44 protein-coding genes, 1 tRNA gene and 2 riboswitches (1 of these 47 running past the window's edge) are annotated in these 57671 nt (G+C 53.0%); of the genes, 21 read left to right on the forward strand and 24 right to left on the reverse strand.

The window, feature by feature from the left end; all coding sequences use genetic code 11:
* Positions 1 to 11 precede the first annotated feature (11 nt).
* Positions 12 to 88 (forward strand) — tRNA-Met (locus GN208_RS03805).
* 153 nt (positions 89 to 241) lie between these two features.
* On the opposite strand, the gene amiC is transcribed toward GN208_RS03805, so the two are convergent.
* Complete coding sequence (gene amiC, locus GN208_RS03810) at positions 242 to 1492, reverse strand: N-acetylmuramoyl-L-alanine amidase AmiC (protein ID WP_004237199.1); 1251 nt, start codon at positions 1490 to 1492, stop codon at positions 242 to 244.
* A 278-nt stretch (positions 1493 to 1770) separates the two neighbouring features.
* Between amiC and argA the strand changes: the two genes are divergently transcribed.
* A complete protein-coding gene (argA, locus tag GN208_RS03815) occupies positions 1771 to 3099 on the forward strand; it encodes an amino-acid N-acetyltransferase (RefSeq protein ID WP_004237198.1) in 1329 nt (442 codons plus the stop codon).
* Positions 3100 to 3108: 9 nt separating this feature from the next.
* Here the strand turns inward: argA and recD are convergent, their stop codons facing one another.
* From recD to GN208_RS03855, 8 genes are read right to left on the reverse strand one after another with little or no spacing between them, the layout of a single operon-like run.
* Complete coding sequence (recD, locus tag GN208_RS03820) at positions 3109 to 4941, reverse strand: exodeoxyribonuclease V subunit alpha (protein WP_004237197.1); 1833 nt, start codon at positions 4939 to 4941, stop codon at positions 3109 to 3111.
* Positions 4941 to 8558 (reverse strand): exodeoxyribonuclease V subunit beta, encoded by a 3618-nt coding sequence (recB, locus tag GN208_RS03825; protein WP_004237196.1) that lies wholly within the window; start codon positions 8556 to 8558, stop codon positions 4941 to 4943. Before recB ends, recD begins: the two co-directional genes overlap by 1 nt.
* 4 nt (positions 8559 to 8562) lie before the next feature.
* Positions 8563 to 11445, reverse strand: a complete 2883-nt coding sequence (gene ptrA / locus GN208_RS03830) for a pitrilysin (protein ID WP_015422455.1) — start codon at positions 11443 to 11445, stop codon at positions 8563 to 8565.
* Positions 11438 to 14839 carry an exodeoxyribonuclease V subunit gamma gene (gene recC, locus GN208_RS03835; RefSeq protein ID WP_061057627.1) on the reverse strand — a complete coding sequence of 1134 codons (3402 nt, stop codon included), beginning with the start codon at positions 14837 to 14839 and terminating at the stop codon, positions 11438 to 11440. Before recC ends, ptrA begins: the two co-directional genes overlap by 8 nt.
* Before the next feature lie 10 nt (positions 14840 to 14849).
* Positions 14850 to 15182, reverse strand: a complete 333-nt coding sequence (locus GN208_RS03840) for a prepilin-type N-terminal cleavage/methylation domain-containing protein (protein WP_015422454.1) — start codon at positions 15180 to 15182, stop codon at positions 14850 to 14852.
* Positions 15175 to 15690, reverse strand: coding sequence for a YgdB family protein (locus GN208_RS03845; protein WP_015422453.1), 516 nt, complete (start codon positions 15688 to 15690; stop codon positions 15175 to 15177). Before GN208_RS03845 ends, GN208_RS03840 begins: the two co-directional genes overlap by 8 nt.
* On the reverse strand, positions 15665 to 16252 hold the full coding sequence (locus tag GN208_RS03850) for a prepilin peptidase-dependent protein (RefSeq protein ID WP_004237191.1): 588 nt from the start codon (positions 16250 to 16252) through the stop codon (positions 15665 to 15667). The genes GN208_RS03845 and GN208_RS03850 overlap by 26 nt, the downstream gene beginning before the upstream one ends.
* Positions 16246 to 16713 carry a hypothetical protein gene (locus tag GN208_RS03855; RefSeq protein ID WP_004237190.1) on the reverse strand — a complete coding sequence of 156 codons (468 nt, stop codon included), beginning with the start codon at positions 16711 to 16713 and terminating at the stop codon, positions 16246 to 16248. The genes GN208_RS03850 and GN208_RS03855 overlap by 7 nt, the downstream gene beginning before the upstream one ends.
* A gap of 481 nt (positions 16714 to 17194) precedes the next feature.
* Here GN208_RS03855 and thyA point away from each other — a divergent pair, with 481 nt between their 5' ends.
* Positions 17195 to 18130 carry a thymidylate synthase gene (thyA, locus tag GN208_RS03860; protein ID WP_004242187.1) on the forward strand — a complete coding sequence of 312 codons (936 nt, stop codon included), beginning with the start codon at positions 17195 to 17197 and terminating at the stop codon, positions 18128 to 18130.
* Between the two features lie 76 nt (positions 18131 to 18206).
* On the opposite strand, the gene lgt is transcribed toward thyA, so the two are convergent.
* The 3 genes from lgt to rppH all read right to left on the reverse strand — a co-directional run bounded on the left by lgt (position 18207) and on the right by rppH (position 22002).
* A complete protein-coding gene (gene lgt, locus GN208_RS03865; protein ID WP_004237185.1) occupies positions 18207 to 19103 on the reverse strand; it encodes a prolipoprotein diacylglyceryl transferase in 897 nt (298 codons plus the stop codon).
* A 109-nt stretch (positions 19104 to 19212) separates the two neighbouring features.
* On the reverse strand, positions 19213 to 21459 hold the full coding sequence (gene ptsP, locus GN208_RS03870) for a phosphoenolpyruvate--protein phosphotransferase (RefSeq protein ID WP_004237184.1): 2247 nt from the start codon (positions 21457 to 21459) through the stop codon (positions 19213 to 19215).
* Positions 21460 to 21468: 9 nt separating this feature from the next.
* Positions 21469 to 22002 (reverse strand): RNA pyrophosphohydrolase, encoded by a 534-nt coding sequence (gene rppH, locus GN208_RS03875; protein ID WP_015422452.1) that lies wholly within the window; start codon positions 22000 to 22002, stop codon positions 21469 to 21471.
* Between the two features lie 180 nt (positions 22003 to 22182).
* Positions 22183 to 22291, forward strand: a riboswitch (TPP riboswitch).
* Between the two features lie 93 nt (positions 22292 to 22384).
* Between rppH and thiB the strand changes: the two genes are divergently transcribed.
* The 6 genes from thiB to rluA all read left to right on the forward strand — a co-directional run bounded on the left by thiB (position 22385) and on the right by rluA (position 31925).
* The gene (thiB, locus tag GN208_RS03880; RefSeq protein ID WP_046024432.1) at positions 22385 to 23371 is read left to right on the forward strand and encodes a thiamine ABC transporter substrate binding subunit; all 987 of its coding nucleotides are present in this window, start codon (positions 22385 to 22387) and stop codon (positions 23369 to 23371) included.
* Positions 23347 to 24957: a thiamine/thiamine pyrophosphate ABC transporter permease ThiP gene (gene thiP / locus GN208_RS03885; protein ID WP_004237181.1), complete on the forward strand. Its 1611-nt coding sequence runs from the start codon at positions 23347 to 23349 to the stop codon at positions 24955 to 24957. The genes thiB and thiP overlap by 25 nt, the downstream gene beginning before the upstream one ends.
* Entirely contained in the window at positions 24954 to 25652 is a 699-nt protein-coding gene (gene thiQ, locus GN208_RS03890; protein ID WP_004237179.1) for a thiamine ABC transporter ATP-binding protein ThiQ, read from the forward strand. The genes thiP and thiQ overlap by 4 nt, the downstream gene beginning before the upstream one ends.
* 72 nt (positions 25653 to 25724) lie before the next feature.
* Positions 25725 to 28100, forward strand: a complete 2376-nt coding sequence (locus GN208_RS03895; protein WP_004237178.1) for a DNA polymerase II — start codon at positions 25725 to 25727, stop codon at positions 28098 to 28100.
* A gap of 212 nt (positions 28101 to 28312) precedes the next feature.
* Complete coding sequence (rapA, locus tag GN208_RS03900) at positions 28313 to 31219, forward strand: RNA polymerase-associated protein RapA (protein ID WP_015422450.1); 2907 nt, start codon at positions 28313 to 28315, stop codon at positions 31217 to 31219.
* 55 nt (positions 31220 to 31274) lie between these two features.
* Positions 31275 to 31925: a bifunctional tRNA pseudouridine(32) synthase/23S rRNA pseudouridine(746) synthase RluA gene (gene rluA, locus GN208_RS03905; protein WP_004237175.1), complete on the forward strand. Its 651-nt coding sequence runs from the start codon at positions 31275 to 31277 to the stop codon at positions 31923 to 31925.
* Positions 31926 to 32161: 236 nt separating this feature from the next.
* Here the strand turns inward: rluA and djlA are convergent, their stop codons facing one another.
* Complete coding sequence (djlA, locus tag GN208_RS03910; RefSeq protein ID WP_004242174.1) at positions 32162 to 32983, reverse strand: co-chaperone DjlA; 822 nt, start codon at positions 32981 to 32983, stop codon at positions 32162 to 32164.
* 179 nt (positions 32984 to 33162) lie between these two features.
* Between djlA and lptD the strand changes: the two genes are divergently transcribed.
* The 6 genes from lptD (at position 33163) to apaH (ending at position 39914) form a co-directional block, all read left to right on the forward strand.
* On the forward strand, positions 33163 to 35526 hold the full coding sequence (gene lptD / locus GN208_RS03915) for an LPS assembly protein LptD (RefSeq protein WP_004237173.1): 2364 nt from the start codon (positions 33163 to 33165) through the stop codon (positions 35524 to 35526).
* Between the two features lie 70 nt (positions 35527 to 35596).
* Complete coding sequence (gene surA / locus GN208_RS03920; RefSeq protein WP_004237172.1) at positions 35597 to 36895, forward strand: peptidylprolyl isomerase SurA; 1299 nt, start codon at positions 35597 to 35599, stop codon at positions 36893 to 36895.
* Complete coding sequence (pdxA, locus tag GN208_RS03925) at positions 36879 to 37877, forward strand: 4-hydroxythreonine-4-phosphate dehydrogenase PdxA (protein WP_004237171.1); 999 nt, start codon at positions 36879 to 36881, stop codon at positions 37875 to 37877. Before surA ends, pdxA begins: the two co-directional genes overlap by 17 nt.
* The gene (gene rsmA / locus GN208_RS03930) at positions 37874 to 38686 is read left to right on the forward strand and encodes a 16S rRNA (adenine(1518)-N(6)/adenine(1519)-N(6))-dimethyltransferase RsmA (RefSeq protein ID WP_004237170.1); all 813 of its coding nucleotides are present in this window, start codon (positions 37874 to 37876) and stop codon (positions 38684 to 38686) included. The genes pdxA and rsmA overlap by 4 nt, the downstream gene beginning before the upstream one ends.
* Positions 38687 to 38696: 10 nt before the next feature.
* The gene (gene apaG, locus GN208_RS03935; RefSeq protein ID WP_004237169.1) at positions 38697 to 39074 is read left to right on the forward strand and encodes a Co2+/Mg2+ efflux protein ApaG; all 378 of its coding nucleotides are present in this window, start codon (positions 38697 to 38699) and stop codon (positions 39072 to 39074) included.
* Between the two features lie 6 nt (positions 39075 to 39080).
* Positions 39081 to 39914, forward strand: coding sequence for a bis(5'-nucleosyl)-tetraphosphatase (symmetrical) ApaH (apaH, locus tag GN208_RS03940; protein WP_004237168.1), 834 nt, complete (start codon positions 39081 to 39083; stop codon positions 39912 to 39914).
* A gap of 96 nt (positions 39915 to 40010) precedes the next feature.
* On the opposite strand, the gene folA is transcribed toward apaH, so the two are convergent.
* Positions 40011 to 40505, reverse strand: coding sequence for a type 3 dihydrofolate reductase (gene folA / locus GN208_RS03945; protein WP_015422448.1), 495 nt, complete (start codon positions 40503 to 40505; stop codon positions 40011 to 40013).
* A 171-nt stretch (positions 40506 to 40676) separates the two neighbouring features.
* Between folA and GN208_RS03950 the strand changes: the two genes are divergently transcribed.
* Both GN208_RS03950 and GN208_RS03955 read left to right on the forward strand, forming a co-directional pair.
* The gene (locus tag GN208_RS03950) at positions 40677 to 41291 is read left to right on the forward strand and encodes a LysE family transporter (RefSeq protein WP_004237166.1); all 615 of its coding nucleotides are present in this window, start codon (positions 40677 to 40679) and stop codon (positions 41289 to 41291) included.
* 11 nt (positions 41292 to 41302) lie between these two features.
* On the forward strand, positions 41303 to 42055 hold the full coding sequence (locus GN208_RS03955) for a nucleotidyltransferase domain-containing protein (RefSeq protein WP_225310107.1): 753 nt from the start codon (positions 41303 to 41305) through the stop codon (positions 42053 to 42055).
* 51 nt (positions 42056 to 42106) lie between these two features.
* Here GN208_RS03955 and ftsP read toward each other — a convergent pair whose 3' ends face one another.
* The 7 genes from ftsP to nudF all read right to left on the reverse strand — a co-directional run bounded on the left by ftsP (position 42107) and on the right by nudF (position 51042).
* Positions 42107 to 43534, reverse strand: coding sequence for a cell division protein FtsP (gene ftsP, locus GN208_RS03960; RefSeq protein WP_004237164.1), 1428 nt, complete (start codon positions 43532 to 43534; stop codon positions 42107 to 42109).
* Between the two features lie 228 nt (positions 43535 to 43762).
* A complete protein-coding gene (locus GN208_RS03965; RefSeq protein WP_004237163.1) occupies positions 43763 to 44509 on the reverse strand; it encodes a 1-acylglycerol-3-phosphate O-acyltransferase in 747 nt (248 codons plus the stop codon).
* Between the two features lie 79 nt (positions 44510 to 44588).
* Entirely contained in the window at positions 44589 to 46850 is a 2262-nt protein-coding gene (gene parC, locus GN208_RS03970) for a DNA topoisomerase IV subunit A (protein WP_004237162.1), read from the reverse strand.
* Between the two features lie 42 nt (positions 46851 to 46892).
* Positions 46893 to 48788 (reverse strand): DNA topoisomerase IV subunit B, encoded by a 1896-nt coding sequence (gene parE, locus GN208_RS03975; protein ID WP_004237161.1) that lies wholly within the window; start codon positions 48786 to 48788, stop codon positions 46893 to 46895.
* A gap of 95 nt (positions 48789 to 48883) precedes the next feature.
* Positions 48884 to 49462 carry an esterase YqiA gene (gene yqiA, locus GN208_RS03980; protein ID WP_015422447.1) on the reverse strand — a complete coding sequence of 193 codons (579 nt, stop codon included), beginning with the start codon at positions 49460 to 49462 and terminating at the stop codon, positions 48884 to 48886.
* Positions 49462 to 50295, reverse strand: coding sequence for a 3',5'-cyclic-AMP phosphodiesterase (gene cpdA / locus GN208_RS03985; protein WP_004242163.1), 834 nt, complete (start codon positions 50293 to 50295; stop codon positions 49462 to 49464). Before cpdA ends, yqiA begins: the two co-directional genes overlap by 1 nt.
* A 108-nt stretch (positions 50296 to 50403) precedes the next feature.
* Positions 50404 to 51042 (reverse strand): ADP-ribose diphosphatase, encoded by a 639-nt coding sequence (gene nudF, locus GN208_RS03990; protein ID WP_004237158.1) that lies wholly within the window; start codon positions 51040 to 51042, stop codon positions 50404 to 50406.
* A gap of 219 nt (positions 51043 to 51261) precedes the next feature.
* On the opposite strand from nudF, the gene tolC reads away from it, so the two are divergent.
* The 3 genes from tolC to GN208_RS04005 all read left to right on the forward strand — a co-directional run bounded on the left by tolC (position 51262) and on the right by GN208_RS04005 (position 54775).
* The gene (gene tolC / locus GN208_RS03995) at positions 51262 to 52626 is read left to right on the forward strand and encodes an outer membrane channel protein TolC (RefSeq protein ID WP_004237157.1); all 1365 of its coding nucleotides are present in this window, start codon (positions 51262 to 51264) and stop codon (positions 52624 to 52626) included.
* A 305-nt stretch (positions 52627 to 52931) separates the two neighbouring features.
* Positions 52932 to 53609 (forward strand): DUF1190 family protein, encoded by a 678-nt coding sequence (locus GN208_RS04000; RefSeq protein WP_004242161.1) that lies wholly within the window; start codon positions 52932 to 52934, stop codon positions 53607 to 53609.
* A 5-nt stretch (positions 53610 to 53614) separates the two neighbouring features.
* Complete coding sequence (locus tag GN208_RS04005; RefSeq protein ID WP_004242160.1) at positions 53615 to 54775, forward strand: glutathionylspermidine synthase family protein; 1161 nt, start codon at positions 53615 to 53617, stop codon at positions 54773 to 54775.
* A gap of 75 nt (positions 54776 to 54850) precedes the next feature.
* On the opposite strand, the gene ygiD is transcribed toward GN208_RS04005, so the two are convergent.
* Entirely contained in the window at positions 54851 to 55630 is a 780-nt protein-coding gene (gene ygiD, locus GN208_RS04010) for a 4,5-DOPA dioxygenase extradiol (RefSeq protein WP_004237154.1), read from the reverse strand.
* Positions 55631 to 55816: 186 nt separating this feature from the next.
* Complete coding sequence (gene ribB / locus GN208_RS04015; protein WP_004237153.1) at positions 55817 to 56470, reverse strand: 3,4-dihydroxy-2-butanone-4-phosphate synthase; 654 nt, start codon at positions 56468 to 56470, stop codon at positions 55817 to 55819.
* A 167-nt stretch (positions 56471 to 56637) separates the two neighbouring features.
* Positions 56638 to 56783: riboswitch (FMN riboswitch) on the reverse strand.
* 141 nt (positions 56784 to 56924) lie between these two features.
* On the opposite strand from ribB, the gene GN208_RS04020 reads away from it, so the two are divergent.
* Positions 56925 to 57185, forward strand: coding sequence for an accessory factor UbiK family protein (locus GN208_RS04020; RefSeq protein WP_004242156.1), 261 nt, complete (start codon positions 56925 to 56927; stop codon positions 57183 to 57185).
* A gap of 46 nt (positions 57186 to 57231) precedes the next feature.
* Here GN208_RS04020 and hldE read toward each other — a convergent pair whose 3' ends face one another.
* On the reverse strand, positions 57232 to 57671 hold the 3' portion of the coding sequence (gene hldE / locus GN208_RS04025; RefSeq protein ID WP_004237151.1) for a bifunctional D-glycero-beta-D-manno-heptose-7-phosphate kinase/D-glycero-beta-D-manno-heptose 1-phosphate adenylyltransferase HldE. The gene runs 988 nt beyond the window's last position; only the last 440 of its 1428 coding nucleotides appear in the window; its start codon lies beyond the right edge, outside the window; the stop codon is at positions 57232 to 57234.

The raw sequence follows: 57671 nt of genomic DNA on the forward strand, positions 1-57671 counted from the left end.
CGCCTCACAGACGCGGGATGGAGCAGCCTGGTAGCTCGTCGGGCTCATAACCCGAAGGTCGTCGGTTCAAATCCGGCCCCCGCAACCACTCTTCTGACAAATTCTCTGTCAACTTTTCCTGAAAACACACAAAATTCATTCCTGAAAACGATTTTTTTCAGTGCATAACTATGTCTGTACTGTATCTGTCCGTTTCACACCACATCCTTGTGATGCACAATTTCTGTGATAAACCGTATTTTCAGTTGCGTCGTGCGACAGCCCCGCCGTTGGCAAAATACGCCTTAATCCCCAGGAAAATAGAATTTGCCATCTCCTGCTGGAATTTGGCCGTTTTCAGCAGACGCTCTTCCTCAAGGTTACTGATAAACGCCGTTTCCACCAGAATCGACGGAATATCCGGTGCTTTCAGCACCGCAAACCCTGCCTGATCAACCGTGCGCTTATGCAGTTTGTTGACATTTCCCATCCGTTTCAGCACTTCTGAACCGAATTTAAGGCTGTCTTTGATACTCGCACTCTGCACCATATCAAACATGGTCTGGTCGAGGTATTTGTCGCCGCTTTTGCTGACGCCCCCGATTTTATCCGCATCGTTCTGGGTCTGAGCCAGATATTTTGCGGTATTACTGGTTGCCCCGCGCGTCGAAAGCGCAAAGACCGACGAACCTCTGGCAGAGCGGTTGGTAAAGGCATCCGCATGGATTGAGACAAACAGATCCGCCCGCATTTTACGGGCTTTCGCCACGCGCACCGACAGCGGGATAAACACATCCTCGTTGCGCGTCATATAGGCACGCATACCCGGCTCGCGATCGATAAGCGACTTCAGGCGGCGGGCAATCTGCAGCACCACATCTTTTTCGCGGGTTTTGTATTTCCCGATAGCACCGGGGTCTTCCCCGCCGTGGCCCGGGTCAATCATAATAACAATCGGCCTGTCCTGACCGGCTTTACCCGGTTTCGGCGTTTCACGCGGCAGGCTTTCTTCGAGATCACCGCGGTTGTAATCTTCCAGCAGTGCCAGCAGAGGATCGTCTTCTGTCGCAGCACCATTTTTCGGATAAAAATCAAGCACCAGACGGTTTTTAAACTCAGCGACCGGGGTCAGTTCCAGCACCTGCGGGCTCATCGCCTGTTTCACTTCAAACACCAGGCGGACAGTCTGCGGATCATTCTGACCGACACGGATCAGCTTCAGATGCGGATCGCGATCCTGCACCTGCTTATCCATCCCTTTCAGCACACTGTTGAGGTGCACATTTTTCAGATCAACAACGATACGTTCCGGGTTCTGCAGTGAAAACTGCTTATATTTCAGCGGATGATCCGACTCAATAGTCACACGGGTATAACTGGATGCCGGCCAGATACGCACCGCCACAATCTGTGACGACGCCGCAAAGCCGAACGGGCTGATACTCAGCAGACAAAACGCCGCAGCTCCTTTCAGTAACAGACGGCGCGACGCATCATGTTCAGAATGACTCATGAAAAAATATCCATAGCGTAAATCAAATCAACAATAACCGGTGCGGGTTATGAAAACCGGAAAATAAAGAAGCAGAACAATTTATTCCGTAAATAATTTAAACGGCACTTTATCTAATCATTTGCGCCCTGTCATTATGCATTTTTGGCTTATATGGCGATAACGCGGCATAAAACCCGGTGAAATCTTAACCGGCGACCAAAATTTACGCTTGCTATTCCTTTGCAAAAGAATAAAAATACATAAATTACGAATAAAAATTCACTTACGAGGGTGTTATGAAAGAGCGCAGTATCGAACTGGTGGACGGATTCCGTCAGTCGGTTCCTTATATTAATGCTCACCATGGCAAAACATTTGTGGTGATGCTGGGCGGCGAAGCTATCGAGCATGAAAATTTTCCCGGTATTGTTAATGATATCGGCTTACTGCACAGCCTCGGCATCCGCTTGATTGTGGTGTACGGCGCCCGTCCGCAAATTGAAAAAAATCTGCTGGCCCATCAGTGCGAGCCGGTTTATCACAAAAATACCCGAGTGACAGATGCGCGGACTCTCGAGCTGGTCAAGCAGGCAGCCGGACAGTTACAGCTCGATATCACCGCCCGTCTGTCGATGTGTCTGAGCAACACACCGCTGCAGGGCGCGCATATCAATGTGGTGAGCGGAAACTTTGTGATAGCCCAGCCGCTGGGGGTGGATGACGGTATTGATTACTGCCACAGCGGGCGTATCCGCCGGATCGATGAAGATGCTATCAACCGTCAGCTCAATAACGGCGGTATCGTGCTGATTGGCCCGGTGGCGGTTTCTGTCACCGGTGAAAGCTTTAATCTGACCTCCGAAGAAATTGCCACGCAGATTGCCGTCAAACTGAAAGCAGAAAAGCTAATCGGTTTCTGCTCTGCGCAAGGTGTGGTGGCGGATGACGGCGGGATTATCTCCGAAATGCACCCGAATGATGCAGAGCACTATGTACAGGCGCTGGAAGGCGGCGGCGATTATTACTCCGGAACCGTCCGTTTCCTGCGCGGTGCGGTGAAAGCCTGCCGCCGGGGCGTGAAACGCAGCCATCTGCTCAGTTACCAGGAGGACGGCGCGCTTATCCAGGAACTCTTCTCCCGCGACGGTATCGGGACACAGATTGTGATGGAAAGCTCGGAACAGACACGCCGCGCCAATATCAATGATATCGGCGGGATCCTCGAGCTTATCCGCCCGCTGGAGCAGCAGGGTATTCTGGTACGCCGCTCCCGCGAACAGCTGGAAATGGAAATCGACAAATTCACCATTATTGAACGCGATAATACCACGATTGCCTGTGCCGCACTCTATCCGTATCCGGAAGAGAAAATCGGTGAAATGGCCTGCGTGGCGGTGCATCCCGATTACCGCAGCTCCGCACGCGGCGAGGAATTGCTGCACCGGGTCACACAGCAGGCAAAGCAGATCGGACTGGAAAAGCTGTTTGTGCTCACCACCCGCAGCATTCACTGGTTTCAGGAGCGCGGCTTTGTCCCGGCAGAAATTGAAAACCTGCCGGTCAAAAAACAGGCGCTGTATAACTATCAGCGGCGCTCAAAAATCCTGATCCTGGGCTTTCAGTAATCCGCCGGACTAACGCAAACGCCCGCTCAGTCCGCTGTACCGCTGAGTCGGCGTTTTCACCGCCCGCTTAACACACTCTTCCCGGCTGTATATGGTCAGAAACTGCTTCGCCCGCGTCAGTGCTGTATACAGCAATTCACGGCTGACCAGCGGCGAAGGCTGCACCGGCAGCACCAGCGCGGTATGAGCAAACTCAGAGCCCTGTGATTTATGCACCGTCATCACATATGCTGTTTCGTGTGCCGGAAGACGGCTCGGGCGGATACTCCTGATAGTGCCGTCCGGCAGCCGGAAATACACCCGCAGCTCATGGTTTTCATCCGTCAGCATAATCCCGATATCACCGTTAAACAGCCCCAGCGGGCTGTCATTGCGGCTTATCATCACCGGTTTACCGTGATAGGCACGGTGCCGGTGTATCAGCGGACGGCGGATATGCCCCTGCTGATGCAGCAGCCGTTCAATGCGCTCATTCAGCCCTTCCACACCGAACGGCCCTTCACGCAGCGCACAGAGCAGCCGGAACTGACTGAAGGCGTCAAGCACCGCTGCAGGATCGGCATGCTGTTTCACCAGTGATAAAAACGGCAGATAGGCTTTCATGGTGTCTGTCAGTACCTGAGCATAGCCTTCTTCATCCTCCAGCGGCACATAACGGACATCCGGCCGCTGCCCGCCGAGAACCGCCATGGTTTCCCGGATATCGCCGTTGTTAACTGCGGTGGCCAGTTGCCCGATGCCGGAACCGGCATCAAAACGGAAACTTTTACGCAGCAGGCAGAGGTGATCCTGCACATTGACCGGATGCGCCGGCGACTTATCCGGCAGCACACAGCCGGTCATAGCCTCCAGCGCCTGCCGCCGCTGTGGTGTGTAACCGGATTCAGCAAAACGGCAGATATCCCCCAGCACCGCCCCGGCTTCCACCGAAGCCAGCTGATCTTTATCCCCCAGCAGGATCAGAATAGCGTTCTCCGGCAGTGCATCAATCAGTGACGCCATCATCGGTAAATCAACCATGGATGCTTCATCCACAATCAGCACATCCGACATCAGCGGGTTTTTCTGATGATGGCGTAACCGGCGGCTGTCCGGCTGAGCGCCCAGCAGGCGGTGCAGGGTTTTGGCTTGCTCCGGCATCATGGCCCGCTGTGCATCCGTCAAATCAAGCTGCGCGATCGCCTCACCCAGTGATTCAGTCAGGCGGGCTGCCGCTTTGCCGGTCGGTGCTGCCAGTTCAATCAGCAGCGGCTCAGCGGCGGATTGCACCAGTGCCGCCAGAATACGGGCAACGGTTGTGGTTTTACCGGTACCGGGCCCGCCGGAAATAACGGAAGTCCGGCTGCTGACCGCTACCGCTGCGGCAATTTTCTGCCAGTCCTCCGGTTCTTCCGTACCGAACAATGCATCCAGAACCGGGCGCAGTTTCTCTGCATCAGCAGAAATCCGCTGAGGCCGGGAGAAAAATTCCGCCACCCGGCATTCATACTGCCACATCCGGTGCAGGTACAAATTCTCTTCTGACAGCACAACCGGTGCGGGAAGTGAGCCATCACTAACCGCATCAGAGGCAGACAGCGCCGCTTTTATCTCCGGCAGTCCCGGCTCATTCAGTGCCTCCCAGACAGACTGCATGATCTCCGCATGCCGTCCGCCCTGTTCCGCTGCGGGAATAATCCGCGACAGCGGCAGGCAGACGTGTCCGCCGCCGGTTTGTGCACTGAGCAGGGCAAAGACGAGTTGCAGCAGAGGATGACTGTCCGGTGCCAGCATGGCGGCGAACTGACAGTCCAGGGGACGCAGGATCTGCTCTGCACACAAGATTTGTAAGTGAGTATTCATTAACCTTCCTCCCCTTTAAACAGGGCATCCAGTTGTTCCGTGAATGCCTGCTCCGGGCGATAAAACCAGATCCCCCGGCCGGGATGGTCCGGTGTCATGCCGCGCAGAAAGAGGTAATACACACCGCCGAAATGCGTCTGATAGTCATAATCCGGCAACCGGTGGCGCAGATAGCGATGCAGCGCCAGCGTATACAGCTGATACTGCAAATCATAGCGGTGTTCCAGCATCGCCTGCGCCAGTGCGTCCGGCTGATAATCTGCGTGACTGTCACCCAGATAGTTTGATTTATAGTCCGCTATGTAATATTTACCGTCGTGATAAAACACAAGGTCAATAAAGCCTTTCAGCATACCGGTCACTGCCGCGAAATCCAGCGGTGGTGCCTGTGCTGACAGCGGATCATACTGCCGCGTCAGTGCATCCAGTTTTTGCGCGGTCAGGTCGCCGTCTATCGGTAGGAAAAACTGCATTTCATCCTGTTTATAACGTACCGGGATTGCACTGAGCACCGGCCCTTCCGCAGACAACGGTGTATTAACCAGATCCGTGAACCAGGTTTGCAGGAACGGTGCCCATTCAGCAGAGAATCCGTATGACAGCAGTTGCTCCCTCAGCCACTCAAGTGAGGGCTCACTATCAAATTCAAGCTCTTCAAACAGGCTGTGCAGGAATGTCCCCGCCATCGCACCGCGCGGGAAGGTACCGGCGGTTTGTGCCGTTCCGGTTTCGTCCTGCACTTCACCGAGCGTATCTGTATCCAGTGACGGGCTGAGAGAACGGATCATCGCCATCATCTCTTCCTGTCTGTCCTGTGTATACACAGTGCCGCCGGACGATGCACCGTAACTCAGGCCACTGTAACTGGTCACACGCCAGCGGCTGCTGACATTCCGGGTAAACGGCTTCACCGCCAGGGACGGCGGCTGTGACATACCGGGCTGCCACAGTTGCAGTTGTGGTTCTGTTATCCGGGTGACAGCAACCGGGCTGTCGCCCTGACAAAAAGCATCAAGCCGCTCCGCCAGGGTTTTGCTGTCACATGCCTGTCCGTTCTGAAGCAGATACCCCAGCCCGTTAAGATGCAGGTCGGTATTACCTGTTTTTTTGCGGTTCCCTCTGATAATCGGCGCAACACCCAGGCTGCAATGGTAAACCGCCCGCGTCACCGCCACATACAACAGACGTAAATCCTCTGCCAGACGTTCTTTATCCGCCAGGGCAAGCTGTGTTTCATCCGGTGACAGTGTCAGGCACGGCTCGAAGGTGGTTTCATCATGATAAAGCCGCTGACCACCCGCCTGAAAATTACAGATAAACGGCAGCCACACCAGCGGGTATTCCAGCCCTTTGGATTTATGGATAGTGCAAATCTGAACCAGATGCTGATCACTTTCCAGCCGCATCTGCTGACTTTCTGACTGCGCATCCGGGCGTAATACCTGTTGTGCCAGCCAGCGCACCAGGGCGTGTTCATTTTCCAGCGTCAGTGATGTTTCCTGAAGTAACTCACTGATATGCATGATATCGGTTAAGCGCCGTTCACCGTCCTGCCCCACCAGAAGATTTTCCGCAATCTTCCGCTGACTGAGCACCCGGCGCAGCATCGGCAGAACGCCCTGCTGCTGCCAGATCTGACCATAACCGGCGAACTCGTCCACCAGCCTGTCACGGGCAGCTTCATCCTGATTCAGTGCATCAATTTGCGCAGCATTCAGACCAAACAACCCGGATGCCAGCGCACTGCGCAACAACCGCTCCTTTTCCGGATTCAGCACCGCCTGGAGCAGCCACAGCAACTCGCGGGCTTCCGGTGTGTCAAACACGCTGTCGCGGTTTGAGAGAAAAACAGACGGGATCGCCCGCTGGTTAAGGACATCTTTTATCAGTTGTGCTTCCCGGCGGCTGCGTACCAGCACGGTAATATCTGCCGCACTGACCGGCCGTTGTTTCCCGGGCTTGCCAATCAGTGCCGTGCCGTTTTGTCCGGCATCCAGCCAGTCGCGGATCTGCCCGGCACACACTCCCGCCATTGTCCGCTCATAATCCCCGCTGCTGACCCCCTCTGCGGCCTGCCACCAGAACTGCACCGCCGGTTGTGTTTTTCCGCCGATAATAAAAGCGGCCTCATCATTATCCGGTGCGGAACTGACCGGCTGAAACGGGATCTGTTTAAAGCAGAAAGGCTCATCCGCCTGTAAAAACAGCTTGTTGACGCTGTCGACCATCGTCTTCGCGGAACGGAAGTTAGTCCCAAGAGTGTAATGCGCACTGACATCCTGCCGCGCTTTGATATAGGTGAAAATATCCGCGCCGCGGAAGGCGTAAATCGCCTGTTTCGGGTCACCGATAAACAGCAGCCCGTACGGATCTGCCGGTGTGCCGTTGTCACCGGTGTTTTCCTGGTAGATAGTGCGGAAGATCCGGTATTGCTGGGGATCGGTATCCTGGAATTCATCAATCATCGCCACCGGAAAACGTCTGCGCAGTGTCTGCGCCAGCAGAGCGCCGTTTTCCTGATGCAGCGCGTTATCCAGCCGGGTCAGCAAATCATCAAATCCCATTTCGCCCCGGTTCTGTTTTTCCTGCGTGATGGTCCGGCGGATCTCATACACCGCGCGGGTAAACAGGATATCCTCCAGCGTCAGTGCCTGTGCTGTCAGTTCCTCAATCGCAGAGAACACCGGATGTGACGGCGGCGTACCGCCTTTTTTGGTTTTTTCATCCAGCACTGCCTGACTGAAACGTTCTATATTTTTCGGCAGTGCGTAATGTGTGGTTTCGGTTTCCTTCGCCCAGTCATCAATGCCGGCAATCCATCCGGGCACCAGGTTGGCGCGGTAACTGCTTTTATTCAGATCAGAGTTCTGAATAAGACTGACAAAATCAGCATCACTTTCCCGCCAGCACTGTTTGACCTCATCAATCGCGGCGATAATTTTCTCATGGCGGGAAAGTAATGTTTCATCCGATTCCGGTGCATCGGTAATCCCTGGCAGTTCCCCCTGCAGCCAGGGGTAAATATCCCGCAGCAGCGCCTCAGGATCAGACCATAGCTGTGTAATGGCTCTGGCCAGTTCAACCGGCAGCGGGTAACAATGACGCCGCCAGAAGTCCTCGCAGGCCTGTTTACGGACAGGATGCTCATCCTGAATCAGCGTTTGTTCAAAGAGCACGCCGGATTCAAAGGCGTTGTGTGTCAGCATACGCTGACAAAAACCGTGGATGGTAAAAATGGCGGCTTCATCCATCTGCCGTTCAGCCAGCAGCAGGCGCTGAGCAGCACTTTGTTTATCCTCAATCAGCGCCAGAAGCGGACCGAATCCGTAATCCTCCCCCGGTTCCCCGCCTTCTTCATGACGCAGACAGGCGATCCGCAACTTATGGATGTTCTCACGGATACGCCCCCGCAGTTCATTGGTTGCCGCTTCGGTAAAGGTCACCACCAGGATCTCTTCCGCCGATAACGGCCGGACAAATGCCCCTTCACCAATACCCAGCAGCAGACGCAGATAGAGCCGGGCCAGGGTGTAAGTTTTCCCTGTACCGGCAGAGGCCTCAATTAACCGCTGCCCCTGCAGCGGTATTGTCATCGGATTTAAAGATTCAGCCGCCATCGTTTTACCGGATTTCTTCTTTAACAGGTAACAGCGCCTGGAAAGCCGTGACAGACGGATACGTCGTCCATCCGGCCGGTTTCGCGTAATCATCCGCTTTGCCGCCGGTACCGGTCACCTGAGAGTAAAGCGCCAGTCCTTTTTTCGACATCACCGCGTTCTCATAGAATGTCACCACATCCTGTTTGGTCATTTTTTTCACCGCCGCAATCGTCTGCTCGCGGGTGTTGAAATCAAAGTAATTATTTTTGAAATCAAATGAATAACGGGATGCTTCTTCCTCAAAGGTTTCCGGCGGTTGTGTCATTTCAGTCAGCAGTGCATTACGGTATTTATCAAACTCCGCATTATCCAGTGCTTTCAGGCGTTTTTCCGCATTGATATAAAAATCATCAAAGCGTTGTGACAGATAAGCCGGATTCTTTTCATTGCTTTGCAGCAGGAAACCGATCCCCCACTGGCGGCCGAAGTTCGGGTTAAATGCAAACAGGGCATACCCCAGCTGTTCCTGTGTCCGCAACTGATCATAGAACCACGGATGCAGAATTTTCGACAGCACAGACGAGAATGCAGCACCTTCCGTCCGTGAATAACCGTCCGGAATAAAGATATTGGCCAGCGCGTTATCTGTGCTGTTGGCTTTTTCGTCAAAGTTTGGTTTCAGGGCTTTATCAATCACATAGTAATCCCCGACCCACCATTCCGTACCCTGTGAACCGAGCTGTGCCTGAGCTTTCGATGCAATCTGCTTTGCCTGAGGTGCTGTCAGATTACCGAATACAAACATCTGGAGAGCACCTTCACGGATAAGACGGTCACGGTACTGCGTGATGTCACTTTCGGTAATGGTGTCCAGCGCTGCGAGGCGTTCTTTATCTTCAAAATAAGGCACTGATTTCAGACGGCTGAACGGACGCATTGCCATTTCATAGGCTTTGCCGTTATCCGATACCGCAACCTGCTCACGATACCAGGATTTCGCCTGTGCAAGCTCCGATGCTGACGGTGTAAAGGACTGGTATTCACTCACTGCGGTGGTCAGCAGTTCCGGCAGATGCTGGGAATAACCACTGACGCTGATATTCAGACCATCATCATCACTGATATTGATCCCCATTCCTGCCACGCTGGCCTGATAACTGAGCTGATTCAGCTTCAGTTCACTGACATAACTGAGCAACGCGCTGGTGACAACATCTTTGGCTGTTCTGCCGGCATTCCGGTTACGCAGTTCCAGCGCGATAATTGCCTTCGGCTCATCCGCAAAATAGCGGCTCGGCATATAGAACAGGCGCAGTTTTGCAGTGTCTGTCAGTTGTACCGGTTTTTGCTGTTCCTGCTGTTTGATCAGATCAAAATTATCCGGAATAAACGGGTTCAGTGCAGGCAGAGAGAAACGGAAATCACCTTCAGATTTACGCCATTTATCCAGCTGAGCTGCAGTCACTGCATCCACCTGATAAGGCGCATCAACGAAATAGGCTTTTTTATTGCTTGGTTCCTGCGGGCTGGTATACCAGATGCGGGCTTTTTCCGGTGTTAAATCCGCAAGGCGGGCTTTGATGGCGGCAGGATCCCAGTCATCAGCCAGATAGCCGACATTCAGAACATTTTTTACCGGATATTCCATCATCGTATTTGCCAGTGATTCAACATAGTTCATATCACGGACAACCGAGCTGTAGCGGAATGCCAGCATATTCACGCGGGCGATTTCATCGAAATAGTCTTTATTGATCCCTTTTTCTTTAATCAGATTCAGGTACGCAAAAACAGCGGCGGTAATTTCATCGCGCTTCGCCATGCCCTCATCAGTCAGTGAGACAGAGATAATAAACACGCCCTGGTTACGTGCCAGGGTTGAGGATGCCGATGCACTGACGCTCTCCGCCAACCCGTTGGATATCAGCCAGTTCGCCAGCGTACCTTCACTGCGGCTTCCCAGCAGATACGCAATATAGGTATCTGTCTGCTTGCGGAAATCTTTGCTGTTGTTGTCGATGACAAACTCAAAATCCAGCGATTTCTGCGGCTGCGCAGGAACATAGTGAATGATTTTCTGCTGCTCGGCTGCGGTGATCAGCGGAACGGTAATCTGCGGAACAGCTGCGTGGCGATCCGGAATCGTGCCGAACGTCTCATTGGCCAGTTTTGCCAGTTCTTCCGGGGACTCCGGTCCGTAGATAACAGCTTTCATCAGATTGGATGAATAATAGGTATTATAAAACTTCAGCAGCTCTTCATGCAGGATGCTGCCGGGCTTATCTCTAAGGGTTTCCAGGTTACCACCGGAAAAACGGGAAATCGGATGTGCCGGGTTCCAGGTTTCCGCCCGGACCTGATACATGCGGTGCCCGTCACGGGAACGCGCCATGGTCAGCTCAGCGTTAACCGCATTACGTTCTTTATCCGCATTCACCGGATCCAGCAGCGGTTCTGCCAGGGCATCAGCCAGCCGCTCCGTTGCCCCTTTCAGCGCATTATTTTCCACTTCAAAATAGAAGTCAGTGTAATTGGAGCCGGTACTGGCATTATGGCTGCCGCCGTGCTTCGCCAGATAATCACTGAAATTACCGGGTTCAGGGAAACGTTTTGAACCCATCAGCACCATATGTTCCAGATAGTGCGCAAGACCAGCCTGGCTCTGCGGCTCATCCATACTGCCGATGGCCAAACTGACTGCCGCCGCTGATTTGCGCGCGGTTTTATCGGAAATCAGCAGAACCGTCATATTATTTTTCAGGGTGATTGCCTGATACTGACGCGGATCGTTGGCGCTTTTCTCAATCTCTCCGGGCAGAACCTGCCAGTTATTCTGAGCAAGTGCATTGGCACCGGTAAAAAAGAAAAGCAGCGTAAAAATAAACTGCACTAGTTGTTTAGGCATCAGCCTCATTCTCCCTGTTCTTCTGATGTTGAAACATCGGCAAAAAGAGTTGTTGTGAAAATTGCTTTATTGCATCCATAAGTGCTTCATCAAAATGGCGGAATGCGCGGACGACATAATCGTCCTCCGCCTCACCGGTAAACTGATATCCCCCCTGCAGTGTCTGCAGAAGCAGTAAACCGGCTTTATGTTGGAGTGCATCATCATCAGAGAGTTCACCGGTGTTCTCATCCGCCAGTGTGGTCAGCCATGCCCAGCCGCTTTTGACAAAGACAGGCAGCGGCTCATTCAGACCACGGACAAACACATCCAGCAGCTGACGCAGATAGCCCTGCGCCTGCTCTGCCGTCAGCGGCTCAAAGATCCACACCGTATCACCGCGCCCGTACATCCGGCTGTACTGCTGCCGTCCGCTCAGGCTGTATGTCAGATGTTCAATCCACAAACGCAGCCCGTCAGCGGCGGTAAGTGCCGCCGGACGCCAGCGGAGCAGCCCGTTCTCCTGAACTCCGGTCAGTTGCCCGCTGTAAGTATACGGCCCGGTAACATAGTGAAACGACTCAATATCAGATTCTGTCCGTGCATTACGGATTTTCTCCGCCAGAACATCCATTTCCTGTAATTGTTCTTCCCAGTAAACCTGTGCAAACGCCCCGGCCGGCAGTTCCCCCGCCGCCTTCAGTATGCGGAAGACCCGCTCTTCCGGTTCGCCGTCCACCAGCGCATCAAGCAGCCGGGTGTTAAACCCGTAACGCTGTAAATTATCAACACTGAACGGTTCTTCTTCCGGCAGAGCCACATCCTCAATATCAAAATGGACATTCAGACGCTGCTGAAAAAATGCCCTGACCGGATGACGGTAAAACCTCAGCAGCTGATCAATGGTTATTTCTGTTATATCTTCTGACGGAACCGGGACATTAAACGGCCCCTGCGCTTCGCCCTGCCGTAATGCTGCCGGTAACCACTGCGGCGAAAAGCTCTGAAATTCCGCGCCCTCCCGGTAGTTATCCGCCGCAAACGGAACCCTGGTGTGCCGGACAATCAGATGATTTTCCAGCGCTTCCCGGCTGGTATCCAGGTCAGCAAACCGGTCTTTCTCCAGACAAAAACTGAGACCGGCATATTCCAGCAGTTCACTGACCAGCACTGACGGGTTACGCTCTTCATTATCGCGGATAGATCGGCCGATATAACTGATATATAAATATTCTTTTGCTGACCCCAGCGCCTCCAGGAAAAGATAGCGGTCATCATCCCGGCGTTTGCGGTCACCCCGGCGGCTTTTTTCCGCCATAAGATCAAACCCCAGCGGCGGGATTGTCCTCGGGTACACACCGTCATTCATACCCAGCAGGCAAATAACCTTAAACGGCACAGAACGCATCGGCATCAGCGTGCAAAAGTTTACCGCTCCCGATAAAAAGCGCTGGCTGATTTTCTCGTCATCCAGCCGCAGAGAGAGCTCATCCCGGATCAATGCAAGCGGAACATCGCCGTCATAACAGGCTTTAACCCCCTGATCCAGTACCTGCTGCCACTGCTGTAACACCATACTGAGCACCGGTTCGGTATCCGGTGTCGTCATGAAAAAGGCAGACAGAAGCTCAGAACCGGTTTCACGCCATTGTGCCGGTGTCCGCGGTTCACTCAGTATTTTCTGCCACTGCCGCAACGTATCAATAAAAGCAGCCAGTTGTCCGACCCGGTCCGCTGACATACCGGAAACCTCGTCATACGGCAGGATCCCGCGCCAGGTACCTTCCTCCTCTGCCATGGCATAGCCCAGCAGCATGCGTTCCAGCCCGAATTTCCAGGTGTTCTGGCCAAAAACCGGCAGTGAGAAAGATTCAATATTATGGTCATCCAGCCCCCAGCGGACACCGGATCCGCTGACCCAGCGGCGCAGAAGCGGTAAGTCGCTCTCATCCAGCCCGAACTGCTGCGCCACCGCCGGGACTTCCAGCAGGCTGAGTACATGCTCTGAGGTGAAACGGCTCTGCGGTAATTCCAGCAGTGTCAGTACTGCCTGTAATACCGGGTGAGCCTGGCGGGCTTTACGGTCTGAGATAGCAAACGGCAGATAGCGGTTTTCGTTTCCCTGGCCAAAAACCGCCTGAATATAAGGAGAATAACTGTCGATATCCGCCACCATCACAATAATGTCGCGGGGAGTCAGTGACGGATCATTCTCCAACAGGTTCAGTAAATAGTCCTGCAAAATCTCTGTTTCCCGCTGCGGACTGTGGCAGGAATGGAATGTCAGGGAGCGGTCATTATCCGCAATCACCCGCCGCCGCTCACTGGTGACAAACTCCTCTTTGTTTTTTCCCACCACACTGCCGTCTTCCAGATTAAGAATATCCTGCTGAACAGCAGACAGCAGTGTATCTGCCGGGCGGTCGACAAAAGCTTTAATAGCATGGATTTCTTCAATATCTTCCAGGAAAAACAGGTTATCCCGGCCGGGACGCCCCCATGATGCCAGCAGCGGGTTACCGGTATTCTGTTCCCCGTCAGCCTCAAAATCGAACAGTGAAGGTGCATCCTCATCCGATTTAAACCAGCTGACAGCTTTTTTATCCCAATAGCTTTGCGGCTTGCGCGCCAGCATACGCCGCAGTGCAGCCGGGCTCTGTAAATCGCCCCAGTAATACTGACAGGGATTGGTAAACATCAGATGGATATGGGTATGCTGCCCGAGCGCCCGCAGAGCCTGCAGATACACCGGCGGTAATGCGGAGATACCGCAGATGAAGAGGCGGGGCGGCAGATTGGCGACAATCTCCGGGTCACCTTCATTGAGCACATCAATAAAACGCTGATAAAGATTGGCACGGTGCCATTCCGGCTGCCCCAGGCTGCGGGTTAGTGTCTGCAAATCCTGCCACAGGCATTTCTGCCAGGACTGGTTCTGGCTCAGCCCGTCAATCAGTTCATTATTTTCCCACGCCGTCAGCCAGTCCGGCCGGTAGACAAGATACTGGTCAAATAAATCAGCAATACGTCCCGATAGCTGATGCAGTTTGCGTTTATCCCCGTCATCATCAAGATAATGGCGCAGCGGGGCAAAATCCGGATCATCAAGGCGCTGCGGCAGCAGTGACATCAGCTTCCAGGTCATTGCGCCCTTACTGAAGGCACTCTCCCTCGGAATGTCCGGCAGGACACGGGTAAACATATCCCAGATAAATGTGGCGGGCAGCGGAAATGTTATATTCGCGGCAATACCCAGTTTTTCTGCCAGGCTGATTTGCAGCCACTGAGACATCCCCGGGCTTTGCACCAGCACGGTTTCAGGACAAAAAGGATCATTAATTTTATCATTATCAATAATATGGCATATCAGATCTTTCAGCAGATCCAGATCATTGGAGTGATAAACTGTAAACATTGTCCTGTCCTTACATACATTGCCATCTGCCGGCGGTTAACCGGCGCTCTCCCAGAGAGACCAGCCCGATAGTAACGGAAATACAGCCCGGTGACACATTTTCCTGATAACTTTCCCATTTCTGCCGGGGGGATAAATGTGTCTGCATCATCTGCCGTAATATCCCGGGATCCGACGTAAAACGCATCATCTGATGCAGATGACGTACCGTGCTGACATCCGCATATTGCCGCTGTTTTCCGCTGTGCAGGAGCTGATAATAGCGTAATAATCCGGTAACCAGAATCGCAAAAATAAAGGCACAAATCATCACTTCCGGTAACGACATACCGCGCTCATTCATTGTTTTCTCCCGTTTCAGTATGCCGGTTGCAGCCGGGTTTTAAATCCGGCGGGCAAAAATCACTCCATCCCTGCGGCAGGGCTGTCAAAATCATGTTGTCTCCTTCTTCCCGGGCACTGACCAGCTGATAATGCGTGATATTTTGTTTAAACCTAGGAGAAAACATGCTGCCCTGTAATAACAGCTTGTTGGCTCTCAGCCGCCGCAAACAACTCTTCAGTTCCGGATCAGGTGCTGTCCGGCAGTAAAACGGTGTTTCATTCAGTGCTTTCCGGGACCACGCCAGTGTCAGTCCCCATTCCAGCGCAGAAGCCGATCCGGCATCCGCCCGGTAAAATGCCGTTTCGTCCTGACCGTTACGCCACTCCGTCTGATAAAAACGGTGTAAAACAGACAGCATCATCAATGAGATCCCCAGCAACAGCATAATCATCAGCAACAGGGCATTGCCTCCGGAGTGACCGGCTTTCTCCCCGCCGGATCTACAGGTGGTAATTAGGCATGACAATCAGGCTTTCTCCGGTTCGCTGTATTAAGGGCATGTCCCGTCCGGTGAGTGTCAGGGTCAGTTTCAGGCCATTTTTTCCGTACAGTTTTACCGGCGTGACCAGAAACCGGGAAACATTCACATAGCGGCTATCCGTGACCTTTTGCCAGCCGGTATCCCGGCAGCTGCGGGCGTCGCGCGTCCATTCCAGTGCCTGCTTATTCAGACGGTAGCCGAAATGCTCCCCGATTTTACGGACATTCCGCTCCCAGCGGCCATTGTGATTGAGGTCGTAAGCAACAATGATGCAACTGCCGTCTGTCTCGCCGCGCCGGGCGGCAATTTCCAGCGGTTTGCCCTGACAGTGTCCCCGGCAGAATGCCGTCCGCCGGAGATCTTTTTCCAGCCGCAAAAGGGTTTCCCGCATTATCGTATCCAGCTTGTATTGCCGGTATGTGTTCAGTACATCCTGCCCCAGCGCCGGAAAAAAGCGGGTGACCGTGACCAGAAGAATTGCACTGACAGCCATTCCCGCCAGCATTTCAAATAGCAGTGAACCCTTTTCCCGCCTTTTATTCAGCATGACGGTACTCCGGATATCGTGTCCGGCGTGCACAACCGTATACGGCCCGGGGCCGAGATAATCAGTTTTATCTGTCCCTGCGTATTTTCCAGTAAAAAACTAGCAGCAGAGGCGGTATGCCGGGTTCCCCAGAACAATACGGTACCGGTCGTGCCGGAAACAATCCGGACACCTTCCATCGGTGTGAATCCTTCCGGATCATCATCACACCGTGCTGCGGATACCTGATGACAGGCCCGGCTTTTCTCACCAAACGTAACCGCGATTTTCCGTGTTTCGTTCAGATAGGTTGCTTTCAGTTTATGGCTGCTGAGATATTGCTGAAACAACGCAGCCGTTTCTGTCAGATAACGCCGCTCTCTGTGGCTTTCCCATGAAATATTAATAAATGAAACAGGTAATGCCATAATAAATAAAACAATAATGACTTCCATCAGCGATATCCCCCGTTCTGTCAGCATGTATTCATCCGTTCGTTTTCTCTGCCGAAAAAATAACGGATTTACCACTCCCGGAAAGACAAAACCGAAAAAAATGCGATGCAACAGGAAAAAAATTCTGCGGAATACTGCAAATTCACATTCATTTTTCGTGTTGTACGGAAAAAAATTATCTGCCAGAGAAAAAAGTGTGGAGTGAACAAAATGAAGGCGCTAAAAAGTACAGACACCACCGCTCTTTAACAATACGGAAATTAACTGATATAAAAACCGGCCGCCGGTACTGTATTTGAATATCAGTACCGGTGAGCCGGAAATAATCAGATAAAGAATAAAAAAACCACTAATGATTTTTATAAATAACAAAAACATTAACTTAATTATTAATATGGTTAATAGATTTAATACTGATAAAAAATCAAAATAATATTATCTTGTATTAAAAAAATGAAAATAATGTTATAATATAAAAACCATATACTGCGTCAACAGGAAAACGAAAGTGGAACAATATTTAGACATTGCAAAGCGGATTCTGGAGGAAGGGAAATGGATTGAGAATAAACGGACAGGTAAAAGATGCCTGACAATTATTAATGCCGATTTCACTTACCACGTTGACAAAAATGAGTTCCCGCTGGTGACCACCCGCAAGGCATTCTGGAAAGCCGCAATTGCAGAGATGCTGGGTTACTTACGCGGATATGACAGCGCCGCTCAGTTCAGAGCCATCGGCTGTAATACCTGGAACGCTAACGCCAATGAAAATACCGACTGGCTGGCAAACCCGAACCGCAAAGGTGAGGATGATATGGGTCGCGTTTATGGTGTTCAGGGACGGCAGCTGAAAGTATCCCCGACAGAAGCACAGTATGATTTATTATTATCATTAAATGATTCCGGAGATAAAGAAGGTGTTAAAACACTGATTAATGAACTGCGAAAAAATACATTCGATCAACTCCGTAAAGTCTATGATAATTTAAAAAAAGGAATTGATGACCGCGGTGAAATTATTTCATTCTGGAATCCCGGTGAATTTAATCAGGGTTGCCTGAGACCCTGCATGTTTATGCATCATTTCTCCGTTCTTGATGGCACATTATATTTAAACAGTTATCAGCGCAGTTGTGATTATGCACTGGGTTATGTTTTCAATGCGCCGCAATGTTATTTCCTGCTGGCTATTATGGCTCAGATAACCGGCCTGAAATGCGGTAAGGTTTATCACAAAGTGGTTAACCTTCATTTATATGAAGATCAGCTGGAATTAATGCGTGATGTCCAGATTGCACGTAAGCCATTTGCATCACCGAAACTGCATATTAACCCTGACATTAAAACGCTGGATGATTTAATGACATGGGTAACCACCGATGACTTCACAGTGACAGATTATCAGCACCACGACCCGATTAAATATCCGTTCTCTGTCTGAGAAACCATTAAACAGCCGCGCATAAAAAAACTGCATCCGTTACGATGCAGTTTTTTATTACTCACTAAAGCCTGATCTATTCCGGTGCGTTCTGTTTTCCGGTATTACTCTGCTTTTTATTACCCGGGCATTTGTATGCCCATACCATCATCAGTACACCAATAATAATCATCGGCACAGACAAAATCTGCCCCATGCTGATCCCGCCGAATAAACCAAGCTGGGCATCCGGCTGGCGGAAAAATTCCACAATGATACGGAACAGCCCATAGCCGATCAGGAACAGACCTGACACACTGCCCATCGGGCGGGATTTACGGACAAACACATTCAGAATAATAAAGAGGACGATCCCTTCCAGCAGCATTTCATACAGTTGCGACGGGTGACGCGGCAGAACGCCGTATTGCTCAAGCACCGGCATCAGAGACGGATCAGCAGCAGCCAGTTTCACGTCTTCACTATAAGACGTCGGGAACAGAATGGCCCACGGTGTATCGAGTGTCACACGCCCCCACAGTTCGCCATTAATAAAGTTACCGATGCGCCCCATACCGAGACCAAACGGAATCAACGGTGCCACAAAGTCAGCAACCTGTAAAAAATGACGCTTCGTGCGGCGGGCAAACCACCACATAGCAATAATAACGCCCATCAGTCCGCCGTGGAATGACATACCGCCATCCCAGACTTTGAACAGATACAGCGGGTTTTCTGCAAACAGCGGGAAGTTATAAAACAGCACATAGCCGATACGGCCGCCCAGGAAAACCCCCACAAACCCGGCATATAACAGTGTTTCAACTTCACTGCGTTTCCAGCCGCTGCCCGGTTTGTCTGCACGCCGGTTGGCCAGCCACATGGCAAACACAAACCCGACAAGATACATCAGCCCGTACCAGCGTAACGCCACCGGCCCCACAGAAAAAATAACAGGATCAAAATCCGGAAATGCCAGATAAGTGTTACTCATCGTACCTCACACTGTGTGTTGTATCCGGCTGCGGTTACAGCTCTGCCTGCCGCAGACCGGGATATATGACTGTAAGGACGGAAACACCTTATGCCCCGGGATGTGCCGGTTAAGCACTACCCCGGATAAGCTGTCCCAGCCCCTTGTTCTCAATAAACAGCTCCGCTTTTTCACGGATCTCAGCCGCTGTCTGTGCATCCAGCAATGATGCCAGCAGCGGCTCCAGTACTCCGGCATCCAGATGCCGCAGCAGATACTTAATACGCGGGATACTCCGCCCGTTCATACTCAGCTGACGGTATCCTAAACCAATCAGTATCATTGCACCTAACGGATTTGCCGCCATTTCCCCGCAAACCGAGACCGGGATCCCCAGCCGGGTGGTTTCAGTCCGGACAAAATTCAGCATACGCAGGACCGCCGGATGGAGCGAGTCATATAATGGTGCAACATGTGTATTATTCCGGTCAACCGCCAGCAGATACTGGGTTAAATCATTCGTACCGACAGAAATAAAATCAATATATTGTTTCAGCTCCGGCAGCATAAACAACAATGACGGCACTTCCAGCATCACACCTACCGGCGGACGTTCCACCCGTTCCCCGGTCAGTACCGATACTTCCTCACAGGCACGATCAAGCAGGCGGATGGCCTCTTCAACCTCCGCAAGCCCGGAAATCATCGGGAATAATATCTTCAGATTATTCAGCCCGATATTGGCCCGCAGCATGGCCCGCAACTGGATAAGAAAAATCTCCGGCTGATCCAGCATCACACGGATACCGCGCCAGCCCAGACACGGGTTTTCCTCGCTGATAGGCATATACGGCAGCTGCTTATCAGCACCGATATCCAGTGTCCGCAATACTACCGGTTTCCCGGCAAAGAGTTGCAGCATATCCTGATAACGGACTTTCTGCTCTTCTTCTGACGGAAAACCATTATGCACAAGAAACGGTATTTCCGTACGGTACAGGCCAATCCCGTCAATACTTTTGACGATTTTTTGCTCATACTTCAGACTGAGCCCGGCATTCAGCTGAACGGAAACCCGTTCGCCGCTTTTCAGTGCAGCTGAGTGGCTGAGCTCATCCTCGGCCAGTTGGCTGATAGCCTGCTCCTGCTCAATAATCTGGCTGAATTCCTGTGCTATCAGCGGCTCCGGTTCGATATACACCACGCCCCGGTAGCCATCGAGGATAAGCAGACGGTTGTGTAACAGCTCCGGCTGAATATCCGCGCCCATGATAACCGGAATACCCATCGCCCTGACCAGAATGGCGGAATGGGAATGTGTTGCCCCGTCACGCACCACCACACCGGCAAGCTGTTCCTGCGGCAGCTCTGCCAGCAGGCTGGCACTCAGTTCATCAGCCACCAGCACAAAGCGTTCCGGCCACTGGTTGCTGCCGGTAAAATTATCATCAAGATGGAATAACAGCCGCTGCCCGAGTGCACGCAAATCCGTGGCCCGCTCCCGCATATAGCTGTCCTGAAGCCCGGCAAACCGGCCCGCAAATTGCTCAATGACCGTTTTGACTGCCCATTCGGCCACAAAACCCTGCTCCACAATGCTGTACAACTCCTTTTTCAGTTGCAGGTCGTTCAGCAGATGGGAGTAGAGATCGAAAATAGCGGCACTCTCTTTTTGTGAGGCGGCATTAAAACGCTTGCTGATACGGCGGCACTCTGCCGTGGCATCCTCCAGCGCTTTATTCAGGCGGGCACGCTCCTGCACGCGGTCCAGTGCCGAGGCTTCAGAAACATTCTCAAGCACCGGCTGTGAACGGTCTTCCCAGCCATAGGCCATCACAATCCCGGAAGAAACCGGAATAGCCTGGATCCGGGTCTGACGAAACTGCCCGAACAACCCTTTGGTTTGTGCCTGAGCCAGCAGTACGGCAAGCTGCATCGCCAGAGTGACAATAAAAGACTCTTCCGTTTCACTGAACAGGCGTTTTTCTTTCTGCTGAACCACCAGCACGCCCAGTAACTGGCGGCGGTAAACCACCGGCGCACCGAGAAATGCACGCAGGTTGTCTTCTTTAACCTGGGGGAGATATTTAAAACCGGGGTGTTCGCGGACATCCGCGATATTGATAAGCTCGGCGCGGCGGCCGACATGACCGACCACACCTTCGCCGAAAGCAAGGCTGACAGCACGGCCGCGGGGCTTTTTCAGCCCCTGCGTTGCCATCAGATAAAAACAGTGATGCTGATTATCTGCCAGGTAGATGGAACAGACATCCGTTCCCATCGCCTGACAGGTTTCTTTAACCAGAAGCTCCAGCGCTTCCGCGAGATCGGCGGCGGCAGCCACTTTTTCAATCACTTCACGTAAACGCGTCAGCATCCGTTCCCCCTAATTCTGGCGCCGGCGACGGTAGGGAAACGGTGCCCGCACAGCCGTCGCTTCGCTGTTGGCAGGCATCACAACGGAAGAAAACTCTTTCATTACGCGGCGGTATACATCACGTTTGAAAGAGACCACCTGACGAACAGGATACCAATAGGTGACCCAGCGCCAGCCGTCAAATTCCGGCGACTTGCTGCGGGTCACATTGACCTCTTTGTCCTCGCAGAGCAGCTGAAGTAAAAACCAGCGCTGCTTCTGACCGATACAAACCGGTTTGGTATCCCAACGCACCAAACGTTTGGGTAATTTGTAGCGCAGCCAGTTGCGGGTGACCGCCAGGATACGCACATCTTTACGCGTTAAACCAACTTCCTCATACAATTCACGGTACATGGCCTGTTCCGGTGATTCGCCGGGATTGATACCTCCCTGAGGAAACTGCCACGAGTGCTGTCCGTAGCGGCGGGCCCATAAAACCTGGCCTTCCTTATTACAAATTACAATCCCGACATTCGGGCGGTAGCCATCATCATCAATCACTCGACTACCTCAGAAAAAAACTGAAAGATAGCCAATTGTTTCACACTCCCATCATGGGGTAAACCTCTGCACTCAAAATCCTTCAGCCCGCCGCATTTCCGGCTCTGACAGAAGAAAAACAACACGCCACGTTAACGGTTCCGGACAGTGGCAAATTCCTGAGAAAAACACTACACTATTCCTCTCTCAACGGGGTGCAGCTCCGGCTTTCCGGCCGGTGTTGCTGAGATAACACCCGAGGAACCTGATCCGGTTAATACCGGCGTAGGGATTTGAGCCGCCACTGCTGACAGCACAGCCTGTCGCCATCATGCTGCACTCAGATCCTTTGCCAATCCTTCCCTTACAGGAGCGCAAAGTGTTACAGAAACTGACCAGAAATATCATCGCAGGCGGCCTTGCTGCTCTGTTCTCTTTCCAGGCGGCTGCGGATAACAGCAAGCCGGTTCTGACTGTCTATACCTATGACTCATTTGTTGCTGAGTGGGGACCGGGGCCGGAAATTAAGAAAAACTTTGAAGCGCAATGCAACTGCGAACTGAAACTCGTCGGTCTGAGTGACGGCGTGACGCTGCTGAACCGTCTGCGGATGGAAGGTAAAAAATCACAGGCCGATATCATCTTAGGTCTGGATAACAACCTGATGCAGGCGGCTCTGGATACCGGACTGTTTAAAGAAAGCAATGTTGATCAGTCAAAACTGGTGCTGCCGGTCAAATGGGAAAGCAAAACCTTTATTCCTTATGACTATGGCTGGTTTGCTTTTATCTACAACAAAGACACCCTGCCGAACCCGCCGAAAAGCATGAAAGAACTGCTTAACAGTGATCAGAAGCTGACCATTATTTATCAGGATCCGCGCACCAGCACACCGGGACTGGGATTACTGCTGTGGATGGAAAAACTCTACGGGGATGATGTGGCGGCACAGTGGGCCAAAATGGCGAACAAGACCCTGACGGTCACCAAAGGCTGGAGTGAATCTTACGGCCTGTTCCTGAAAGGTGAAGCTGACCTGGTACTGAGTTATACCTCTTCGCCTGGTTACCACATGCTGGCAGATAACAAAGATAACTATGCCGCAGCACTGTTTGAGGAAGGACATTATCTTCAGGTGGAAATGGCAGGTGTACTGGCCTCCTCAAAACACCCGGCACTGGCGGAACAGTTCATGCAGTTTATGCTGACACCGGATTTCCAGAAAACGCTGCCGACCACCAACTGGATGTATCCTGTGATTGATATGCCGCTGCCGCCGGTTTACGACAAAATGCCGAAACCGGCGAAAACGCTGGAATTTGATGCAAAAGAAGTGGCGAAAGAGCGCAATCAGTGGATACGGATATGGCAAAACGCAGTCAGCCGTTAATTGCCGCGTACCTGATACCGGGCGCACTCGCGTCCGGTCTTCTTCTGGTCGTTACTGTCAGTGCCTTCGGGGCGCTGTGGTTTAACACACCGGATACAGACTGGCAGCAGATATGGGATGACAGCTACCTGTGGCATGTCGTCCGCTTTACCTTCTGGCAGGCTTTCTTATCCGCACTCTTTTCCGTTATCCCGGCTGTTTTCCTGGCCCGGGCACTCTGGCGCCGCCGTTTCCCGGGACGGACGGTCTTTCTGCGGTTATGCGCGATGACGCTGGTACTGCCCGTGCTGGTAGCCGTATTCGGTATTCTGTCAGTTTACGGACGTAACGGCTGGCTGGCACATATTTCCGGTTTTCTGGATCTGGACTATACCTTCTCCCCGTACGGATTACAGGGCATTCTGCTGGCGCACATCTTCTTCAATATGCCGCTTGCCACCCGGATGCTGTATCAGCAGCTCGATAATATTGCCACGGAGCAGAGACAGCTCGCCGCTCAGCTTAATATGAATGAATGGCAGCATTTCCGGATTGTGGAGTGGCCTTATCTGCGCCGTCAGTTGCTGCCGACCGCCGCACTGATTTTTATGCTCTGCTTTGCCAGTTTTGCCACGGTGCTGGCACTCGGTGGCGGCCCGGCGGCAACTACCATTGAACTGGCGATTTATCAGGCACTGAATTATGACTTTGATATTGGCCGCGCTGCCCTGCTGGCGCTGATCCAGCTGGTGTGCTGCATCGGGCTGGTGCTCGTCAGCCAGCATTTGTCCGGTCATTTTTCTGTCGGCTTTACCCAGTCACTGCAATGGCGCAACCCGCAGGACACGCTGCCGCGCAGACTGGCTGACGGCCTGATCATCCTCTGTGCCCTGCTGTTTCTGCTGCCGCCGTTTTTTGCCATCATCGCGGACGGTCTGAATCCGGGATTACTGCCGGTCCTGCAGCAACCGGCACTGTGGCGGGCATTTTTCACCTCGCTCGGAATTGCGCTGGCTTCCGGTTTTATCTGTGTGCTGCTGACCATGATGCTGTTATGGAGCAGCCGTGAACTGCGGCTGCGGCAGGCGGTCAGAGCAGGACAGGCCATGGAGCTTTCCGGGCTGGTGATCCTCGCCATGCCGGGAATTGTACTGGCTACCGGGTTTTTCCTGCTGCTCAACAGCACGACCGGCACCACTGATTTGGGAGCAATTCCATACGGGCTGGTGATCCTGACCAACGCGCTGATGGCGATTCCGTATGCACTGAAAGTGCTGGATAACCCGATGCGTGACCTGGCTGAACGCTATAACCCGCTCTGTCTCTCGCTGAATATCAGCGGCTTCAACCGGCTGAAACTGATTGAACTGAAGGCTCTCCGTAACCCGCTGGCACAGGCAGTGGCATTTGCCAGTGTGCTGTCGGTCGGGGATTTTGGTGTGATAGCCCTTTTCGGCAATGAAGATTTCCGCACACTGCCGTTCTATCTTTATCAGCAGATCGGCGCTTACCGCAATGCGGATGCCGCGGTCACTGCGCTGCTCCTGTTTTTACTCTGTTTCGGGCTGTTTACCGTTCTGGAACGTCTGCCGGGGAAACGCCCATGATTAATTTTGATCATATTCTTTACCGCTATCAGCAACAGACCATGAATTTTCATTTTTCCGTTGCCGCAGGAGAAAAAATTGCCATTCTCGGCCCGAGCGGGGCGGGTAAAAGTACCCTGCTGTCACTGATTGCCGGGTTTCAGTTTGCCGAAAGCGGTACTATTTTGCTGAATAATGAAGATCACACCCGCACACCGCCCGCTTCACGCCCGGTATCCATGCTGTTTCAGGAAAATAACCTGTTTGCTCACCTGACGGCGGAACAGAATATCGCCCTCGGTTTTCATCCCGGTATGAAACTGAATGCGGCGCAAAAAGTGCAGCTGGAACAGATCGCTGAACAGGTTTCGCTGACACCACTGCTGAAACGGCTGCCATCACAGCTTTCCGGCGGTCAGCGCCAGCGGGTGGCACTGGCACGGTGCCTGGTGCGTTCCCAGCCGGTTTTGCTGCTGGATGAACCTTTCTCCGCACTGGATCCGGCACTGCGCAATGAAATGCTGGCACTGCTGGAAACCATCTGTGATTCACGGCAGCTGACACTGATGATGGTCTCCCACAATACAGATGACGCGGCCAGAATCGCGCCCCGCGCGATGGTGGTGGATAACGGTACCATTGCCTTTGACGGCAGTACCGCCGCCCTGGTCAGCGGTGAGGTTCCCCAGGCTCAGATCCTCGGTATCCGTCCGTAAACCGCACCTTAAATACTGTATATATCCACACCACTCTGCTATAGTTATTTTTTCATCAGCAGAACGGACAAAATGATGGCAGGGCACAACAGTTTTCCCTCCCGTCAGGTGGCAGCACCGGCGGAAGCCGGTTTTATTCTGACCCGTCACTGGTCTGATACCCCGCGCGGTATTGAGGTCCGTTACTGGCTGGCGACAGATAACGGGCCACGGCATGTTTCTGTTCCGCTGCAGCAGGCTGTCGGCTTTGTCCCGCACCGGGAGCTGGCGGAAAGCCGTCCCTTCATTAACAACATTCCCGGCGCCACACTGACAGCACCTCCGCTAAAGGATTTTCATCAGGATGATGTCAGTGCCGTTTACTGCCGCCAGTACCGCCAGTTACAGCAACTGGAAAAACAGCTCGGCGAACAGCATCTGCACCTTTATGAAGCGGATATCCGCCCCTGCGAGCGCTATCTGATGGAGCGTTTTATCACCGCCGCTGTCTGGGTGCAGCCACAGCCGGATGGTCATGTGCTGATGAAACCGCATCCGGATTACCGCCCGGCGCTGAAAATCGTTTCTCTGGATATCGAAACCACGGAGTTCGGTGATCTTTACTCCATCGGGCTCTCCGGTTGCGGTGCTGATACTGTTTTTATGCTCGGCCCGGAGAACGGCACACCGCTGACCAATCCTGATTTCACGCTGGAGTATGTCCCGCGCCGCCCGGATCTGCTTCACCGTCTGAACCAGTGGCTGGCGGAACATGATCCGGACATGATAATCGGCTGGAGCCTGATCCAGTTTGATCTGCGCATTCTGCAGCGCCATGCGGAAAAATATCAGATCCCGCTGATTTTCGGCCGTAATAATGCCCCGCTTTCCTGGCGGGAGCACGGCTTCAAACCCGGACAATTTTTTGCCGGTGCTCCGGGGCGGCTGATTATTGACGGTATCGATGCCCTGAAAGCCGCGACCTGGCAGTTCCCGTCTTTCAGTCTGGAGGCCGTGTCTCAGACACTGCTCGGCGAGGGCAAAGACAGCGATTCCCCGTATGACCGCATGGATGAAATCAACCGCCGTTTCCGTGAGGATAAACCGGCGCTGGCACGGTATAACCTTCAGGACTGCCGTCTGGTCACCCGGATTTTTGAGCACACCCATCTGACAGAATTTTTACTGGCGCGGGCTGCCGTAACCGGCCTGGCACCGGATCGCATGGGGGGTTCTGTCGCCGCCTTCACCCATCTTTATCTGCCGCCGATGCACCGTAAAGGCTATGTCGCACCCGACCCCGGCGAGAAACCCGGTGAGCCGATACCGGGCGGCTTTGTGATGGATTCTGCCCCGGGATTATATGACTCGGTGGTGGTGCTGGATTTTAAAAGCCTGTACCCCTCCATTATCCGCACTTTTCTCATCGATCCGATTGGCATGGTCGAAGGTCTTGCCGCACCGGAACAGGCGGTTCCCGGGTTTAAGGGCGCGTATTTTTCCAGGGAAACCAACTGCCTGCCGGATATCGTCAACCGAATCTGGCATGAGCGGGACATGGCAAAACTGGCAGGGGATAAGCCGCTGTCGCAGGCACTGAAAATTATTATGAATGCGTTTTGTGGTGTTCTGGGTGCCGCCGGATGCCGTTTTTATGATCCGCGCCTGACCTCCTCCGTCACCATGCGCGGACATGACATCATGCGCAAAACCCGCACTATTATTGAGTCTCTGGGTTATCAGGTCATTTACGGCGATACCGATTCCACCTTTGTCTGGCTGAAAAGTGCGCACAGTGAAGCGGATGCGGAACGTATCGGACACTGGCTGGTGGAAGAGATCAATCAATGGTGGCAGACACATTTAAAAGATGAATACGGGCTGACCTCCGCCCTGGAAATTGAGTATGAAACCCACTATCGCCGCTTTCTGATGCCGACGATCCGCGGAACAGACCTCGGCAGCAAGAAACGGTATGCGGGGCTTTCGGGGGATAAAATGGTCTTTCGCGGGCTGGAGACGGTCCGCAGTGACTGGACACCACTGGCACAGCATTTCCAGCAAACTCTGTACCGGCTGATTTTCGATAAAATGCCGTATCAGCAGTTTATCCGTGATTATGTCCGCGACACACTCGCAGGCCGCTACGATGACCGGCTGGTGTATCGCAAGCGCCTGCGCCGCCCGCTGGCGGATTATCAGCGTAATGTGCCGCCTCATGTCAAAGCGGCCAGAATGGCGGATGAGTATAATGTCCGCATGAATCGTCCGCCGCAGTACCAGCGCGGTGCGGGGATAAGCTATATCATTACCCGTTCCGGACCGCAGCCGCTGGAGATTCTGACGGCTCCGCCGGACTATGAGCATTACATTAATAAGCAACTGATGCCGATAGCCGACGCCATCCTGCCTTTCCTGGAGGATGACTTCACCACCTTGTTAACCGGGCAATTATTGATGCCATTTTAATTTTGCCATTTTACAGGTGACGATGCGGATCTAATGGATTAACATAGCGCCCCTTTACTGCTTTTAACGCCGGAGCAGAGTGATGCAGCTGACGCTGCTGTTCTGACTGCCGGTGTTTTTCCCGGTGAATACAATGCCGTTTTTGTATCACCGGTAATGATGTCCACAGCATTTTTCTAATTAGCCCTGAATAACAGAATCGAGCCAAAAATATGCCGTTTACTCTTGGTCAACGCTGGATAAGCGATACTGAAAGCGAGCTGGGATTAGGTACAGTTGTATCTGTCGACGCCCGGATGATCACCCTTCTTTTCCCTGCCACCGGTGAAAACCGTCTCTATGCCGCAGCCGATGCCCCTATCACCCGTGTGATGTTCAACGAAGGGGATACCGTTACCAGTCACGAAGGCTGGCAGCTCAGTGTGACCGCCGTTGAAGAGAGCGACGGATTATTAACCTATACCGGGCAGCGTACCGATACCGGTGAGGACAATGTCCGCCTGCGCGAAGTGTTTCTCGACAGTAAACTGACATTTAATAAACCTCAGGATCGCCTGTTTGCCGGTCAGATTGACCGTATGGATCGCTTTGCGCTGCGCTACCGTGCCCGCAAATTCCTGAGTGAAGAGTACCGCCGTGCCACCAGCGGCCTGCGCGGCATCCGCGCCAGTCTGATCCCGCATCAGTTGTTTATCGCCAATGAAGTCGGTAAACGCCACGCGCCGCGTGTTCTGCTGGCGGACGAAGTGGGCCTGGGTAAAACCATTGAAGCCGGGATGATTATCCACCAGCAGTTAATGGCCGGACGCGCCGAGCGTGTGCTGATTATCGTACCGGAAAGCCTTCAGTACCAATGGCTGGTGGAAATGCTGCGCCGTTTCAATCTGCGGTTTTCTCTGTTCGATGACAGCCGCTACACCGAAGCACAGCACGAGAGTGACAACCCGTTTGAGACCGAACAGCTGGTATTATGCTCGCTGGATTTTGTCCGCAAGAGCAAGCCGCGTTTTGAACACCTGGCTGAAGCCGGCTGGGATATGCTGGTGGTGGATGAAGCACACCATCTGGTCTGGAGCGAAGAAGCGCCAAGCCGTGAGTATCAGGTGATTGAAACCCTGGCAGAAAGCATTCCGTCTGTACTCCTGCTGACCGCCACTCCGGAACAGCTGGGCATGGAGAGCCACTTTGCGCGTCTGCGCCTGCTGGACCCGAACCGTTTCCATGATTTCGAAACCTTTGTTGCCGAACAGCAAAAATATCAGCCGGTTGCCGATGCGGTCACTCTGCTGCTCGACCGCGCACCGCTGACCAAAGATCAGCAAAATGCCATTCATGACCTGATCGCCGAACAGGATATTGAGCCGCTGCTGAAAGCCGCCAATACCGACAGTGAAGACGGCGAAAATGCCCGTCGCGAGCTTATCAGCATGCTGATGGACAGACACGGCACCAGCCGCCTGCTGTTCCGCAACACCCGCAACGGTGTGAAAGGCTTCCCGCGCCGCGAACTGAAAGCCATTAAAATGCCGCTGCCGGCACAGTATCAGACCGCGATTAAAGTCGCCGGGATCATGGGCAGCAAAAAAACCACTGAAATCAAAGCCCGTGAAATGCTCTATCCGGAGCAGATTTATCAGGAATTTGAAGGCGAAAACGCCACCTGGTGGAACTTCGACCCGCGTGTTGAATGGCTTCTCGGCTTCCTGCTGGCAAACCGCAACGAAAAAGTGCTGGTAATCTGCGCTCAGGCCGCAACTGCTCTGCAGCTGGAGCAGGTTCTGCGCGAGCGCGAAGGCATCCACGCTGCGGTTTTCCATGAAAATATGTCCCTGCTGGAACGCGACCGGGCGGCGGCCTACTTTGCCTCCGAAGAGGAAGGCGCACAGGTGCTGCTCTGCTCTGAAATCGGTTCTGAAGGGCGTAACTTCCAGTTTGCCAATCAGCTGGTGATGTTCGATCTGCCGTTTAACCCGGATCTGCTGGAGCAGCGTATCGGGCGCCTCGACCGTATCGGTCAGAAACGCGATATTCAGATCAGTATTCCGTATCTGGAAAATACCGCACAGGCCGTACTGCTGCGCTGGTTCCACGAAGGTCTGGAAGCCTTTGAATATACCTGTCCGACCGGCCGAACCATCTATGACCGCTATTACGACAGACTGATTAACCTGATGGCAAACCCGGCGGATCTCAGTGGTTTTGATGAATTTATCGCGGAATGCCGGAAGACCCATGATGTACTGAAACAACAGCTGGAACAGGGCCGTGACCGCCTTCTGGAGATGCATTCCAACGGCGGCGAAGCCGGTAATGAGCTGGCTGCTGAAATTGCGGATCAGGATGAAGATACCGAACTGGTCACCTTTGCCCTGAATCTGTTTGATATTGTCGGCATCAATCAGGATGACCGCAGCGATAACATGATAGCCCTGACTCCGTCTGACCACATGCTGGTGCCGGATTTTCCGGGTCTGCCGGAAGACGGCTGCACCATCACCTTTAAGCGTGAACAGGCATTGTCCCGCGAAGACACACAGTTTATCAGCTGGGAACACCCGATTATCCGCAACGGTCTGGACCTGGTCCTGTCCGGTGATACCGGCAGCTGTGCGGTCTCCGTGCTGAAAAACAAAGCCCTGCCGGTCGGCACACTGCTGACAGAGCTGATTTATGTGGTGGAAGCACAGGCTCCGAAGAATCTGCAGCTGACCCGCTTCCTGCCGCCGACACCGGTGCGTCTGCTGATGGATGTGAAAGGCAATAATCTGGCATCTCAGGTGGAGTTTGAAAGCTTTAACCGCCAGCTGAATGCCGTAAACCGCCATACCGGCAGTAAGTTTGTCAATGCGGTGCAAAATGAGGTGCATCAGGTGCTGCGTCTGTCTGAAGACGTTGTTGCCGGTCAGGCCCGTGAGCTGATTACCGCAGCGAAAGCAATGGCTGATCAGCACCTTACTCTGGAACACGACCGCCTGCTGGCACTGAAATCGGTTAACCCGAACATCCGTGATGACGAGCTTGATGCCATTGAAGAAGAACGTCAGCAAATCCTGTCACATCTGGATGATGCCAACTGGCGCCTGGATGCTATCCGGCTGATTGTCGTTTCGCATCAGTAACCTGTATCCCGGCAGAGAATGTCTGCCGGGTCTCTGATTTGGTGATCCCATGCTAATGGAACCCTATAACCCGCCTGCCGATCCCTGGCTGCACATCCTCTGGCAGGATGAAAGTATCATTGTGGTGAATAAACCAAGCGGACTGCTTTCCGTACCCGGCCGTGCGCCCGAACATAAAGACAGTGTGATGACACGCATTCAGCGTGATTATCCTGCCGCAGAATCTGTTCATCGTCTGGATATGGCAACCAGCGGTATTATTGTGGTTGCGCTGACCAAAGCCGCCGAGCGGGAGCTTAAACGGCAGTTCCGCGAACGGGAACCGAAAAAAACCTATGTTGCCCGTATCTGGGGACATCTGGAGCCGGAAACCGGCATGGTGGATTTACCGCTGATTTGTGACTGGCCGAACCGGCCGAAACAGAAAGTGTGTTTTGAAACCGGCAAACCGGCTCAGACAGGTTATGAAGTGCTGGAATATGAGGAAAATGCCACGCGGGTAAGACTGTTTCCGGTTACCGGGCGTTCGCATCAGTTGCGGGTGCATATGCTGGCACTGGGACACCCGATTCTGGGGGACCGTTTTTATGCACACGATGAAGCAAGAGCCGCAGCGCCCCGGCTGCAGCTTCATGCAGAGGCGCTGTCTGTCACACATCCGGCAAACGGCAAGCCGATGCATTTTACTTGTAAATCAGATTTTTAGTGGATTAACACGGTCACCGAATTCATTGAGGCAAGAATCAGGCAAAGTGCTAATCCCGCTACTCCGATAAGAACACGGGTATTGGCCATGGATCATATCCTTAACATATTTAATAAAATATTTACGTAATTTTTCAACTGCATTTATATTTTATAGCAATTATATGAAAAGAATATGATCCGCCCTGCACTTTCCCGGCAACATGTTTTACACCTTTAAAACGGTATTAAACGGGATTATTTAAAGCCTTTCTCTTTTTTAATGAGATCATATGCTGCCTGGATAGATTGCGCTTTCTCTTTCGCCAGCTCCATCATTTCCGGTGGTAATCCCTTCGCCACCAGTTTATCCGGGTGATGTTCACTCATCAGCTTGCGGTAGGCGCGTTTGATGACAGTACTGTCGTCGCTTTCTTTCACGCCCAGCACCCGGTAAGCGGCGGCAAGGTCTGCGGTCTGATCGCGGTAATAACCCTGCTGAGACTGCTGCTGCCAATTACCGCTCTGTGCCCCGCCGTGCATCTGCGCCTGCATCATTGCCAGTACATTTTCAAACTGATGACGCGGGATCCCCAGCTCTTCGGCGATCACCAGGAGTACCTGGCGTTCATTCGGATGCAGCTCCCCGTCACCAAACGCCGCCTGGATCTGGATTTCCAGAAACATGCGCAGTAAATCCGCCCGCCCGTAACAGGCGCGGCGTAACTGGCGCAGTGCATCGCGCAGCGGGAAACCGGCCGCTTTACCTTCACGGAAAGCATTCTGAGCCTGAGTCCGTGCACTGCCGTGCAACTGCATGCGATCCATCAGGGCGGTGGCCAGATAAATGTCTGACTCCGTTACCCGGCCTTTTGATTTGGTCAGATGCCCCAGAATCTGAAAGGTTGTACTGAAAAAGAGTGCCTGTCTGGACTGATTGTTGCTGAATGAGCCACCCAATTGCTGACTGCGGACTTTATCAATCGCATGACCAATAAGAAAGCCGAGAAAAATACCCCAAAAACCGGCCCCTGACGCCATGCCTAATAAAATTCCGATGATTTTTCCCAAATAGTGCATATACTCCTCAATTCAACAATGCCCTTGGCGCAATTTTGCATTATCATACTACCCATTCTGTACGATGCCTAACGCCATTTGGATACGTGAACCTGTTTCACGCGCGCTCTTTTTTCGTGTAAATTAGGCTTTTGGCGTTCGGGCAATGTGCTACCGAGGACGGAATTGCAGACATACTTATGAAGAAGAGTTATCCAACCCTGCTGGCCACCATTATCTGGGCAGCGTTATACAGTCAGGCTGCACAAGCCGCCACACTTGCCGAGCAATGTATGCTGGGTGTTCCGGTGTATGACGAACCGGTTGTTGACGGTAAACCCGGCGATTTTCCGGTCAATATCACTGCACAAGGTGTGTCAGGCGAATATCCGCACGCGGTAAAATATGATGGTGGCGTTGATATCCGCTCAGGTAACCAGAATCTGAAAGCGGATGAAGTCGAAGTTACCCAGAGCGGTGAAGAAACCAACCCTGTCCGTATTGCGACAGCGACTGGTGATGTCCGCTATTCTGATCCGCAAATCCGTCTGAAAGGGCCGAAAGCGTGGCTGAATCTCAATAACAATGATGCTGATGTTGAGAAAGGCGATTACCAGATGGTCGGCCGTCAGGGCCGCGGTGATGCCGACAAAATGAAGCTTCGCGGCGAAAACCGTTATACCATCCTCGAAAACGGGGTCTTTACCTCTTGCCTGCCGGGCAATGACAGCTGGAGCGTCAAAGGCTCTGAGGTCATTATTGACCAGGAAGAGCAGGTTGCGGAAATCTGGAACGCCCGTTTCCGTGTCGCCAATGTCCCGATCTTCTACAGCCCGTACCTCCAGTTACCGATCGGTGATAAACGCCGCTCCGGTTTTCTGATCCCGAACGGCAGCTATTCCAAATCATCCGGCCTGGAATTTACCCTGCCGTATTACTGGAATATCGCCCCGAATTACGATGCCACTATCACGCCGCACTATTTCAGTAAACGCGGCCTGAAAATGGATAATGAATTCCGTTACCTGACACAGTTCGGTACAGGCACACTGGCCTTTGATTTCCTGCTGGATGACTCGCAGTATAAGAAAGACAAAGAAGCTGCCGGTGATGCAGAGTGGGCGAAACGTGATTCCAATGACCGCTGGTTATTCTACTGGGGTCACAGCGGGTCATTTGCCCAGGACTGGTGGTTCTCCTCTGACTACACCAAAGTCAGTGACTCGCGCTATTTTACCGATTTCACTTCCGCTTACGGTAACTCCACTGACGGCTACGCCACACAAAAACTGGCTGTGGGTATCCGAAAATCGAACTGGAATGCCACCGTAACCGCCAAACAGTTCCAGATCCTGACCAACAATGATAATGCAACATCCTACCGTGCTGAGCCGCAGTTGGATCTCAATTATTATAAAAATGACCTCGGGGTATTTGATTTCCGGGCCTACGGTCAGGTCTCCCGCTTTACCAGCGTAGGTAAAAATAATCCGGATGCCGTCCGTATTCATGCGGAACCGACACTCAGCATGCCGCTGTCTAACGGCTGGGCCAGCTTCAATACTGAAGCGAAACTGATGGCAACCCATTATGATCAGGATATTCCTGAAGTACTGAAGAACTCCGAACTTGAAAAAAATGTTACCCGGGTGCTGCCGCAGTTTAAAGCTGATGCGAAGATGATCTTCGAGCGGCCGATGTTCTTTAATGACAGCTTCACCCAGACATTAGAGCCGCGCGCACAATACCTGTATGTCCCGTATAAAAACCAGGACAATATCAATAACTTTGACTCCACACTGATGCAGTCCAGCTACAGCGGTCTGTTCCGTGACCGCATGTACAGTGGTCTGGATCGCATTGCATCCGCCAACCAGGTCACCACCGGGGTAACCAGCCGGATTTATGATGATGAATTAGTTGAACGATTTAACGTTTCTGTGGGTCAAATCTACTACTTTGAACGTCCGCGTACCGGTAAAATTACCGTTGTGGATGAAAAAGATGAAACCGGCTCGATGGTCTGGGCGGGTGATTCCATGTGGCGTTATAACGACAACTGGGGCCTGAAAGGCGGTATTCAGTATGACCGCCGTCTGGGCAGCGTCTCCATGTCCAATGCCACGATGGAATACCGTCAGGATGCCGAACGTCTGATTCAGCTGAATTACCGCTATGTGGACCGGGACTATATCCAGGCCATGCGCCAAAATACACAGTATGGTCAAGACTATGTCACGCGCCCGAACCAGAAAGGCATCTCCCAGGTCGGTATCGTGGCCAGCTGGCCGGTTGCAGAGCAGTGGGCCTTTGTCGGTCAGTATTACTATGACACCAAAGAGAGCCAGCCGGCCAGCCAGTTAGTCGGTCTGCAATACAATACCTGCTGCTGGGCGGCAAACGTCGGTTACGAGCGTAAGATTATCGACTGGAAAAATGACGCCAGTGAGTACGACAATAAAATCACGTTTAATATCGAATTACGCGGTATGAGCAGCAATTACAGTCTGGGCAGCCAGAAAATGCTTGAGCGCGGTATTCTGCCGTATGTTCCGGCATTTTAACCGCCTGAGCTGACACAATTTTCACATGCCGTACCGGCGGTACGGCGATACGAAACATGATGGGATACTTATGAAAAACTGGAGAACACTCATTCTCGGCCTGATGTTCACGGCAAGCACAACCTCATTCGCAGCACCGCAGCAGCTTGATAAAGTTGCGGCAGTCGTGAATAACGGTGTGGTTCTGGAGAGTGATGTCAATAATATGCTTCAGACTGTCACCATGAATGCCCGCAATGCCGGTCAGCAGATTCCGGATCAGGCAACATTACGTCAGCAGATTCTTGAACGTCTTATCATGGACAATATCGTGATGCAGATGGCCGGACAGATGCAGATCTCTATCCCTGACCAGGCGGTTGACGGCGCTATCGAAGATATCGCCCGTCAGAACAACATGACCCTTGCCCAGATGAAAGATCGTCTGAAACGCGACGGCATGAGCTATGACAAATACCGCAGCGATATCCGCAAAGAAATGATGATGGCGGAAGTCCGTAACAACGAAGTCCGCCGCCGTGTGGTGATCCTGCCGCAGGAAGTTGATTCTCTGGCAAACCTTATCAGCACGCAAAACGCTGCGGATACTGAACTGAACATCAGCCACATCCTGATCCCGCTGCCGGAAAACCCGACAGAAGAGCAGATGAATGCAGCAAAAGAAAAAGTCACCACCATTATGAATGAACTTCAGCATGGTGCCGATTTCGGTAAACTGGCGATCACCTATTCTGCGGATCCGCAGGCGCTGAAAGGCGGTAATATGGGCTGGAGCCGTTTACAGGAGCTGCCGGGTCTGTTTGCCGAGCGCCTTCAGACAGCCAAAAGCGGTGAGATTGTCGGGCCGGTTCGCTCCGGTGTCGGCTTCCATATTCTGCGCGTGAATGAAGTCCGCGGAAACAGCCAGCCGATTTCTGTGACTGAAGTGAAAGCCCGTCACATTCTGATCAAACCGTCACCGGTGATGACCGATGACCAGGCCCGCAGCAAACTGCAGCAGATTGCCGCTGATGTGAAAAGCGGTAAAACCTCCTTTGATGCTGCGGCAAAACAATTCTCAGAAGATCCGGGCTCTGCCCTGCGTGGTGGTGAGTTAGGCTGGTCAATGCCTGATATCTACGACCCGGCTTTCCGCGACGCACTGATGAAACTGAAAAAAGGCGAACTGAGTCAGCCTGTCCGCTCCTCTTTCGGCTGGCACCTGATCCAGCTTGAAGATACCCGCAACGTGGATAAGACCGAAGCGGCTCAGAAAGATCGCGCTTACCGTATGCTGTTTAACCGTAAATTCAGCGAAGAATTACAGAGCTGGATGCAGGAACAGCGCGCCGGCGCTTACGTGGAAATTTTAGATGGCAGTAACAAATAAGCTGAAACCTGTCGTTATTACCCCCGGCGAACCTGCCGGGGTTGGTCCTGACCTGACAGTCGCGCTGGCACAGCGCGACTGGCCGGTAAAACTGGTGGTCTGTGCTGACCCGCAACTGATGCAGCAACGCGCACACGCCCTGTCACTGCCGCTCACCCTTGAACCTTATTCACCGGATACCGCCTGTCAGCCGCAGCGTGCCGGCACACTGACTATTCTGCCTGTTGAACTGAAAGCGCCGGCTGTCGCCGGTGAGCTCAACGTGGCAAATGCCGCTTATGTGACCGAAACACTGGCTCGTGCCTGTGACGGCTGTTTACAGGGTGAATTTGGTGCTTTGATTACAGGTCCGGTGCACAAAGGCATCATTAACGATGCCGGGATCCCGTTTATCGGCCACACAGAATTTTTTGCCGACCGCAGTCACTGCAAACGTGTGGTGATGATGCTGGCCACCGAAGAAATGCGGGTGGCGCTGGCGACCACGCATCTGCCGATTTTACAGGTGCCTGCAGCCGTTGACCGCACCTGCCTGCATGAAGTGATCACTATCCTCAATCATGACCTGCGCACCAAATTCGGTATCGCGCAGCCACATATCATCGTCTGCGGTCTGAACCCGCATGCGGGGGAAGGCGGCCATATGGGGCATGAAGAGATAGACACCATTATCCCGGCACTCGATGAGCTGCGGGCGCAGGGGATTTCCCTGGAAGGTCCGCTGCCGGCAGACACCCTGTTCCAGCCGAAATACCTGGAGCGTGCGGATGCCGTGCTCGCCATGTATCACGATCAGGGCCTGCCTGTGCTAAAATATCAGGGATTCGGCCGTGCCGTGAATATCACGCTGGGACTGCCGTTTATCCGGACCTCTGTCGACCACGGCACAGCCCTGGAACTGGCAGGTACCGGCAAAGCAGATGTGGGTAGCTTTATCACCGCATTAAATTTAGCGATTACAATGATTAAAAACAGTCAATGAATACACGAGTCCATCAGGGGCATTTTGCCCGTAAACGTTTCGGGCAGAACTTCTTAACCGATCAATTTATTATCGACAGCATTGTCGCGTCGATTAACCCGCAACCCGGCCAGGCGATTGTTGAAATCGGGCCGGGACTGGCTGCACTGACTGAGCCGGTCGCCGATCGCATGGACAAAATGACGGTCATTGAAATTGACCGTGATCTGGCCGCTCGTCTGGCCAGCCATCCGTTTTTACAAAGCAAACTGACCATTATTCAGCAGGATGCCATGACCGTGGATTTCACGGCACTGGCACAGGAACGCGGCCAGCCGCTGCGGGTGTTCGGTAACCTGCCGTACAATATCTCCACGCCGCTGATGTTCCATCTGTTCACGTTCACTAACGCAATCAGTGACATGAACTTTATGCTGCAAAAAGAAGTGGTTAACCGTCTGGTTGCCGGTCCGGGCAGCAAAACATACGGCCGTCTGAGTGTCATGGCACAGTATTACTGCCAGGTCGTTCCGGTTCTGGATGTGCCGCCGACGGCATTCCGCCCGGCACCAAAAGTGGATTCAGCGGTTGTCCGTCTGATCCCGCACCGCGAAAATCCGTATGTGCTGAAAGATGTCGCGCTGCTCAGCCGTGTGACCACGCAGGCCTTTAACCAGCGCCGCAAAACGATCCGCAACAGCTTAGGTGATCTGTTCAGTCCGGAAACCCTGACTGAGCTGGGTATTGATCCGGCCACCCGTGCAGAAAATATCAGTGTTGCGCAATACTGTCTGATGGCCAATTACCTGGCGGAACATCCCGCCTCATAGGGGATTCATCATGAATAACGACCCGAGAATTTGTATTCAGGTTCAGAGTGTTTATATCGAAAGTCAGTCTGAACCGGATGCGGAACGCTATGTTTTCGCGTATACCGTTTCTATCCGTAACCTGGGTCGTGATCCTGTGCAGCTTATCAGCCGCTACTGGCGCATCACCAACAGTGAAGGCCGCCAGACAGAAGTTCAGGGGGAAGGTGTCATCGGTGAACAGCCGGTGATCCGGCCCGGTGAAGAGTATCGTTATACCAGCGGCACAGTTCTGGAAACACCGCTGGGCACCATGGAAGGTTATTACACTATGGTGGATCACGAGGGTGCGGATTTCATCAGTGAGATCCCTGTTTTCCGGCTCGCAATACCAACCTTTATTCACTGATTTTCTATGGCAACCTATCTTATCGGCGATGTTCATGGCTGTTACCATGAACTTCGCGCATTACTGGCTCAGGCTGATTTTGATCCCCAGGCAGATACCCTGTGGCTGACCGGCGATCTGGTCGCCCGCGGCCCGGATTCACTGGATGTCCTCCGCTATGTCAAAAGCCTGGGTGACTGCGTCAGGTTGGTACTCGGCAATCATGATCTGCATCTGCTGGGGATCTACGCAGGGATCAGCCGTAACAAACCGCGCGATCATCTGAACAAACTGCTCAGCGCGCCGGATCTGGATGAGCTGATCAACTGGTTGCGCCGTCAGCCGATGTTGCAGGTTGATCATGAGAAAAAACTGGTCATGGCACACGCGGGGATCACCCCGCAGTGGGATCTGGATACCGCCATTCTGTGTGCCCGTGAAGTGGAAGCGGTTCTCAGCAGTGATACCTATCCGCTGTTCATTAATGCTATGTATGGTGACCTGCCGAATGACTGGTCACCTTCCCTCACCGGCCTGCCGCGTCTGCGTTTTTCCACCAATGCCCTGACCCGGATGCGTTACTGTTTCCCGGGCGGACAGCTGGATATGGTCTGCAAAGATAAACCTGATCAGGTTTCCGCGCCGCTGAAACCCTGGTTTGCCCTGCCGTCAAAACTGCCGGAAGGCTACAGTGTGGCCTTTGGTCACTGGGCGTCACTGGAAGGCAAAGGAGCACCACGCGGTATCTATGCACTGGATACCGGCTGCTGCTGGGGCGGACAACTCACCATGCTGCGCTGGGAAGATCGCTGCTATTTCTGGCAGGAGTCTTTTGCGGTGCGGGATGAGGATGATGACTGACCGGCCACCGGTAACAGACAAGAAAAAAGCAGAGCCGGTGGCTCTGCTTTTTTTATATCAGCATTATTTATGAAATAATACGAATCAACTGATTAATCAGCTCTTACGGCGCTCTAAGATTTCAAAGCAGAAACCGTGAGAGTTTGCTTCATCCGCGTCATGATATTCCATAAAAGTGGAGTCCCACTCATCCGGCTCATAGTCAGGGAAGTAAGTATCCCCGCTGACTTCCGCATCAACGTGTGTCAGATATAAACGATCCGCCAGCGGCAGGAATTGTCCGTAGACTTTACCGCCGCCCATCACCATGATCTCGCCGTCTGTTTCTTTCTGTGCAATCGCCAGTGCTTCTTCCACAGACTTCGCCCAGACCACGCGATCATCGTTGCCCGGCGTACGGCTGAGCACGATATTGAGGCGATCCGGCAGAGGGCGGCCGATAGATTCATAAGTCACACGACCCATGATCACCGGTTTATTCACCGTATTACGTTTAAACCATGCCAGGTCTTCCGGCAGTGTCCATGGCATCGCATTTTCCATGCCAATAACCCGATCCATAGCTAAAGCAGCGATCAAGCTAATGTTCATTCATTTCACCTTAGGGCTGAGAGAAATTTTGCCGTCACTATACGTAAACTACTCAATGCCGTCGACTGAATTCAGTGTTTCATCAATACAAATAATTTATTTGTCTTCACACTTGAAGGTGAGTCATACTTTTACTCTGCATTCAGGTCTTTTTCAGCAAGGATATACCACATGTATGACGCCACTCTGATGGTCACCACCATCGCTGCGCTCGGTATGATCTCCCCGGGCCCGGACTTCTTTCTGATTGTGAAAAACGCAGCCCGTTACCAGCGTGCCGCCGCCATGATGACCGCATTGGGCGTGCTGTCTGCGATCGCCATTCACATGACCTACTGCGTGGCCGGGCTTGCAGTGATCATCACCACCACACCGTGGCTGTTTATGATCCTCAAATATGCCGGGGCGGCTTACCTTATCTGGATAGGGATCAACAGCCTGCTGGCACGTGCCGGACATACCCTTGATACCGGGGACGGCTCACATCAGCGCATTTCTTATAAGAAAGCCTTTATGCAGGGATTCCTCTGCAACCTGCTGAACCCGAAAGCCACACTCTTTTTCCTTGCTATTTTTACCCAGGTACTGGATATCAATTCCGGATTTGGTGAAAAACTCTGGTATGCTGCTATTGTGATGGGACTGGCGGTGGTTTACTGGCCATCGCTGGTACTGCTGATTCAGAGTGCTCCGGTACGCCACGGATTGGCGAAAATTCAGAAATATATCGATAAGGTCCTTGGCGTCGTCCTGATTGGCTTTGGCGTCCGGGTCGCAATGAGCTGATGATTATGATAATGAAAACAGATAAATACACTTTTCAGCCGGAATTTCAGAATGTGATACAGGATGCAGTACAGTCCCTGTGTACTGCACTGCCGGGTATTCTGCACAGCATCTATGTTTACGGCAGTGTGGCTGAAGGCCGCGCTGTCCCGGGCCGCTCTGATCTGGATCTGACCCTGGTTTTGCACCGGCCGCTCAGTGCGGCGGAAAAAACCATTCTCCGTTGTCTGGACAAAGCACTGACCGCGCGTCACAGCAGTGTGTCAAAAATCGGGTTTGATACCGGCCTGCTGTCAGAAGTGACCTCTGCGGAAGAACAGCCGGTCTGGGCTTACTGGCTGGCACACTTTTGCCTGCCGGTCTGGGGTGATGACCTGACACTGAAACTGCCTGTCGTGACACTGAACCGTGAGATTATACACGGCATTAACGGTGATTTTCCGGTACTCGTCCGTACCAACCTGATGCAGTTACAGAAAAGCCCGCCGCTGACTGAGATCCGGCGGATAAAACGGGAAACTGCGCGGCGTCTGCTGCGTGCCACCGCCCTGGTGTGGAATGATTATGAAACCTGCACTTACCCGCTGCCGCTGCCGCAGATGGCCGGAAAAGCCATAGCACTGTATCCGGAAAAGCGCCACGCGATCACCTTCCTGCTGGGGCAGACCGAAGAACCGGATACCGGCATCATTCAGTTTATCGCGGTTGCCGGGACATTCTCCCGCTGGCTGCGGGATGAGGAAAAACGGCTGCTGAGCCGCTGAGAAACCATAAAAAACCGCTGATTATTCAGCGGTTTTTTTATATCCGGTATTTTAATACTGAGAAGACGGCTCGATTTCCAGCTGCCCGGTAACCCCTCTGTCCGCCTGCTCCAGGAACTGGCTGTAATAGAAGAACGGGAAGTGAGAATACGATGGCTGCATCATCTGCACCAGCAATTCACTGCGCCCGTCAATCCAGACAGTGTCTTTCCAGCCGTAATCCTGCGGCTGCGGTGACTGGCCGTTATGGTTGATCACCTTAAAGCGGACACCGCTGATATGGAACGGCTGCGGAGTATCGGTTGTGACAACCCAGCGCTCCCAGTTGCCCTGCTGTGTGCGGATATCGGTTCGGCTCATATCCCACATCGCGCCGTTAATCCCCGGCGGTGACAAACTGAGTGACACATCGCGGTTACGGACACCGGTCGTGATCTGTGTCGGATCCTGAATCAGGGTGGTTGGTAAATTATCCGTTACCAGCGAGATCAGGCCGGTTGCGCGGATAGTCAGCACATTGGTATTCACCAGTGTGTTTGATGTCTCAAACAGACTTTTAAAACGCTCTGTCAGAGTAGCAGATTCCCCGGCCGTGATAGTCAGTGTTTCTGTTTTTGACATATCGATCAGCACTTCACGCCGTTCACCCGGTGACAGGGACAGCACCTCAACCGCCACTGGTGACGGCAGCAGCCCCTGATCAGAGGCAATCATATAGAACGGACGGCCGTCACTGAGTTTCAGTTCAAAGCGGCGGGCGTTTGCGGCATTAACCATGCGCAGCCGGATCCAGCCTTTCGACACTTCCAGATACGGATCTTCCGCACCGTTGACGATCAGCCGGTCACCGATAAACATACCGTCACTTTCTGTGCGGTACTCCGGTGAACCGAAGGAATCCAGGCGTTTATCCTGAATGATCAGCGGGAAATCATTGACGCCGTACTCTTTCGGCAACGGCAGATTACGGCTTTCCTCATCATCCACAATCCACATACCGGCGAGCCCGTTATAAACGTGCGGTGCCATCCGGTTCGGAGTATTGGCGTGATACCAGCAGGTTGCAGCCGGCTGGCGCACCGGGATCACCGGCGACCAGTCTGTATTTGGTGAAATCAGACGCGCAGCACCACCGGCAACCGTTCCCGGCACCAGCAGCCCGCTGACATTGACCGCAACCGGCTCTGACAGGCGGTTGCTGTAAATCATTTTGATGTCATCGCCATTACGGACGCGGACAGTCGGCCCGAGATAACGGCCGTTAAAGCCCCAGACACTGGCCTGAGTTTTACCGTTAAATGACCAGTGTGTACGCTGCATCGTCAGAAATAACGGCTGTCCGTTGCGGCTTTCCAGCAATGGCGGAACAGGTAACGGCTGACTGCCGCCCTCATCTGCCGCGCGGACAGACAGAGGCAGTGAGCCTAAACACACAGCTAAGCCGGATGCTTGAATAAACCGGCGCCGACTCAGGGTCATAGCATCTCCGAAAAAAACGTTTCCATGATTTTTATGATTTGTGCCGAACACCCGTATGCCGGTGAGCAGACAGAGACATCCGTGTTATCGTTTCATGAAGGGCATACGCTTAACAACGGAGTGTTAAGCGTATGATATAGCGGATGAAGAGCAATTCCTAAACTTATCTATGATAAGTTGCAAAATAATAAGGCTGGTATTGTATAACCGACGTGACAGTCACGGAAATCAAGCGTCTTTACGGCCCTTTTGTTTTTCCATTTCAACCACTTCCTTATCCAGCTCCGCGATACGTTTGATCATCATCTGGCGGCAATCTTCAGCCAGTTCACGCACCTGTTCTCGGGTATATTTTGAGGTATCAACCGGCGGCAGCATTTCCACAATCACCACACCGTTATTCCAGCGGTTCAGTTTAATGCGCCCCTGAGTGGTGGACACACATACCGGCACCACCGGCACACCGGCGGCCATTGCCGCGTGGAAAGCACCGGTTTTAAACGGCAGCATACCGCGGCCCCGGCTGCGCGTGCCTTCCGGGAACATCCAGACAGAGATATTGCGTTTTTTGATCTGATCCGCCACCTGGGTAATGGTGTTATGGGCCTTGCTGCGGTTGCTCCGGTCAATCAGGATATTCCCCGAAATCCAGTACAGCTGCCCGAAAAACGGGATCCAAATCAGGCTGCGTTTACCGACAGTCACCGTGCGCGGCTGCACCGCATTCGACATGGTGATCATGTCATAGTTGTTCTGGTGGTTGCCCACATACACACAGGAACCGTAGTGTTTCGCTTCTTCCGGAATGCGGTACACCATTTTGATGCCGAAAACATGAGAAAGCTTGCCGTACATGCGGCCGAAAGTCATCACATGCTTCGGGTTACGCGGGCTGGTCAGGCAGATAAGAATGCCGGCCAGACTACCGAAAATACAATAAAAAATAACGATGATGATACGTAAAATGGCTAACATGCGTCCCCCGCAAAATGGCCTTTTAAGAAAAGCGGGGCAATCATTGCCCCGTGAATAGTATCGCTGTTAATACCGGATATTACGCCTTCGGCTCCGGTACAGAAATATCAATCCGTTCGATCTTTTTCTGCATGCCGCGCGGCAGTGCCGTACCACGGCGTCCGCGCTCAGCACGGAATTTCTGCAGATCTTCCGGACGCAGCATCAGTTTACGCTTACCGAAATGCAGTGTCACACTGGCATCCGGGCGGATCACAAACAGATGTGCCAGACCGTCCTCCCCGGCTACGGCCGCCGCAGAGGTAATGGAGATAATTTTGTTCCCCTTCCCTTTTGACAGCTGCGGCAGGTCACCGACAGGGAACAGCAGCATCCGCCCTTCCTGCGATACTGCCAGCAGAAGGTCGTTTTCCTCGTCATTCACCTCAATCGGCGTCATGACTTTCGCGTTATCCGGCAGCGTGATCAGTACTTTCCCGGCTTTGTTTTTCGCGACCAGGTCACTGAATGTACAGATAAAGCCGTAACCAGCATCCGAGGCCATCAGGTACTTCTGATTTTCATCGTTCATCAGTACCTGTTCAAACACGGCACCCGGCGGCGGTGTCAGTTTGCCGGTCAGCGGCTCGCCCTGACCACGGGCACCCGGCAGTTCCAGCGGATCGAGCGAATAACTGCGCCCGGTGGAATCAAGGAATACCACCGGCTGATTACTTTTGCCCCGTGCCGCGCCAAGGAAGGTATCACCCGCTTTGTAGTTCATGCCGGACGGGTCGATATCATGGCCTTTGGCGCTGCGCACCCAGCCCATCTGTGACAGCACAACCGTCACCGGTTCGGACGGCAGAATGTCATGCTCGCTCATGGCTTTCGCCTCTTCGCGCTCGTTGAGCGGGGAGCGGCGATCGTCACCGTACTGTTTAGCGTCTTCCTCAAGCTCTTTTTTCAGCAGCGTGTTCATACGCCGCTCAGAGCCGAGAATAGCCTGTAATTTATCACGCTCTTTGGCCAGCTCATCCTGCTCGCCACGGATTTTCATCTCTTCGAGTTTGGCTAAATGGCGTAATTTCAGTTCGAGGATGGCTTCCGCCTGAGTATCACTCAGCCCGAAACGATCCATCAGTACCGGTTTCGGCTCATCTTCCGAACGGATGATTTCAATCACTTCATCAATGTTGAGATACGCGAGCAGCAAACCGTCAAGAATATGCAGACGGCGCAGTACTTTTTCCAGCCGGTGATTCAGGCGGCGGCGCACCGTTTCGCGGCGGTAAACCAGCCACTCATTGAGGATCTCAACCAGCCCTTTAACCGCCGGACGTCCGTCCAGACCGATCATATTCAGGTTGATACGGTAGCTTCTTTCCAGATCCGTGGTCGCGAACAGGTGAGTCATCACCTGATCAAGATCGATCCGGTTACTGCGCGGCACAACCACCAGCCGGGTCGGGTTTTCATGATCCGACTCATCGCGCAGATCTTCCACCATCGGCAGTTTTTTCGCCCGCATCTGTGCAGCTATCTGCTCCAGCACTTTCGCGCCGGAAACCTGATGCGGCAGCGCGGTGATCACCGCATTACCGTCCTCAGTTGTCCACACCGCGCGCATACGCACAGAGCCACGGCCGGATTTATAGATTTTACGGATATCCTCCGGTCCGGTGATGATTTCCGCTTCTGTCGGATAATCAGGGCCGGGGATAAACGCCATCACCTCTTCGAGAGACAGAGACGGCTTGTCAATCAGCGCCAGCAGTGCACCGGTCACTTCACGGGCATTGTGCGGCGGAATATCCGTCGCCATACCGACCGCAATCCCGGTGGTGCCGTTGAGCAGAATGTTCGGCAGACGCGCCGGTAACATTTTCGGCTCCTGCATGGTGCCGTCAAAGTTCGGCACCCAGTCTGCGGTGCCGTGTCCCAGTTCACTGAGCAGCACTTCCGCATATTTTGACAGGCGCGATTCGGTATAACGCATGGCGGCGAAGGATTTCGGATCATCCGGTGCCCCCCAGTTCCCCTGACCGTCCACCAGCGGGTAGCGGTAAGAGAACGGCTGCGCCATCAGTACCATCGCCTCATAGCAGGCGCTGTCGCCGTGCGGATGGTATTTACCCAGCACGTCACCGACGGTACGGGCAGATTTTTTGTATTTGGCGGAGTTGCTTAACCCCAGTTCAGACATGGCATACACGATACGCCGCTGAACTGGTTTTAACCCGTCGCCGATAAAAGGGAGTGCCCTGTCCATGATGACGTACATGGAATAGTTGAGGTAGGCATTCTCTGTAAAATTATGAAGCGCCTGGCGCTCCACACCGTCATGAGTTATTTCACTCATTCACTCTGTTCCTCTGACCTTTTGTGCCGTCACGGGGTGACATCACACATCCAATTCCACCCGATCACCCTTTTCCTGCAGCCAGTTACGGCGGTCTTCCGCACGTTTCTTGCCGAGGAGCATATCCATCACCGACATCGTTTCCTGATAGTTTTCCTCACTGATAGTGAGCTGTACCAGACGCCGGGTATTCGGATCCAGGGTCGTTTCACGCAACTGGCCGGGGTTCATTTCCCCCAGCCCTTTAAAACGCTGCACATTCGGTTTGCCGCGCTTGCGGCTTAATTTATCCAGAATTGCATTTTTCTCGCTCTCATCGAGGGCGTAATGCACCTCTTTGCCGAGGTCGATACGATAGAGCGGCGGCATAGCCATATAGACATGACCGGCTTTCACCAGCGCCGGGAAGTGACGCACAAACAGCGCACACAGCAGGGTGGCGATGTGCAGCCCGTCCGAGTCCGCATCCGCGAGGATACAGATTTTGCCATAACGCAGGGTGCTTAAATCGTCGCTGTCCGGATCGATACCGATAGCCACGGAAATATCATGCACTTCCTGAGATGCCAGCACTTCATCAGACGACACTTCCCAGGTATTCAGTATCTTACCGCGCAGCGGCATGATGGCCTGGAATTCGCGGTCACGCGCCTGCTTGGCTGAACCGCCCGCCGAGTCCCCTTCCACCAGAAACAGTTCGGTCTGATTCAGATCCTGGGATGAACAGTCCGCCAGTTTCCCCGGCAGCGCCGGACCTGACGTCAGCTTTTTGCGCACCACTTTTTTCGCGGCCCGCAGACGGCGCTGGGCGCTGGCAATCGCCATTTCCGCCAGCTGTTCCGCTGCCTGTACGTTCTGGTTGAGCCACAGACTGAATGCATCCTTCACCACACCGCTGACAAATGCCGCGCACTGGCGTGATGAGAGACGTTCTTTGGTCTGACCGGCAAACTGCGGATCCTGCATTTTCACGGAGAGCACATACGCACAGCGCTCCCAGATATCGTCAGCGGATAACTTCACGCCGCGCGGCAGAATATTACGGAATTCGCAGAACTCGCGGATACCGTCGAGCAGCCCCTGGCGCAGGCCATTGGCATGGGTACCGCCCAGCGGGGTCGGGATCAGGTTGACGTAGCTTTCAGTCAGCAGTTCGCCGCCTTCCGGCAGCCACAGCAGCGCCCAGTCCACCTCTTCGTTGTCCCCGGCATGTTTGCCGGTAAACGCCGCTTCCGGCAAAGTGACCAGGCCGTTGACGTTTTCCATCAGGTAATCGGTCAGGCCATCCTGGTAGCACCAGCGCTGTTCAGTCTCGTTCACATTATCTTTGAAAAGGATCTCAACACCCGGGCACAGCACGGCTTTGGCTTTCAGCAGATGCACCAGCCGGGAGACAGAGAAGCGCGGACTGTCAAAAAACTGCTCATCCGGCCAGAAATGTACGCTGGTACCGGTGTTGCGTTTGCCGCACTGCCCGATGACAGCCAGTTCACTGACTTTGTCACCATTTTCAAAGGCAATCTGATAAACCTGTCCGTCACGGCGGACAGTCACTTCGGTGCGTTTTGACAACGCATTGACCACGGAAATACCTACCCCGTGAAGACCACCGGAAAACTGATAGTTTTTATTGGAGAACTTCCCCCCGGCATGCAGGCGGGTCATGATCAGTTCGACCGCAGAGACTTTCTCTTCCGGGTGGATATCCACCGGCATTCCGCGCCCATCGTCAATCACTTCAACAGACTGATCTTTATGTAAAATAACTTCGACAGATTTAGCGTGACCAGCTAAAGCCTCATCGACGCTGTTGTCGATAACTTCCTGAGCAAGGTGATTCGGCCGCGTCGTGTCCGTATACATACCCGGACGGCGGCGGACAGGCTCCAAACCACTGAGGACTTCAATATCCTCTGCGTTATAAGATGATTGCGTCATGTTGGATTATCGGTTTTTCGCTAAAAAATAAACAAAATACGTGAATGATACTGGCGATAATACCAGTCCCTGATAAATTTAAATACGATTTTTCATTAATGGCCGAGGCCGAGGAACTCAATTATCTGCGGAAAATAGCGCTGAAATCCGGTAAAGGCATGGTTTCCGCCGGGTTCAATCGTCTGTTTGCATGCCACCAGATGGGTGACCGCCTGGCGGTAATCCAGCACTTCATCGCCGGTCTGCTGCAATAACCAGATCAAATCCGGTGATTCGACAGGATCGGCAAAAATCGCCCGTAAATCCTGCATATGATGCGGTTCGAGTGTGTAACGTTCGCCGGTGTAGGGGTTTTGATTGTCCCCGAGATAATCCTGAAGCAGATCAAACGGATATACAGCCGGATTGACCACCACAGCGGGGACATCAAACGCCTGTGACAGCCAGAGGGCAAAATACCCGCCCAGCGACGACCCGACAATTCCGGTGGTCTCACCGGCTAGCGAGTTCATCAGATCTTCCAGAAACAGTGCAGCCTCATCCGGATAGCAGGGGATCTGCGGCTGTAACATCCGGATCGCCGGATGGTGCTCTGCCAGCCACGCTTTCAGCATCGTCCCTTTCTCTGACAACGGGGAACTGTTGAAGCCGTGCAGATAAAGGAGCGTCGCCATCAGTAACCGTCCGAACCCAGGTCGGGGCTGAATTCATCCGTATCCAGCCGGAACAGCTGTGTGGTCAGCGACGGATTATCACCGGTGGTCAGCTCCAGATAACGCCAGCCCGGAGCGGCGGTATCCAGCGTAAAATTGGTGCAGTGCGGTTTGAACTGGACACAGGTCGACGGCGTGGCCAGCATGCGGATACCGTTCCACATCACATCCAGATCCTGATGAATATGCCCGCACAAAATACCTTCAATATTCTGATAGCGGGTCAGAACCTCAGCCAGCATATGCGAGTTGCGCAGACTGTGCTGATCGAGCCAGGTACAGCCGGATGCCAGCGGATGGTGATGCAGCATAACAACAGTATGGCGGTCAGGCTGCTGCGCCAGGCAGTTATCCAGCCAGATAAGCTGATCATCACTCAGTTCGCCGTGCGGCACACTCTGAACCTGACTGTCGAGCAGCAGGATCTGCCACTGATCCCCGAGCAGCACCTGCTTGGAGGGAGAGATACCGGCGGCGGCCAGCTCCTGCGCCATGGACGGCTGGTAATCATGATTCCCCGGCAGCCAGACACACGGCGCCGGTAAACGGGCAATACCGTCCGTAAACCGCTGATAAGCCCGGGTGCTCTGATCCTGAACCAGATCACCGGTGGCAACAATCAGGTCGGCCGGTAACTGCTGTTTTACGATAGCATCCAGCACGGCATGGTAACTGTGCAGGGTATTAATGCCCAGCAGCGTGTCGGTTTCGCCGGCAAAAAGATGCGTATCAGTAATCTGTAAAATTCTGACCGCAGCGCCGTCAGCCACGGGCAAGTGCAACGGGGTTTCCAATCGATGTCCTTGTTATTTTAACAACTAACATATAATGATAACGTGTTTCGGCGAAGAAGATCTGCAATCCCGCACACAATTCCCCGGATGCGTATAAAAAAATCCGGATTATTTATCCCGCCACGTTGTGCGTATACGTTCATAGTGCAGTGTAAGCCACTGAATTGCAATGACAGTTGCTGCGTTATCGATCACACCTTTTTCAACCCATTCATACGCCTGTTCCCGGCTGACCACATGAACACGGATGTCCTCATTCTCCTGCGCCAGCCCGTGAACCCCGCCCGCCGCTGTGGTATCTGCCTCGCCGATATACACATACATCCGCTCGGACGTCCCGCCCGGGCTTGAAAGATAACTCAGTGCAAAGGTACAGCGGCCGATTTTCAGCCCCGCTTCCTCTTCCGCTTCACGCCGTACCACATCTTCAGCGGATTCCCCGCTTTTATCGATCATCCCGGCCACGGCTTCCAGCAGCCAGGGCGTCTGACCACTTTCGATGGCCGGCAGACGAATCTGTTCAATCAGCACAATTTCATCACGGACCGGATCATACGGCAAAATCACTCCGGCATTGCCCCGTTCGAAGACTTCGCGGCGGATTTCCGGGCTCCAGCCGCCCTCAAATAACCGGTGACGGAAACGGTATTCATTAATCTTAAAGAATCCTGAAAACAGGGTTTTCTTACTGATTATCTCCACGTCATCGCTGCTGAACGCAAAAGGTAATCCGGATGTGTGTTTCATACTATTTTCTCCGCCAATACATCAATTATCAGTGATAATGGCCTTTTTCCTCTGCTGAGATAAAGAAATTTTCATCCCGTTGAGGTAAAGTTAAGCTAATTTAACGCAGAAGGCACAAACGGCTACCTTTATTAGCGAGCGGACTCTGCTAGAATTAGAGCCATTTGGTGCTTCCCGTGAGGCAACTGACAGATTAGCGCTGTGCAAAAAGGAATCCTAATGAAGAAACTGCTTTCTCTTCTCATTGCTGTGAGTGTGGCAGGTTTCAGCTCTGTCACCCAGGCTGAAGACCTCCTGCAGGTTTATCAAAAAGCGAAAGAGACCAACCCGACCCTCCGTCAGACTCAGGCTGAACGTAACCAGGCTTTCGAAAAAATTAACGAAGCCCGCAGTCCGTTACTGCCGCAGTTAGGTTTAAGCGGGGGTTATGACTATAACACCGGTTACCGTGATAACAGTAACCAGAGCAATAATGCACTGAATGCACAGCTGAAACTGACTCAGACAATTTTTGACATGAGCAAATGGCGTCAGCTGAACCTGCAGGAACAAACTGCCGGGATCAGCGATATCACATTCCAGAGTGCCCAACAGCAGCTGATTGTGGATACCGCCGTTGCTTACTTTAATGTTCTGCGCGCGCTGGATACCCTGTCTTTCGTACAGGCACAGAAAGAAGCCGTCTACCGCCAGCTGGATCAGACCACTCAGCGTTTCAATGTGGGTCTGGTAGCCATTACTGACGTACAGAACGCCCGCGCTAACTACGACAGTGTTCTGGCTCAGGAAGTCGCCGGCCGTAATGATGTCGAAAACGCCATTGAAGCACTGCGTCAGGTGAGCGGTATTTATTACAGCGAATTAGCCTCCCTGGATGTGAACCGCTTTAAAACCAATGCCCCGGATGCCATCGAAGCCCTGCTGAAAGAAGCACAGGAACGTAACCTGAACCTGCTGGGTGCCACACTGAGCCGTAATCTGGCGAAAGAGCAAATCAGCCTGGCGGAATCCGGTCACTATCCGACTGTAAACCTGAGTGCCGGCACAGGCGTAACCAACACCGATTACAGCGGCAACGGCTACCCTAACGGCCGCCCAAATAACAGCTACGCCGGTCAGAGCACCATCGGCGTGAACGTCAGTATCCCGCTGTACACCGGTGGTGCCGTGTCATCACAGGTTGATCAGGCTCAGTACGGCTATACCGCTGCCAGCGAAAAACTGGAAGCGACACTGCGTCAGGTTGTTCAGACCACCCGCTCTTCTTACAACAATATCAACGCCTCAATCAGCAGCGTGAACGCCTACAAACAGGTTGTGACCTCTGCGGAAAGCTCACTCGATGCAACCGAAGCCGGTTATCAGGTGGGTACGCGTACGATTGTGGATGTGCTGAACGCCACCACTACCCTGTATGAAGCGAAGAAAAGTCTGTCCAACGCCCGTTATGACTATCTGATTAACCAGCTTTATATCGGTCAGGCACGCGGTACGCTGAATGAAGACGATATCCTGCGCCTCAACCAGGTGCTGGGTAAAACTATTTCCACATCACCGGCTTCCGTGGCACCGACCACCCGCTGATCCTGATGTTTGTATGATAAGAACCCGCCTTCCGGCGGGTTTTTTTATACTTTTGCTGTTTTTGCGGATAATACTTCTGCCGGGCAGTGAAATATCAGGTTATATACCGGAGGCCGCAATATAATTACACCGGCCGGGCGTATTCCCCCCGTAAAAATACCGCGATACCGGTATCTTTTTTTTCTGTTAATCTGATTTAATTCACATCAGATGCAAAAAGCAGATTATTGCTTTAATTTCACACAGTTTTCCCCTATCCTAGACAGTAATTACCTCCCATAAAACCGTTTCCGGATATAACGACGATGACAATGAAACGCACCAAGAATATTAACCGCGACGCTTTCCGCAAAACCTGGCGTCAGTACCGCCTGGCACCTGTTGCGGCTGCTGTCGGCGCTGTTCTGATGTTAACCGCCTGCGATGAAGCCGATGAAACCGTTGCGCTCTACACCACCGCAGAGCAGTGCTCCGCCGCGAACCCGTCACAGGCCGGTGAATGTACCACTGCCTATAACAACGCACTGGAAGAAGCAGCAAAAACCGCACCGAAATATGCCACCCGCGAAGACTGCGTGGCGGAATTCGGTGAAGCCCAGTGTACTCAGGCACCAACAGAGCTGGCGAATAACAGCCAGCAGCAGCAACCTGCCCAGGCATCCGGCAGCTTCTGGATGCCGCTGATGGCCGGTTATATGATGGGCCGTATGATGGGCGGCGGTGCCGCTGCTTCTCAGCCGCTGTTCACTTCCCGTAACCCGGCAAGCCCGGCTAACGGCAAGTTTGTTGATGCCACCGGTAAAAACTACGGTTCTGCCACCGGCGGACGCAGCATGACAGTACCGAAAACCGCCATGGCACCAAAACCGGCCACCACAACCACCACCACACGCGGTGGCTTCGGTGACAGCGTGGCGAAACAGAACACCATGCAGCGCTCATCCGGCAGCAGCAATTCATCTTCCCGTTCAATGGGCGGCTGATTTACATGAAACGCGTAGCGATTAGCGAGCGCCCTGACTGGCGCGGGAAAGCCGAGGAATTCGGCTTCCATTTTCATACTATGTACGGCGAGCCGTACTGGTCAGAAGATGCCTGTTATCAGTTTTCTATGGCACAAATCGATGAAATCGAGGAAGTGACCAGCGAACTGCATCAGATGTGTCTTCAGGTGGTGGATAAAGTCACACAAAGTGACGAGCTGATGGCCCGTTTTCAAATCCCGAAACACTGCTGGGATTTCGTGCGTGAGTCATGGGCAACCCGCCAGCCGTCGCTTTATTCACGCCTGGATCTGGCCTATGACGGCGTTAATCCGCCGAAGTTACTGGAAAATAATGCGGATACACCAACATCGCTGTATGAATCTGCTTTCTTCCAGTGGATCTGGCTGGAAGACCAGATTGCCGCCGGTAACCTGCCGGAAAATGCCGATCAGTTCAACGGCATCCAGGAAAAGCTGATTGAGCGTTTCGGGGTGCTGGCGGAAGAGTACGGGTTCCGTTATCTGCACATGGCCTGCTGTCAGGATTCCGTGGAAGATCGCGGTACTATCCAGTATTTGCAGGATTGTGCACAGGAAGCCGGTGTCACCACTGATTTTCTGTTTATCGAAGATATCGGGCTGGGCGATCGCGGTGAGTTTACTGATCTTCAGGATCAGATTATCAGCAACATGTTTAAACTCTATCCGTGGGAATTTATGATGAGGGAGATTTTCTCCACCAAGCTGACAGACGCCGGTGTTCGCTGGCTGGAACCGGCCTGGAAGAGCATTATCTCCAACAAAGCCCTGCTGCCGATGCTGTGGGAAATGTTCCCGGATCATCCGAACCTGCTGCCTGCCTATTTTGCGGATAAACCATATCCTGAAATGGAGAGCTACGTCATCAAGCCGCTGTTCTCCCGCGAAGGTGCCAATATCCGTATTATCGAAAACGGCAAAGAAATCGCCGCAGCGGACGGCCCTTACGGCGAAGAAGGCATGATTGTCCAGCAGTTCCATTCCCTGCCGAAATTCGGCGACAGCTATACCCTCGTAGGCAGTTGGCTGGTAAATGATGAATCTGCCGGGATCTGCATCCGTGAAGATAAAGAGCTTATCACCCAGGATCTCTCCCGTTTCTATCCGCATGTCATTATTGACTGACGAATAGTCTCTGGCTGATACAAAAATCCCCGGGACATCAGATGTCCCGGGGATTTTTTATGACAAAAGAAATCGTCAGCCGACTTTGACTGTCAGCATACTCAGTGAGCCGGATTCAATACCATCCACCGGTACGGTGACCGGCTCGCTGCCCTGCCGCATACCGAGAATATAGAGCAGCGGCAGATAGTGTTCCGGCGACGGATTCGACCGTTTGCCGTCTTCGCGCTCAAGTGCATTCACCAGCGGATGCGGCCGGGCGTCGCTCTCCAGGTTATCACGCACGAAATTATTAAAGCTCACTGCCCACGGATACGGTTCGGCCTGTGCATTCTGCCAGTCCATTTCTCGCAGATTATGCACCACATTACCGCTGCCGAGCACCAGCACACCTTCATCGCGCAGTGCCGCCAGTTTACGGCCGGTATCATAATGCCATTGCGCCGGTTTGCTGCCGTCGAGGCTGAGCTGCACCACCGGGATATCCGCATCCGGATACATTTTCACTAAGATCCCCCAGCTGCCGTGATCTAACCCCCACTCGCCGTGATCTTCCCCGATATTATCATCACTGAGCAGATCTTTTACCCGCGCCACCAGCTCAGATGATCCGGGAGCCGGATATTCCGTTTCATGCAGCGCAGGCGGAAAACCGCGAAAATCATGGATAGTGCGCGGGTGTGCGGCAGATGTCAGCCACGCCCCCTGTGTATACCAGTGCGCGGAAATCACCAGAATGGCGGACGGGCGTGGCATCTGTTCTCCCAGCTGCCGCCAGGTTTCGGTATAACGGTTGGTTTCCAGGACATTCATCGGGCTGCCGTGACCCGCAAACAGAGCCGGTAATCGTTTCATTGCTGACCTCACACAAAAATTGTTCACTGAGATCAGTGTATGCCATTCCGGGATTTATCACGCAGGGTAATCATGATGAAGTTATTCAAAAAATATGACAGGAGTGCGGATACAAAAATGCCGCTGTGTCAGCAGCGGCATTCTCAGGATTTCAGTCTTGTTCAGTTACTGACCCTGTCAGTGATGTCAGCCCGCTTTCGCCATTAACTGCTCACGGTACTGCACCAGGTCATCAATAGTCACAACCGGCATATCATGGGCTTTTGCAAACACAATCACTTCCGGTGCACGGGCCATTGAGCCGTCATCGTTGGTCAGTTCACACAGCACACCGTACGGCTTCAGACCGGCGAGTGTCGCCAGGTCAACAGAGGCTTCGGTATGACCGCGGCGGGTTAACACACCACCGTTCTGTGCACGCAGCGGGAATACGTGACCCGGACGATTCAGATCTGCCGGAACAGCACCATCAGCCACCGCAGCGCGGATGGTGGTGACGCGGTCAGCCGCAGACACCCCGGTGGTCACACCGTGTGCGGCTTCAATCGTGACGGTAAAGCCGGTTTTGAACTGGCTGGAGTTGTTCTCCACCATCATCGGCAGCTCAAGCTGCTGACGGCGTTCGTCAGTCAGGCACAGGCACACGATACCGCTGCCGTGACGGATGGTCAGTGCCATCTGCTCAACGGTGATGGTTTCGGCGGCGAACACCATGTCGCCTTCGTTTTCGCGGTTTTCATCATCGAGTACCATTACCCCCCGTCCCTGACGGATAGCTTCAATGGCACGTTCTGCACGTTCAATCGGATTGCCGTAATCTGATAACAGCGTCTGATTCATGGTAAATAAACCTCATCGTAATTAAAAATGATTACCAGAACCAGGGCATCTTAGGAGTTGCATACATATCATAACGCCATGTCATAAAACCATGCCGCAACAGGTTTTTACCTGTGCAGATAATTGATGATATGCGATCGGACGGGCGGATATTGCCCGGCTGATGCTGACTCTCTCCCATCCGGACTATAACCGTCGGCCCCGGAATTACACCGGATCTGCTGACCTTCACCGTAGTGAAGCGCTCGCGGGCTTCATTCGCAATGGAATGTTTACCGCCGGTGGGGACTTTCACCCCGCCCTGAGATAGCAGAGTTACTATACCCCCAACGAGTGAGCCCGGCCAGTGGTTATTTTTACCAGGGGCTCAAAATGAGAACTCAGACTGGTTCAGAATCCCGTAACAGGTTACTATTTGCGGCATAACGATCCTCCGGCTCAGAAAGGAAAAATCATGATTGACCCGAAAAAAATTGAACAGATTGCCACACAGCTGCAAAGCGCGCTGCCGAAAGGTGTGCGGGAGATCGGAGCGGATATCGATAAAAAGATGCGTGCCATTTTACAGTCACAGCTCGGCAAGCTGGATTTAGTCAACCGCGAAGAGTTTGATGTGCAGACTCAGGTGCTGCTGCGCACCCGCGAAAAGCTGTCGCAGATGGAAAAACGTCTGGCAGAGCTGGAAGCGCGCCTGGCGGAAAAAGGCGGCGAGTAATGACAACAGGAGATACGCCGTGCGTATCTCCTGCATAATCAGCCGGTTACTTTGATTTATTGATCGTATTGATGATATTGGTGGTGGAAATGCCATCCTCAAAATTGAGGACTTTCACTTCCCCGCCTGCGGCCCACACTTCCTCACTACCGGCGATCTCTTCCGGACGGTAATCCCCGCCCTTCACCAGCACATCCGGCAGAACAGAAGCGATCAGACGCTGCGGCGTATCTTCCTCAAACGGCACCACCCAGTCCACAGCACCCAGCGCACCAAGCACAATCATCCGCTGATCCAGCGGGTTGACCGGACGACTTTCGCCTTTCAGACGTTTGGTGGAGGCATCACTGTTTACCGCCACAATCAGGCGGTCCCCCAGTTTACGGGCGTTGGCAAGATAAGAGACGTGCCCGGCGTGCAGAATGTCGAAACAGCCGTTGGTCATCACCACTTTCTCGCCGCGCTGACGGGCATCCGCCACCGCCT

The sequence above is a fragment of the Morganella sp. HSTU-ASny43 genome (assembly GCF_022819185.1).
In the GTDB taxonomy this organism is placed as follows: domain Bacteria; phylum Pseudomonadota; class Gammaproteobacteria; order Enterobacterales; family Enterobacteriaceae; genus Morganella; species Morganella morganii.

Bases quoted from the DNA above. Each gene is read 5' to 3' on its own strand.
- amiC (WP_004237199.1), bottom strand. From the start codon at position 1,492: ATGAGTCATTCTGAACATGATGCGTCGCGCCGTCTGTTACTGAAAGGA.
- argA (WP_004237198.1), top strand. From the start codon at position 1,771: ATGAAAGAGCGCAGTATCGAACTGGTGGACGGATTCCGTCAGTCGGTT.
- recD (WP_004237197.1), bottom strand. From the start codon at position 4,941: ATGAATACTCACTTACAAATCTTGTGTGCAGAGCAGATCCTGCGTCCC.
- recB (WP_004237196.1), bottom strand. From the start codon at position 8,558: ATGGCGGCTGAATCTTTAAATCCGATGACAATACCGCTGCAGGGGCAG.
- ptrA (WP_015422455.1), bottom strand. From the start codon at position 11,445: ATGCCTAAACAACTAGTGCAGTTTATTTTTACGCTGCTTTTCTTTTTT.
- recC (WP_061057627.1), bottom strand. From the start codon at position 14,839: ATGTTTACAGTTTATCACTCCAATGATCTGGATCTGCTGAAAGATCTG.
- GN208_RS03840 (WP_015422454.1), bottom strand. From the start codon at position 15,182: ATGAATGAGCGCGGTATGTCGTTACCGGAAGTGATGATTTGTGCCTTT.
- GN208_RS03850 (WP_004237191.1), bottom strand. From the start codon at position 16,252: ATGCTGAATAAAAGGCGGGAAAAGGGTTCACTGCTATTTGAAATGCTG.
- GN208_RS03855 (WP_004237190.1), bottom strand. From the start codon at position 16,713: ATGCTGACAGAACGGGGGATATCGCTGATGGAAGTCATTATTGTTTTA.
- lgt (WP_004237185.1), bottom strand. From the start codon at position 19,103: ATGAGTAACACTTATCTGGCATTTCCGGATTTTGATCCTGTTATTTTT.
- ptsP (WP_004237184.1), bottom strand. From the start codon at position 21,459: ATGCTGACGCGTTTACGTGAAGTGATTGAAAAAGTGGCTGCCGCCGCC.
- thiP (WP_004237181.1), top strand. From the start codon at position 23,347: ATGGCAAAACGCAGTCAGCCGTTAATTGCCGCGTACCTGATACCGGGC.
- thiQ (WP_004237179.1), top strand. From the start codon at position 24,954: ATGATTAATTTTGATCATATTCTTTACCGCTATCAGCAACAGACCATG.
- GN208_RS03895 (WP_004237178.1), top strand. From the start codon at position 25,725: ATGATGGCAGGGCACAACAGTTTTCCCTCCCGTCAGGTGGCAGCACCG.
- rapA (WP_015422450.1), top strand. From the start codon at position 28,313: ATGCCGTTTACTCTTGGTCAACGCTGGATAAGCGATACTGAAAGCGAG.
- rluA (WP_004237175.1), top strand. From the start codon at position 31,275: ATGGAACCCTATAACCCGCCTGCCGATCCCTGGCTGCACATCCTCTGG.
- djlA (WP_004242174.1), bottom strand. From the start codon at position 32,983: ATGCACTATTTGGGAAAAATCATCGGAATTTTATTAGGCATGGCGTCA.
- lptD (WP_004237173.1), top strand. From the start codon at position 33,163: ATGAAGAAGAGTTATCCAACCCTGCTGGCCACCATTATCTGGGCAGCG.
- surA (WP_004237172.1), top strand. From the start codon at position 35,597: ATGAAAAACTGGAGAACACTCATTCTCGGCCTGATGTTCACGGCAAGC.
- pdxA (WP_004237171.1), top strand. From the start codon at position 36,879: ATGGCAGTAACAAATAAGCTGAAACCTGTCGTTATTACCCCCGGCGAA.
- rsmA (WP_004237170.1), top strand. From the start codon at position 37,874: ATGAATACACGAGTCCATCAGGGGCATTTTGCCCGTAAACGTTTCGGG.
- apaG (WP_004237169.1), top strand. From the start codon at position 38,697: ATGAATAACGACCCGAGAATTTGTATTCAGGTTCAGAGTGTTTATATC.
- apaH (WP_004237168.1), top strand. From the start codon at position 39,081: ATGGCAACCTATCTTATCGGCGATGTTCATGGCTGTTACCATGAACTT.
- folA (WP_015422448.1), bottom strand. From the start codon at position 40,505: ATGAACATTAGCTTGATCGCTGCTTTAGCTATGGATCGGGTTATTGGC.
- GN208_RS03950 (WP_004237166.1), top strand. From the start codon at position 40,677: ATGTATGACGCCACTCTGATGGTCACCACCATCGCTGCGCTCGGTATG.
- GN208_RS03955 (WP_225310107.1), top strand. From the start codon at position 41,303: ATGAAAACAGATAAATACACTTTTCAGCCGGAATTTCAGAATGTGATA.
- ftsP (WP_004237164.1), bottom strand. From the start codon at position 43,534: ATGACCCTGAGTCGGCGCCGGTTTATTCAAGCATCCGGCTTAGCTGTG.
- GN208_RS03965 (WP_004237163.1), bottom strand. From the start codon at position 44,509: ATGTTAGCCATTTTACGTATCATCATCGTTATTTTTTATTGTATTTTC.
- parC (WP_004237162.1), bottom strand. From the start codon at position 46,850: ATGAGTGAAATAACTCATGACGGTGTGGAGCGCCAGGCGCTTCATAAT.
- parE (WP_004237161.1), bottom strand. From the start codon at position 48,788: ATGACGCAATCATCTTATAACGCAGAGGATATTGAAGTCCTCAGTGGT.
- yqiA (WP_015422447.1), bottom strand. From the start codon at position 49,462: ATGGCGACGCTCCTTTATCTGCACGGCTTCAACAGTTCCCCGTTGTCA.
- nudF (WP_004237158.1), bottom strand. From the start codon at position 51,042: ATGAAACACACATCCGGATTACCTTTTGCGTTCAGCAGCGATGACGTG.
- tolC (WP_004237157.1), top strand. From the start codon at position 51,262: ATGAAGAAACTGCTTTCTCTTCTCATTGCTGTGAGTGTGGCAGGTTTC.
- GN208_RS04000 (WP_004242161.1), top strand. From the start codon at position 52,932: ATGACAATGAAACGCACCAAGAATATTAACCGCGACGCTTTCCGCAAA.
- GN208_RS04005 (WP_004242160.1), top strand. From the start codon at position 53,615: ATGAAACGCGTAGCGATTAGCGAGCGCCCTGACTGGCGCGGGAAAGCC.
- ygiD (WP_004237154.1), bottom strand. From the start codon at position 55,630: ATGAAACGATTACCGGCTCTGTTTGCGGGTCACGGCAGCCCGATGAAT.
- ribB (WP_004237153.1), bottom strand. From the start codon at position 56,470: ATGAATCAGACGCTGTTATCAGATTACGGCAATCCGATTGAACGTGCA.
- GN208_RS04020 (WP_004242156.1), top strand. From the start codon at position 56,925: ATGATTGACCCGAAAAAAATTGAACAGATTGCCACACAGCTGCAAAGC.